Raw genomic sequence first — 55,352 nt, forward strand, 5'->3', positions numbered from 1 at the left:
CAGCCGGTGCCGGTGCCCGCCACTCCCGGCGACATGACCGGCGACAACAAGCCGGACCTCGTCGCGGTCGATGACGCCGGCAAGCTTCTCCTGTACCCCGGCATGGGCACCGGCGCCCTCGGAGCACCCAAGGTCATCGGTACCGGCGGCTGGTCGGGATCCTCCGTGACGCACCGCGGCGACTGGACCGGTGACGCCAAGGAGGACATCGTCGCCCGCGTCGGCGGCGAGCTGCGCGTCTACCCCAACCGCGGCGACGGCACGCTCAACGCGCCGATCAGAATCGGCTCGGGCCTGCCCACCACCGCCCAGGTCGTCGGCGCCGGCGATGTCACGAAGGACGGCCACCCCGACCTCGTCGTCCAGCACTCCGACAAGCTGTACCTGTACGCGGGCACCGCGGCCCCCGCGCCGTCCGTCGCCGCCCCCGTCCTCATCGGCACCTCCGGTTGGGACGTCATGGACCTCACCGCCCCCGGCGACGCGGACAAGGACGGCCGCGTCGACCTGATCGCCCGCGACAGCCGGGACGGCATTCTGTACCACTACCTCGGCCAGCCCGACGGAAAGACCTTCAGCGACCGCACCGAGTACGGCCGCGGGTACACCACCGCCTACCGGCCCCTGATCGCCGGCGCCGCCGACGCCAACGGTGACGGCACCGCCGACACGTGGGCCACCGCGGCCGACGGCACCCTGAAGTTCTACAAGGGCGGAACCTCGATCCACGGCCCGATCGACGGCCCGAGCATCCAGGTCGGCACCGGCGGCTGGGGGACCATCAAGTCCATCAGCTGACCCGGCTCTCCCGTCACCCGATGCGTGGCTCCGCAACGGGGCCTCCGGCCTCCGGCCTGCGTTTCCCCCGCCCCCATCGCGCCCCGACCGCGCCCCGACCGCCCCAGTCTTCCCTTGGGCCGGTCGGGGCGTCCCCGCGTCTCCGCCCCCACATGCGTGTGCTCCGGGACGGACGCCGACGCGCGGCTTCGAGACCGCCAACAGGCCTGTCGCTGCCGGATGTTGGCCGGAACCCGTAGAACCTGGAGACCGATCGGGGCGTCTTCCGCCACGGCGTGTGAAGCTGTGGCTCTTACGGGGACGAGGGGGAACGCGTTGTGGCTGCTCCGCTCCAGGACGGCGATCCACGACAGCTGGGCACCTACTACCTCGACGGTCGACTCGGCGCGGGTGGTCAGGGAGTGGTGTTCGAGGGCTACGGCGTCGACGGCCGCCGCGTGGCCGTCAAGGTCCTGCGGGACGTGTCCGACGGCGACCGCGACGCGCTCGGCAAGGAGCTTCGGGCATGGCGCCGCGTGGCGCCCTTCTGCACGACCAAGGTGCTCCACGACGACCTCGAAGGCCCGGTTCCGTTCGTCGTCAGCGAGTACGTTCCCGGCCCCGATCTGCGGCGCGCGGTCGACGAGGGCGGCCCGTACGGGCCCGAGGAGCTACTGCGGCTGGCGATCGGCGTGGCCACCGCCCTGGTAGCCGTCCACCGGGCCGGTGTCGTCCACCGGGACCTGAAGCCCGAGAACATCCTTCTCGGGCCCGACGGCCCACGCGTGATCGACTTCGGCATCGCCCGGATCGTGGAGGGCACCGCCACCACCGGCATGCCCATGGGCACCCTGCGCTACATGCCCCCCGAGCGGTACAACGGCGAGCACGGTGACGGCGCGGTCGACGTGTGGGGCTGGGGCGCGGTCGTACTGTTCGCGGCCACCGGACGGCACGCCTTCGACGCGCCCCACGCGGCCGCGCTGACCTGGTGCGTGGCCACCCACGAGCCGGACACCTCCGTGCTGGCGGAGCCGCTGCGTTCGCTGGTGGCGACGGCGCTGGCCAAGGACCCGCGGCAGCGGCCGACTTCGGAGGAGCTGCTGCTCTCCCTGGTCGGCCGGGCGGATCTGGCGGAGGCGGTGGGGAGGGTCGGTCCGGGACGGGCGGGCGTCTCCACCGCACCCACCCGGGCCGAGCTCGCGGAGGAGGTGTTCGCCGGGCTGGACCTCCGGGCACAGGAGATGGTGGCTCCGGTGATGCTACGGCTGGTGGCCCCGGGGAGCCGTGCCGAGGACACCCTGCGCTCGGCGCGACGGAGCGAGTTCCGCCACAGCCAAGCGCCGTCCGAGGTGCTGGAACGGGTGCTGTCCGCGTACACCGAGGCCGGGGTGCTGGTGTGGGAGGGCGAGGAGGTCTCCTTGTCCGGTGCCGCGCTCATCCGCTCCTGGCCGCGACTGCGGGAGTGGGTGGAGGGCGAACGTACGGGCCTGGGCGTCCACCAGAGGCTGGCCGACGCCTCGCGGCTCTGGGACGACCACGGGCGCAAGAACGGGGACGTGCTCCAGGGCACGGCGTTGGAACGGGTGAGCGGCTGGGCCGCGACGGGCCGCCACAACCTCGCCCTGAACGGCGTCGAGCGCGCCTTCCTGGCAGCCGGCGCACGTCTGGCCCGCCGCCGGACCCGTGTGCGGGCGCTCTTCACCGGCGTCGTGAGCGTCCTTCTCGTCTTCGCGGTCGGTGCCGCCGCCGTCGCCTTCGAGCAGCGGCGCGCGGCCGTCCGCGAACGCGACACGGTGAAGTACCAGCAGGTCCTCGCCAACGCCGACCGCCTGTACGACGTCGATCTCTCCCCGGCGGCCCAACTCGCACTCGCCGCACACCGGATGCGCCCCGGCGAAGCGACCGCCACCCGGCTGGTCGCCGCCGCGAACAGCCCGCTGTCCACGCCGCTGCCCGGCATCGACAAACCGGTGACCAGCGTGGCCTACAGCCCCGACGGGCGGGTCCTGGCGGTGGGCCTGAGGGTGACCGATGGTTCCACCGTCCAACTGTGGAACGTCGCCGACCCCATGAGTCCGGCTCTCCTCTCGCAGTTTGCGGGCAGCGATACCAACGACGTCGCCTCGCTGTCCTTCAGCCCGGACGGGCGCACGCTGGCAACGGGCGGAAGCGACAAGATGGTGCGCCTCTGGAACGTTGCGGACCCAGCCCACCCCTCGGCCATCGGTCGGCCCCTGCAGGGTATGGGTTTCGTCTGGTCAGTGGCGTTCAGCCCGAACGGGGCCTTCCTGGCCGCGGCGGCCGATACGACCACCTCGGGGAGCGGGGTGTGGCTGTGGAACGTCACGGACCCGTCCACGCCCGTGTTGACGCGTCGTGTGGACGCCGATGCATCCCAGTCGGTCGCCTTCAGCCGGGACGGGCGCCGACTGGCCGCCGTCGTTCGGTCGGAGCCCACGAAGTTCGCGCTCCGGCTGTGGACCCTTCCGGACCCCGCGCAGCCCGCGGTCGAAGGCCCCACGGCTACGGTCGGCGTCGATGCGCTGGCGTCCCTGGCGTTCTCTCCGGACGGGCGCACCCTCGCGACCGGCGGGAACGACACCACGGTGAGGCTGTGGAACATCAGCGACCCGACCCGGGTCACCCCGGCCACGGACCTCGATATGCCCCTCTACGGTCACACCGCCGCGGTCAAGTCGCTCGCCTTCAGCCCGGACGGTGCCACGCTGGTCACGGGCGCCAACGACCATGCGGCGCGGTTGTGGGACGTTTCCGAGCCCAGGACGGCAAAGGGATGGGGACAGCCGCTGGCCGGCCACTCGGCCCCTGTTCGAGCGGTCGCGTTCAGCCCTGACGGGCGCACGGTGGCCACCGGTGGCGGCGATCACGCCGTGCGGTTGTGGACGCTGCCTCCCGCCGTGCCGGTCTCCACCGTGCCGGTCTCCACCGCGCCGGCCGATGCCCACGGTTCCGCCCTGTCCGCAGCGTTCAGCCCGGACTGGCGGCTGATGGCCACCGTCGGCATGGACGAGAGCCTGCGCCTGTGGGACGTCTCCGACCCGAAGCGGACCACCGCCTTGGGCAAGTCCCTGCCCGACGCCCAGTGGGCGGTGTTCAGCCCGAACGCACGGACACTTGCCGTCGGCGGCCGGACCCTCGACAACGGCGACTTCGGCTATACCGTGAGGCTGTGGGACGTCGCCGACCCGGCCGCGCCCCATCTCCTGGGTCCGCCCCTGACCGGGGTCGGCTCGGCGGTGTTCTCCCCGGACGGGCGCACCCTGGCCACCACGGCCGCGATCGCCTCGGACGGCCACGCGGTGCGGTTGTGGAGCCTCGCCGATCCCCGCCACCCCCAGCCCCTGGGCCGGCCGCTGGCCGGGCACGGCAAACAGGTCCTCGCGCTGGCCTTCAGCCCCGACGGACGCGTTCTGGCCAGTGCCTCCCGCGACAAGACCGTGCGGTTGTGGAACGTGGCCGACGCCGCCCGGGCCACGACCCTGGGCCCGGCTCTGACCGGTCACATAGCCGACGTCAGCTCTGTCCGTTTCGCTCCGGACGGCCTCACGTTGGCCACCGGCAGCGCCGACAACACGGTACGCCTGTGGAGCGTGGCCGACCCCGGCCGGCCCGCGCCGCTCGGCCAGCAGCTCACCGGCCACACACAGCCGGTCGCCGACATGGCCTTCAGGCACGACGGCCGGATCCTCGCCACCGCCGCGTACGACGGCACCGTACGGCTGTGGGACATGGCCTCCCCGGCCACGCGGCAGCCTTCCACCCAGTCGTTGACCGGGTACGCCGGCGGGTTCGCCCAGGTCGCCTTCAGTCCGGACGGGCAGACGCTGGCGACGCGGAACGCGAACCAAGCGATCCAGCGGTGGGACATGAACGTCAGCCACGCCATCGACCGGGTCTGCGCCGCCACGCGCACCACCCTGACGCCGGACACCTGGCGGCGGTACGTCGGCGACACCGTGCGCTATTCGGCGCCGTGCGCCTGAACCGCCACGACTGCCGCTGTGCCGGGCGATTGTCCTGAACTGGCCTCGGTCGGCGGGTTACTTGGGATCCACGGGACGCGCCCTAGTGACGGATCGCGGCCACCGCTGCTCGGGCCAGGTGTTCGGCCTCGGCCACCGCGCCGGCCGATTGCGTCCGGGTCTCGCTGTACGAGACACGGACGATGACATTGGCCTCGCGTACCAGCACGGTCGCCTTGTCTCGATACGCCTCGGCGCCGAGACCCGGCACCGGATCCCAGCTCCGGCCGTGGTCGCGGGCCATGAGGCTCTGGAGCCGGTCGCGGGCCGCGGCTTCGCCGCTTCGGGGGGACTCGAGGTGTCCCCACTGCCATCGCTCATAGCCGAGCCTGAGGGCCGCCGCGTCGTTCTTGGCCTCGCACACCTCCTGCTTGACCAGCACCCGCTCCCGCGGGTCCCGCACGGGGATGACACCGGGCAGCAGCCTGCGGGCCGGTTCGGCGAGGACCCCACATGGGTCGGGGATCCCGGCGACCTCGGTCCTGCCGGGCCACCAGGGCGCGTTCCACGGCCGGCCGGCGAGAAGGGTGCCGAGGAGCAGGAGCATGAGCATTCCGATACCCGTGCGGAACACGATGCGGCGTGCCCTGCGCTGTCCGCGCGAGAGCTGGCCGGACGGTTCCGGCAGTGTGGTCGGCGTCATGATCGTCCCCCATCGGCATCTGCGGCCGCGAACCTACCAGCAGACGGTCGGGGGAAGCCCGCGGTATCGGTACCCGAGGCGTAGGACGAGGGTGGAGCGAAGCCCGTCAGGCTCCTCTACGACGGACAGCCTCCAGTGTGGATGGTCCTCGGCACCGAGCTCGCGGCGTGCAGCGGCCTCGACCGCGAGGCACCTCCCAGGACGGGAGGTCAGCAGCTCCAGCTGTAGAGGCTGCCACCCGTATTCACCCAGGTCCCCGCAGGCGCGTCGCAGCCCGGCCTCGCCCTCCGCCACGGCGGTGGTGGCCCTCGCGCTCAACCTTCTAGATGGTCGGCTGAGTGGGAGGTGTACTGGGCCGCGTACTCCTGGCTGGGCGGGACGACGGTGATGACGTCGATCAGTACGCCGTCGGGAGCGGCGACGATGAAGTGGCGCTGGCCGAACTCCTCGGTGCGCAGGGGCAGTACTTCGGGCAGGCCGGCCTCCGAGACGAGTCGCTGGTGCTCGCTGTCCACGTCGTCCACTTCGAAGTTCAGCAGCAAGCCGCCCTGGAGCGCGATCCGGTGGCTCTCGGGGACGGTCGGGTGGGTGTGGTCCAGGAGGGCCAGCTCGTACTGCGGGGCGTCGGGTCGGCGCAGGCTGACGTACCAGTCCGCCTCGAAGGTGACCTCGAACCCGAGGTGGCGGACGTAGAAGTCGCGGGAGGCTGCCACGTCTCGCGTGGCGAGCACCGGGTAGAAACCGCCGAGCGTGGGAGCGGGCATCGTCGTGAGGTCGTTGGTCATGGCAGGAGTTCCCTCGTTCCATTTCGCATACCCTGGGTATGTGAACCGTGAGGGCTAGCATACCTTCGGTACGCGAAATGGAAAGGGTGGTGAGCGCGGTGGCGGTCAACCGGGCGGAGCAGCGGGCGGCCACGCGGCGGGCCCTGCTGGCCGAAGGACGGCGCAGGTTCGCCGCGGATGGTTACCACCATGTGGTGCTGGCCGAGGTGGCGCGGGCCGCCGGCGTCACCAAGGGGGCCGCCTACCACCACTTCGACAGCAAAGCGGGGCTCTTCCGCGCCGTCGTCGCCGAGCTCCAGCAGGAACTGGGGGAGCGGGTCGCGACCGCGGCAGAGCTGCACGAAGACCTCTGGGAGCAGCTGCGAGCCGGCTGCCGCGCCTTCCTGGCCGCGGGGACCGACCCGGCGGTCCGACAGATCGTGCTGGTCGACGCGCCGACCGTGCTGGGTTGGGACGCGTGGCGGACCATGGACGAGGAGTCCTCCGCACGCCACCTCGTCGAGGCCCTGACCGCGCTCGTGGCAGCCGGGATCATCGCCGGTCAGCCGGTGGAGCCCCTGGCCCGGCTGCTGTCCGGGGCGATGAACGAGGCAGCGCTCTGGATCGCGCGGGGCGGGGATCCCCAAGCCGCCGAGCAGGCACTCGACCGGCTCCTGTCAGGGCTGCGCACTCCGGACTGACGCCCGGACTGACACCCGTGCGGACACTCGCCACGGCTCCTGTACGAGAGCGCTCGGGTCCGCGGTCCGTATCGACGTGACCGCGGGGAGGAAAAGGTCCTCTGTGAACAGCGGTTCGGGGTCGGGAACCGTTCCGCGTGATCGTGCGTGAGTTCTTCATGGGCAGTCGTTGGTGGAGGAGACCTGATGAAGACGCGGGCGATGGTGGGCGTGGCAGCGGTATCGGCATGCATGGCGCTGATGACGTGCGGTTGCGCTCCGGACGGAGCGGCGAAGAACGCCGACGCGAAGCCTTCGCAGCCGTCCGCGTCCACACCTGCGAACGTACCGTCGGGCACGCCGTCCGCATCCGCCGGATCCGCCGCAACCGAGCAGCCTTCGGCCACGGTCACCGCTGACCTGCCCGCGCCCAGGACGAAGGAGCGCGCGATCCAGCGGTACGAGCAGTACCTCCACGGCCTCGGCCGGGAGGACATCGGCACGGTCTGCGAGGTAGCCGGGCCAGGCGCGAAGAAGGCAGAGGATCAAGGGTTCGGCCCGTGCACGAAGACGTACGCGATCGTGTTCCAGATGATTTCTCCCGAGCAGAAGAAGGCCCTGCGAACCGCGACGGTCGATCCGCAGCGCGTTCAAGTCCGCACCCTCGACACGATCGAGATGCCGCTCGAAGCGGTCAGGTCCTCCGCCACCTTCTCCGAGGAAGACCTCGGCAGCTACGTCCTGGAATACCTCAAGGACGACTACTACATCACCGACGGGAAGTGACGCTCCGGCCGCGAAGACCCCGCCGGCTAAGGGGGCCGCGGCCGGAATGACGACAGCCTGCACCACGCGCGTGCGTACGCTCACCCGGCCAGGGCGACGAGTCGCCGGTATTCGAGCTGGTCGGCCCGCCGGGCGGTGAGGTGGACGTGAACGTCGGCGAAGTACTCCTTCAACGCGGCGTACCCGGCCGTGTACGTCTCCTCCTGCTCGCCGGCGTCGGGCGGCATCCAGAAGATCAGCAGTTGCGTGTTCCTTCGCATGCCCTCGGGGCTGGCGAAGGACAGCTCATGGACGACCAGCCGCGGCTGATCCGCGGGCAGGGCCCGCACCAAGTCCTCGTGGGTCAAGTTTCCCTCCAACTCGGCGACCAGGACGTCCGGGACCTCCGCGTAGCGGAGGATCACGGTGTTGATCTCCCGCCTCTCCCGCAGATGGTTCAGCGCTGCAAGGGAGTTCTCCGAAAGGGCGGTCGGGCTGCTCACAGGCGCCTCACCTCGGTGTTGTTCACGGCCTGGGAATCAGGAAGGGCTCGACGAGCGGGCGGAGGAAGACCAAGGCACTGGCCGGCCGGGGTGGACCGGGCGGCAGGCCGGTGGTCAGGTGTGGAGGCGGCTGTTGGTGCCGTCGTGGCTGTCTGCGTGTTCATCGTCGAACCAGTAGTCACCGGCCGCGAGGTAGCGGAAGGAGTGTGCGCCGTGGGCCGGCAGAGCGACGGTCGCGGCGCGGGTGCCGTCCCCGCGGGGCTCGAGGGGGTGGGCTGTGGGGTTCCAGTGGTTGAAGTCTCCGACGACGCTGACCGGCCCGTCCGGAGTGTCCTCGGGCAGGATGAAAGTGACCTGGGTGCGGCTCTTGAGCTGCTTGCGTTCGAGCACGGAAAGGACTCCAGCCACAAAGAGGGGGAACCAGCCCGGCCATCCTCGCGCCGGTGTGCGTGCAGCGAGGCGGTACAGCGCCGTGGGCGGGGAGGAGACCACCCGGGTGGCCGCGAGCCGCACGACGGGGGCCACGGCGGGGCCGCGCGAGCGGCGGCGAAGGCCCCGCACGCGGCTGCTGCGCCGGTCCCTACGCGAGCCCGCCGCGCCCCACTGTGCCGCCGGAGCGGTGTGGGCCCGGGCAGGCACGCCGCCGGGCCGCAGCGGTACCGCCGGGTTAGGTGCGGGGCAGGGGCAGCCGTCCGGTAGCGAGATCGCGCCCGAGGCGACTCGCGCCCGCCAGGGCGGCCAGGGCCGGCAGCGCGTACAGCAGTCCTCGCGTCCCCTGCCGGCCACGACCGCGTCGGTCCGTTCCGGTCACCGCTACCGAAGATGTGCGGCGGCCTCGTCGAGCTCGGAATCGAGTGCCAGGGCGGCGGTGATGAGAGCGAGGTGGGTGAAGGCCTGGGGAAAGTTGCCGAGCTGTTCGCCGGTGGGGCCGATCTCCTCTGCGAACAGACCTACGTGGTTGGCGTAGGTGAGCATCTTGTCGAAGGCGTAGCGGGCCTGTTCGAGCCGTCCCGCTCTTGCGAGGGCGTGGACGTACAGGAAGCTGCAGAGGGAGAAGGTGCCTTCGGATCCCTTGAGGCCGTCGGGTGAGGCGGCGGGGTCGTAGCGGTAGACGAGGCTGTCGGAGACGAGCTCGATGTCCATGGCGTCGAGCGTGGAGAGCCAGCGCGGGTCCTTGGGGGCGATGAAGCCGACGAGGGGCATCAGGAGCAGCGAGGCGTCCAGGACGGTACTGCCGTATTGCTGCACGAAAGCCTGGCGCTCCTGGCTCCAGCCGCGGGTCATGATCTGGTCCATGACGGTGTCGCGCACCGCGGTCCAGCGGGGCAGATCCGCGGGGCGGGCGGTGGCGGTGGCCTGGCGGATCCCACGGTCGAGGGCCACCCAGCACATGAGGCGGCTGTACGTGAAGTCCTTCTGGCCGCCGCGGGTCTCCCAGATGCCTTCGTCGGGGCGGTCCCAGTTCTCGCACAGCCAGTCGAGCAACCCGGCGAAGCGCTGCCAGCCGTCATAGCCCACGACGTCGGTGACCTGGCCGGCCTGGGCGAGGGCGTACACGGCCTCCCCGTAGATGTCGAGCTGTAGTTGGTCGGCCGCTCCGTTGCCCGCCCGCACCGGGGCGGAGCCCCGCCAGCCTTCGAGGTGCTCCAAGACCTCTTCGGTGAGGTAGGGGTCGCCGTCGATCCGGTACATGATCTGCAGGGGTTCGCCGTTGGGGGCTCCGCCGTCCTGGAGGCGCTGTCCGAGCCAGGTGCGGAAGGCGTTCGCCTCCTCGGTGAAGCCGAGGTCGCGCATCGCGCGCACGGAAAGTGAGGCGTCGCGGACCCACGTGTAGCGGTAGTCCCAGTTGCGCTCGCCGCCCTCCTGCTCCGGCAGACCCATGGTGGGCGCGGCGATCGGCGCACCGGTGGGGGCGTATGTGAGGAGCTTGAGGGTGATGGCGGAGCGGTTGACCATCTGCTGCCAGCGGCCCTGGTAACGGCAGCGGCTGATCCATCCATGCCAGAAGCGGCGCACCGCCCTGAACTCTTCCACCATCTCGGCGATGCTCGCGGGCGGCGGGGCCTCGCTGACGGCATCGCACACCGTCAGCGTGACGGCCGCATGCTCACCGGCCTTGAGCTCGACGCTCGCACGTACGTCCCCCTCGTCGGCCTCCAGCAGCACGACCCCGGCGGCCTGCAGGTGCGCGGTGATCCCCGGCCCCTCGAAGCGCGCACTCCTCTCGTCCACATAGCGATCGTGCTTGGCGCGTCCGTAGTCGAAGCGCGGGCGGCAATCCAGCGCGAAGCGTACGGTTCCGCGGACCACGCGCAGGAACCGTACGACCTGGTGGCGGTCGCCGGCGGTGTGCGGGTCGCGGATCGGCATGAAGTCGACGACTTCACCGACACCGTCGGCGGTAAGGAAGCGGGTGACCAGGACGGCGGTGTCCGCCAGGTAGAGCTGACGTGTGGTGACGTCCGCAGCGTCGGCTGTGATCGCGAAGTACCCACCGCGGTCGTGATCGAGGAGTCCCGCGAAAACACTCGGAGAGTCGAAGCGCGGCGAGCAGAACCAGTCGAGAACGCCCTCGGAGGAGACCAGCGCACACGTCTGCAGATCCCCGATCAGGCCGTGTTCGGCGATGGGCGGGTAGCGGTGCATCGGACGCTCCTCATCTGGGCGAAAGCCGTCCCCAGTCCCGGAGCGGCAGGGCGTTCCCGCTCCCTCGCCCTCGTCCCCGCAGCCGCCGCCGTCCATAAGAGCTGAGCCCTTCGGGTGGCCGTGGCTGTTCGGGAAGGCGTCACCCCGATGGCCCGGCCGAGTGGGCCTCCGAACCGGCCCGTGGTGGACTCGACCGGAATAGCCACGAGCCTTGGAGGCATGGTGTCGGTCGTGTGGATGCGTGCTCTGGCAGGCGTACTGCTGTCGGTCGCGGTGATGGGTGCGACAGGGTGCTCGGATGGTGACGGCGATCCATCCGGTGCCGCGTCGAAGGCGGCCTCGGCGGTCGAGTCGGCCGGGGACGCGGTCGCCTCGGCGGCCGCCGAGGCCACTGAGGCCGCCGCGTCGGCTGCCGCAGTCGCGAAGGAGAAGCTGGGGGAGGTCAAGGACGGCGTCGACGCCAAGGAAGAGGTGATCTTGGGGGCACCGTCGATCGACAGCGGAGGCCATACGACGGTTCTCGTCACGGTCAGGAACACCGACGCTTCGACGAAGTCGTTCGCGGTCCAGGTGAACTTCGAGGACGAGAGCGGCAACCCGCTCGACACCGTCGTGGTGACCATCTCGGACGTCCCCGGCAACGGCACGGGCCAGGGCACTGCTCGCAGCACGCACAAGCTGTCCGGCTCGGTGACGGCCCAGACGGGAACCGCGCTGCGGTACTGAGAGCCTGCGGGTCGGCGAGAGTCCCGGGCTCGCCGTCAGGGTCATCGCGGTCTTCGGGTCATCGGAGGAGATTCCCCGCACCCTCCAGTCCGGGCCGGCCTCCTCTCCCTGCGGGACGCTGTCACCGTGGCGGCGGTATCGAAGGCGGCGTCGAGGCGCGGGACAGAACGTCTTGCCGACCGCGAGTCCCCGGGTCCCGGGTCCCGGGTCCCGTGGCGATGATCCCCTCGGCCCCGCAGTCGGCGCGTCCAGCGACGAGGCCGGGCGTGCCGCGGCGCCGGGCAGGGTGGAGCGGGCGAGACTGCGGCCTCTCCCGCGCAGTCGGCAGGAGCCGCCTACCTTCTACGCGGTGGGAGGCCCGCGGATGCCGGACTGCTCATGCGCCAACGGCAGGGCAGGTGTGCTCACGGAGTGACGATGGAGAAGTTCGGGTCGAATGCGTCGAGCAGCCCCGCGTGGTGTCGAGGGCAGAGGCATCTCCGGCGAGGGTGATCCGGCCGGCCTGGGCGAGCTCGGTCGCGGTGGCCGGCTGCAGGCCATCCTGGCCTCGCGTGCCTCCCTTGGCCGGTGCGGGGCACGCTGAGGGGCGCGGGCCGTCCCGCACACAGAGAGCGGGACACAGCCGGTGCTCCCCCTGCCCGGACGAAGGACTGCCCGTTGAGACGGTGGTACTCCTCGGCCGGCGGCTACTCCGGAGCCGGCGACCGTGCGGCGATCTCGTGGGCGGGCTTGAGCCGCCGGGGGAGGGGCGCAGCGTTGTGCGGGGAGTTCGCGTCTTCCGGGCGTGATCGGGTTGTCCTGGAGAGCTCGATCAGGACCTCCCTGCCTGTACTCAACGCGGCGATCGAGAGCGCGGTGCCCGGTGGCGGTGCTCGGCTCGTTCTGGATGCGCCGGGTGTCTCCTTCGCCGCAGCCGACCGCTCATCCGCGGGTTTCCCTAACCAGTCGGCGACCCCGGGTGACTGCACGGGATGGCCAGCCCCTTGTCGGCTTGGGCGGGAACGGCGCTGCCGTCTCCGTACGCTACGCGCGGGGGCGGCGGCTGCCGCCGGGATCCGAGGCCCGGGGACGGTGGTCTGAGCGCCGTCGCCGAGGGCTGCCGGGAGCCCGCTCCGTTGCCGCGGCCGCGGGGAGGTGGTCGGGGGCGTCGGGGGGTTTCCGGTGCCGCGCGGATCCCGTGCGGCAGTCGTGGTGCCCGTGGCCGGTGCCGCGTGGGCTACGTTCTTCCGTGCGGCTCCGGCCGACGGAGCCTCGCTTCAGTCCGGGATGCGTACTCCGCTGCCGATGCGTATGACCGGCTTTCGGGCCGACAAACCTCGCTTGCGCCAACGGTTCTGAGTTTCCCTCAGGACTCTGCCCGGGAGCGGTTGGCGACCGGCGACACATGCGTGCGTGGCGCGGCTCGTGGTTGAGGCGGCTTGTGTCTTATCGCCTTCGCCGGCAGCCGGCAGCCGGCAGCCGGCAGGCGCGGGTCGTCGGTGGGTGGCTTTCGTGGTGGTGGTTGCCGTGGTAAAGCCGGTATTGATGCTGGGCGTGAGTGACCGGCGTGCGTCGACCCGATCGCCTACCTCCGCACCCACGGCGCGACCGTGTAACCCGACGACCGGCACCTGCAATGCAACATCCGTGGCTTGCCGCCACTGCTGCCGGGTGCCGACCGGCGGGAACCGTACGCCCCCGGCCGGGTCAGCGGCGCCCGCGCAGGCGGTTCAGCAGCCGTCCGGCCTGTGCGCGCTTGCGGGGGTCGGCAGCGGCCTGCCGGGCCGATGCGGTCACCCGCCGGCCTTGCGGGCTGCGCGCGAACTGCTTGATACGGGTCAACAACGTGGACATGACGCCTCCTTGGGATGGTCCCACCCCGTGTACCCCGTGCCGCGGCCGCCATGCACCGCAGACCACGCTGCCCAGATATGGCAGCGAGCGCCCCCCTGCGAAGTTGCGCATCCAGCTGGTCGCCGACGCGGCCGCCGCCCTGCTGGTGCTCCTGGCGGCAGCGGCCGTGTCGATCTTCAAGCCGCGCGGGGCGACCCGCTATGGGCGCCGCCGCCAGCGCGAATAGATCCCGCGACCGCGCTGATCCCGCCGCCGGGGTGGCCTGCAGGCGGTGCACGGGATGGGCACCGACAAGGCCGCATCACTTCGGCGGTGGCGGATCATCCAGTCACTGGCTGGTCAGACATTCCGGCCGCGCCGCACGGGCTGCGATTCCGTGGTTTCCGCGGCGGCCGCTTCATTGCTCCGGCGGGTGGCGATTTCGCGGCTGGACGGGTGATGACCGCGCCGCCGGGTTCGTTATCCGGGGCGTGCGCGGATTCGTTGGCAAGGTTTCCGGTGGTGTGGTGTTCGCCGTGGCAGGTTGGGTGGCCGGAGCGAAGAGAGCCGGCCGTATCGGTTCCCGACGGCTTTGCCGCTGGGTGCAGGTGTGGTGGTGGCCGGTGCGATCACTGTTCTTCCGATGGCCATATGAGAACGGACTGGAGACTTAATGAAATTCCGCAAGCAAGCGGTAGCCGGAGGCCTGGGCGCGGGGCGATTCGTGGGCGGAGCGGGCCCCTTTTCGGGCTGAGGGCTTTGGTGACGGGCTTCGTCCTGGCCCCGGCGTTGGCCTTGCTCGGTGCGACCCCAGCGAGCGCTCTACCGTCGATGGGTACGCCGACGATCCTCATCGCCCCGTTCCTCACGCGTGGTGGTGCGGCTCAGGAGCTGAGGGTCCAGGTGCCGGCTACGGAAGGCGCGCAGTTCGTCGTCTCCGTCTCCGGAACCTCGCTCGCCCTGCAGCCGGGCAGTACGTGTCTGAGCAGTCTGGCGGGTAGCTCATGCACCGTCGCGGATGACGGTTTCGTCGAGGTCACCACCGACGGAGACCCCAACGCGGACGAGCCGACCATGCTCACCCTGTCCCTGTCCCTGGATCTGGCCGCCGGCACGGACATCGACCTGTTCTCGGTCGAAGGCGATCCCGCCATGGACGTGGACGTGCCGATCACGGTGACGGTGACTGCCGAGCCCGGGACCTCGGGTGGCCAGCAGTCGGATTCCGACACCGTGCGGGTGTCCGCCAACCCGGCGACCGACGCCATCATCGCTCTGACGACCACCGCCCCGCCCGGTGACACCAACGTCCCCCAAGGCGGAACGGTCACTTACAGCGCGACCCTGACGCGCACCGGGAACACCTCCCAGACCACCGCGGTCTCGGTGCAGCTCGTAGCGGACGCGGCCCAGGGCACGACAGCGGGAGCGCCCGTCACCGTCACCTTCCAGCCCGGCGAGACGAGCCGGAACGTCAGCATCAACGTAGCGGTCCCGGGCTCGGCCACCACCGGCACAGCGACGTACCACTTCGTGGCGACGTACGACCCGACCGGGACCGACGGCACTCCCACGGACACCGAGACCGGCTTCCAGCGGTCGTTCACCGTCACCGCAGGCAACGGCGGCAACGGCGGCAACGGCGGTAATGGCGGTAATGGGGGGAACGGAGGCGGGTCGATCCTGCCGATCAACCTCAACGGTCTCCTCACCGCGTTCAACAACATCAGCATCAACAACAACGTCCTGAGCCCCAACGGCAGCAACGTCAGCGGCCAGAGTTCGCACTGAACGCCCTGACCTGACCTAGGACTGATCCAGCCGCCGTACGGCCTCACGACACGGCCTTCACTACTCCGAACGGGACGTGCTCGGCTGACACGCAAGGGCCGCCACTCATCACGGGTGGGGTCCCTTGCCACGATCTCCCCCCGTGGCACAACCAGGGCGGTCAACCGGGCCTTGTCCCAACATCAGTTACCGCCGTCCGGTGGGCGGCAGCGGCACGGAAGTTGCCCATGCGCGGCACCCCGCGGCACCCCGCGGCCTCGCACGGGCGAAGCCCCGCCGGCTGGGGACAGACAAGCAGGGCTTCTGAACCGCACCAGCTGGACCAGGGCGCGTACTTCACCCAGCGGGACCCGAACGGGCCACCCGCCGAGCCGTCGCCCAGCCAATCAGCTCGGCTACACCGTCACCCTCAACCCCAGGAAGACCGCAGCCTGACCAGCAGATCTTGGCACCCGGCGGCCTTCACGGCCACGGGCATCCAGCCATGCCCACACCACCCTGACCTGTTGCTATGTGCGTGTCAGGAGGCTGTCGGGATATCACTGTGCGGGGCTTCCGGCCGTCTTCGTCGTGTCTGCGCCCGGATGTGACGGGCCCGCGGCCGATCAGTAAGCCGCGGTTCCGGCGTTCGCGCAGAGCACATGGAGATGCCACTCGATGGAAACGCTGGCTCCGTTGTGGATGGCGCCGACCAGCAGTTGCCCACGGTCGGCCCGGAAGCCAGAAATGGGACACTGCTGAAGAGAAGGCCTCCGGGCGTGACACCCCCGCCCGTGGGCACCGTCCCTTCGTCGCAGTTGAGAGTGGCCTGGCAGGTGCGGTTGGCGGCGCAGGACTGGGACTGGCTCTTCTCGTAGCCCGAGACTCCGGGCGCACCCTGAGGCCCCGCGGGACCCTGCTCGTTCCACCGCACCGTGAGTTCGTTGGATCTGCACCGCTGGCCGACCTCGAAATCGATCACCCGCAGCGCGCCGCCAAGCCGGGAGTAGCAGCCGGTGTAGACGCCGTCGGCGTCGGGGATGGCGGCGTGCGCGACGCCACCGAGCATGCCGGTGGCGACCACGCCCAGCACGGCGGCGGCCAGGGACGTTCTGGTTTTGGTGATACGGAGCAGGAGTGTCCGGTCCTTTCATACGCCTGGACGGTGAGGCTCACACGCGCGACGAAGACGCACTGCGGACCCGGCGCGAGGTCGGCTCGGATTCACTCGGCAGGCAGAGCCGGGGCTTGGCGTCACCGGCCTTGAGCTGCTGCTGCCCGCTGCGGCTCCGCCCCGGCGGGAGGCAGCGGTCCGACCTGCCGGCCCGGCGACGGAGGAGGCCCCAGCGCCGGGCGCGGGCGAGAGAGCGGAGCGGGCAACGGCGTGAGCGTGTGCAGGCGGCCCGGGCCTAGTCGGCCGACGCGTGGGCCGAGGCGGACCGCCTGCACGCCGCCGAGGCATCAGCTCAGGAGCTGGCGGACACCACGACGGCCGCGGTTGCCGCGATCGAAGACTAGATTCGGACTGCTCGTGAGCGGCCGGAGGAGGCAACCCACGGCGCGCTCGGAGGCGGTGTCGCGGTCGTTTGTCGGCGGCACCGGCTGGATCGGCGGGCCGACGTCTTCCAGCACCTTCCACCTCCCCCGGTGGCGCACGGCCCGGGCGGCGGGGTCTGCGGTGGCGACAGCCGGTCGTAGGGCAGGGCGTTCACGTCACCAGGCGCAGCGATGTTCCAGCGATGCCCAGCCGTACGCTCTGGCCCCAGGTCAGCTCCAGCGCGTCGTTCTCCATCCCGTCACCGAATACCACGATCCGGTCCGACTCCACGGTCAGCTCCAACCCCTGACCCCGCCCCAGCTCCCCGGCGACCCTCGTCGTACCGGTCGCGGGCGAGGGCCAGGCCTCCCGTACGAACCACAGGAGCCGCCGCTCGCAGGGTGCGGGCAGCCCTGCGGAGCTGCCGCGCTCCAGCCACAGGGAACGCAGCCAGCCGGTGGCGCCCGTGCCTGTGCCCACCAGCACCCCGGAGGATGCCTGGGCCTCGCCCGGGCCGTTGTCGCCGTCGGAACCCAGGCGGTAGCGGGCCGTCTGGTGACCGTGCGAGCCGAGGTAGATCTCGTTCAGCGCGAGAAGGCGCTGAGTATCGTCGGCGACGGCCTCGACCATGGTCAGCTCCTCTGCCTGGCCTCCGGCAGCGATTGCCGCACGCAGCAGTGCAGCCGCGTCGGCGCAGCGGTGACGGACCAGGACTCCCGGGTTTCGCCCCGGGTCGGTGTCGATGCCCACTACCGGCTGTCCCCGCAGGTACTTCGCGGTATTGGCGACCAAGCCGTCCTGGCCGACCACGACCACCACGTCCTCCGGGGCGAACAGGAAGCGGTCCAGGTCCGCCCGCTCCACCCGGGAGCTGCGCCAGGTGAGCGGCACCGCCGCCGCCACTTCCCGCAGCGCCTGCAGCGTGCGTTCGTGGCGGCGGACCACCTCGTCGATCGACCGGCCCCGGCTGGAAAGGAAGAACGCGGCCTGCCCGTGCGTCCCGTACCGGGCGAGCAGTTCCTCGTACTCGGTTCTGCGGTGCACGAGCACCGCCCTTGGGGCCAGGCTCACGCGCCCGCGCCGCCTTCCGGGCGTCCGAGCCTGGTGAGGAGCCCGGTGAGGACGTCAGGAGAGAGAGTGATGCTCTCGATCCGCGGCAGGTTCTCCGCGAGCCGGGTCACCGCCAGGGCGTGCAGCGTGCCCGGGCCTGCTTCGTCGTGCACGCGCAGCCAGGCTGCCTGAACCTCGGCGCGCGCCGCGCCCGTCTCGCGCGCCGCCTCGGCGTCCGCGCGGGCCAGGCAGACCTTGCGGGACGCCTCGGTCTCGGTCCGGATGCCGTCCGCCGCAGCCTTCTCCTCGGCCTCGCGGCGGGAGTTGGTGCCGCGCTGGTCGATCAGCTGCTCCTCGCGCCTGGCCAGTTCGATCTGACTGGCCAGCTCGTTCTCGGCGATGGCACGCTCACGCTCGACGGCGACAGCCCGCCGTTCATAGGTGGCCCGGTCCGCCTCCTGCTGGATCTGCTCGCGGGCCGGGGTGCGCAGGGCGCGCTCCACCTCGGCCTCGGGGCGGATCGCCACGACCCGCACGGCCACCACATCGATGCCGGTGGCCGGGAGTCTGGGCTCGGCGGCGAGGCCGGCGGTGACGCTCCCCCGCACGGAGGCGACGCCGTCCACCAGAGCGACGGCCAGCGGAGTCCGGGCCAAGACGTCCAGCGTGTGCTGCTGCGCGGTCTCGGTGAGGAGAGTGGCGATCTGCTCCAAGGGGGCTCCGCGCCAGCTCCCGGTGTCGGGGTCGACGGAGAAGTCGAGCCGGGCCGCGGCTTCGGCCGGGTCGATGATCCGGTAGGTGACGGTGGCCTGCACGGCGACGTCCTGAAAGTCGGACGTACGGGCGTGGAACGCCATGGCCAGCTCCCGGTCGTCGACCGGGACTTCGGACAGCGCCGCTGAGAGTGACCGGTACCAGAAACTGAGCCCCAGCCCGTCGTGGGCGAGTCGGCCGCGCTTGTGGTGGCGGATGTGGGCGGTGGGCGCGGAGCGCAGATGACGCCAGCCGAAGCGCCGGGTGATGTCGGCCATGGCGAACCCCCTTTATTTCGTCAGTGCGACGATAACGAGATGTGTTCATATCGTCAAGAGGACGAAAAGGGAGCGCGCTGAAGTGCTACCCCGACAGCAACGGAAGCCCCTCGAACGGACCCTCGCCCTGCCGGACGCGCTGCCCCGAGCGGCCTGATGGTCCGTGCGTCCGCGCCGGCCCTGCTCCCAGGGAGCCCGCCGTCCGCTGGTCGGCGGCCTGCGTCGAGCGGATGGCGCCGCTGTTCGTGGGGTTGCGGGCTGGCGCGGTCGGCCGCGAAGCCGACCTTGATCTTTTACGTCCGGGGCGTACGCGACCTCTGGTTCGCCGACCGACCTCTCGCCGATGCCTCAGAGCATCGTTCGTGTGCTGGAGCAGTTCCCCGAATTTCTGCCGAGTCACGAGGGGACGTCCGATGTCGCGGGGCACGTACGCCTGCTTTGCCGCTCTTGTCCTGCGGCATGCCTTGCTGGCCAACGTCTCGGGGGACGCGGACGACGCGGTGTCCTGTGGACATGCCTCCCTCACCGCGATGGGCATGCTGGATCAGAACGTAGGAGGCACTGCTTTCCGCAAGGACGAGGTGAGCCTTCAGCTTCGGTTGGCTTGAGTTCCCTTGAACCCCGCTGCGTGTCCGGGCCGGCGGCGACAGGCTTCTTGCGGCATCTGGGGCTTGGCGGTCAGGCGACGTAAGTTCGGGATTCCTGAATCGCTCGGACCCTGGCCGACCGATCTGAGGTCTGGGTGACGGTCAGGGGGCTCGGGTGGGTGGCGTTGGCGCTCGTACGGGATCTGCGCGAGCGTCGGGAGCCGGCCTCGGGCGATGAGTGTGCCCTGCCCGTCCTGGAGAACGGCGCCCCCAGAACCTGCCGGCACCGTCGACGATTGGCGCCTCCCCATCGCCGACCCCGAACCGGCCAGCCGCTGACCCTGGAACAACTCGGGGACTCCCCGGGCCCCCAAGCCGTTGCCGACCTCTACACCCACCTGGTCGGCTGACGTGCTGTCGCCTGCGGCTCCCGTCCTCGAGGAGGTGCGGCTCGCTGAGGCCTTACGAACTCCGCTGCAGGGTCCTACCTTTGCGTCATGGAAACTCGGCGTCCCGGCCCGCTGGCGGAAGTTGTCTTACCCGTGACAGCCGGATGGCGGCTCCTGATCGTGCCCACCAGGGCCCGCGAGCTGGCTGTCGCGCTCGGCGGGAGCATCATGGTCCCGCCTGTCGTCGCAGCCCCGCTTCTGCTGGGTGCTCTGGTGGCCGCCGTGATCTCGGGGAGCTCGCTCGCATGGGGCATTTTCTGGGTCCTGCTGGCGCTCACGGTGGTCGCAGTGATCGTGCTCGCCGTGGCCATGGTGTTCGTCACGGTCGCCCTGATGGTGCGGTGGGTCGAGTTCCGCCCCCTGGGGGCTCCGGCCCAGATCGTGATCGCCCGCTTTCTGCGTTCGTCGACCATGACGATGGCTGATCTGCAGCGAGTCGTCGTCATCGAGCGACTGAGTCTGGGGCAGCGCAAGTCGATCAAGGTGGTGTTGCATATCGGCATCGAGACGGTGGAGTGCGAATCGATGACGTCCGCAGCGTTCTCTCGGGCCGACGCACAGGCGCTCACCGCCTGGTTGACCGAACAACTCGGCCAGGTCCAGGTGGCGGTGGAGCATCAGACGGAGGTCAAGCGAGACTTCCTGCGTCCGGACGAGTGGTGGACCCCGTCCCACACCGCCGAGATGTGGCAGGTACCCGCCGACGAGGTCGACGGCATAGCCGCCCAACGCGGCGTCGGAATCTACCAGTACACGCCTGCGGCAGCCGCGATGTACAGCCCTGCCACCTCGGTCACCGTCTACGACCCGGGCCGGGCCTACGAGGTCGCCGAAGAACTCCGCGCGGAACGAGCCGCCGACAGCACGGCAGCCCCCGGCCCGGCCGAGGATGACGCAACGGATTCCCGCTGATTCGGTCGGGCCGGTCTTGACCTGGCTCGGAGACTGCACTCCATGAGCGGGCGGTGGCATCGCCTGGGTGTCGACGAAACCCGTCGGAGCCACCCGAAATCCCCTCCGTGAGGCCGCGGCGGCTCGGCGGCGAGGTCCGTGCCGGCGTCGGCGCGGCGACCACGCCAGCCGCACGGCTCGTCCTGGCCCGGGTTGCCGTTCATGCCGACGCGGCCGAAGGCAATGTGTGAATCCCAGCTCGACGACGTGGACCTGGGTAATCGCCGTCTGGTCATGGCGGTCGCGCCCGCCTGCTCGACGACCTCACCCGCCAGGCGAGCGAACCCGCCAGGTGATTCTCACCTGGCTCGATTATCGCCGCCAGCGGTGGCCCGACAAGGCAAACCGCACCTGATCGTCAGCCGGCAATCCGCGATGGAACCCGCCCGGTCAGCGGGCGTGTGGATGACCGAGGCCTTGCGCGGTCAGACCGCAACGCCGGAGCGGCTCCGCATGGTCCGTCAGCTTGAAGAAAACCCTCACCCACGGCCCTGACCCGCTCCACCTCGCCGGAATCTTCGGCCTCGACGAGAAGACCGCCATCCGCAACGCGAACTCCGCCCATCAGATCCTGGAGCGCGGCCCCTGGAGAACGCCCCCGGGACTTCACCCGCGAACCCAAGATGGCAGCGCCGAGAATCGCGGCAACAGACCCGCGGGTTACCGCTGAAGAGCCTGTCCTTGGACCGCGAAGCCGGTCGCCCTGTCAACCAACCGAGGCGCTTGACACCGAACCTAAGGGCAGTCAGGGTGATCGGCGTAAGGTGACGCGAGGTCGAGCAGGTCATCACACGGCCAGATTTCGCCGTCGTACTGGCAGTCATCGCGGTTGTCCCACGGTAGTTCGGGGTCGCCCGTGGCAGGGCTGAGCACATGGCGGGCGATCACGCGTCGTTTGGCCTCGACCTCCCGCAGGACGCGACTCGGGTCGTGCAGCGCGACGTGCAGGGCGATCGTGGGATGGAAGCCGGAGAGTTCTCCTTGGTGGAACTCGACTGTGTGCCCGCGAGCGGTCCACTCCCGGCAGCCGTCACCGTCGCACCGTCGGGCCAGGGTGGCCTCTTCGTCCAGCCGTGCCTGGAGGAACGTCACAAGGTCTTGGCTCATGGGGTCATCCTGGACGATGCGCCAGGCCCGGGTCGCCTGATTTCCATGCTGCGGGCAGGACCGGCCGGCAGTCCGACAGTGGAATGATCCTTCTGTGGAAGGTGTGATCACGGCGTCCGAGGCGTCCTGGATAGCCCCGTTCACGGGACTGAGCCCTCGCGCCTTCGGGAAGATCGTGACGTCTCTGCGGCGCGAGGGTGTGGAGGCTGTCCGTAGGGCAGGCCGCGCCGACGGCGGCTATCCAAGCACCTGTTGTCAGGTCTCCGAGGGCCTCACCTACACACGGGCTGACGAAGAGCGGCGCAGACCGCGTGGTCGCCGACACCATCAAGCTGAACGGCGAGGCGATCGACCCGGCGCGCACCTACCGCGTCCGCGATGAACGAGTTCCTCGCGGACGGCGGCGACGGCTTCGCGGCCCCTCGGCCAGGGCACGAACGAGCTGGTCGGCGCCTTCGACCTGGACCTCTTCAACGCCTACCTGGCGGCCCACTCCACGGCCGCCGCACCGGTGGCCCCGCCGGCGACGGGCCGGATCACGATCATCCAGTAACTCCCCTTGGACGAAGGGGCGGTGGGCCTGCGGGCCTGCCGCCCCTTTCTCGTCGGCTCCCGCACGGGCCGGCCGTCCCGGTCCGGCCGGCCGGCCGACCGACCGTTTCCAGCCCATAGAGTGGGCAGCTGATAGCTGGACGCACCCCCTTAGCAGCCCTTGAGGAGCCCGCCGGGTGAGCAACGTACTGAGTATGAACAGCGTCCGGGGAAGGGTCCAGGACCCGGGAAAGGTCAGGGATTCGATCGACTTCACCGACGGTTCGGGACCGGCCCGCGTGGTCGCGTACCCGGAGCGCGAGCTGCCGCCGGGCGGCATACCCGTCTATCTCGCGGCCCGCAAAAGCGGCGCCCGCGCCTTCGTATTGTGGGCCGACGAACACCGCCGGGAGCGGGTGGCCACGGTGGTGACCCAGTCCGCCGCCGGCGGTGTCGCCACCTTCCAGGTCCTCGGCGCGCACGGCGAGCACATCGGCACGATCGTGCGCGAGAAGACGTTCCGAGGCAGGGGCCTTCGCACCCGCTGGACCGTGACCCCGCCCGGCGGCCCCGATGCGGTGGGCTACAAGGGCCGGATCGTGTGGTGGTTCGTGTGGTGGCTGTGTCTGCCCCTGATGGTGCTGATCGTCCTGGTCTCCGTCTTCGACAGCTCCCCGGGCGTGGGCGGTGCCGCGCGCGGCCCCCGGCGCATCCGATGGCGTGCGGGCGGCAGGATGCCCCTGGAGTTCAGGTCCGGCGGCGACAAGCTGCACCTGCATGAACCGGACCTTGACTGGCGGCTCGGGGCCGCGCTGGTCGCCCTGGTGTGCAGCTTCAGCTCCATCAGGTGGGACGCCATGAAGAAGTGAAGGGTGGCGTTCCGGGGCGGCGCACAGTAGAACTGGTCCCATGTCCGAGCAGCAGCCCCCCTCCCACTGGCCCCGGCCGCCCGGTGCGTCCGGCGTGTACGCGCCACCGCAGGCCAGTGAGGTCACCGCTTCCTACCGGCGGTGGGCGGGCGTTCTCACCTGGACCGCCGTCGTCGTCGCCGCCCTCATGGCGGTCGCGCTCGTGGTGAGCATCGTCTTCCTCGTATGGGCGGACCAGGACACGCGGAACGCCGCCTACGGCTACCTCGCGCTCGTTCTCTGGGTCGGGATCGCCGCGGGGGTCCCGGTCCTGATCGGGGTCGCGGTCCCCGCCCGAGACATGAGGCGTCGGGTGCGGCAGCAGAGCCGGGCGGGCAACGCGCCTTCGTAGGACGCCGCGGGCGTGCAGGCCCGGGGCCCGTGCTCCCGGACCTCCCGGTCAGGCGGCGGTCCGCGTGTCCTCGGTCCGGCGCGTGCGGTCCAAGGCGAAGCGTCTGGCCGCGCGGGGCCGGCTTGCCGAGGAAACCTCGGGCTCCTTCAGCGTCGCTGTTTCGCGCGGCGCCGGCTCATGACCATGGTCATCGACCACAGCACCATCGCTTCGGCCGTTTCGGTCTGCGTACCACCGCGATCGGGGCGAGCGCGCATCTGCCGGCCACCGTCAGCAAGGTGGGCCGGGGCCTGCTCTCGATGAGCGGTCGGCAGGCCGACACCGCCTGCGTCTGCTGCCGGTCGGACGGCACGGCTCCACTTCGGGGGCAGCCCGGAGAACCGGTTCCTGTTCTCCACCCCGAAACACGGGTACCGGTGGTGCGCCCGCCCACAGACCGTTGTCCGAGGCGCGGTCAGGCTCGGCGACGAAGCCGCCGAAGAAGGCCGAGTTGTGAGCGATGATCCGAGTCATGCCGGGGGCAGACCCGACCCGTCGCACGACGAACTGGTTTACGGGCGCCGCAGGCGCAGCCGGCAAGCGGCTGCGGCGGACGCCTGAATGCCGGCTCGGGCGCGGCGGGTTGGGGCATGCTGGGGGTGTGCTCCCGCGCTCCACTTCGGTTGCAGGAGGCCGGTCGGTGTTACGCATTCACTTCACGACGGAAGACCTTGCCCGGACACGGGTGGCCGCAACGATCGGCGTCGCAGCGGAGGTCTACTACAGCCTGGAGCTGCTGAGGGAGAACCGGGAGCTTCCGAACTTCCGCTCGTGGCGGTCAGCGGTCGCGGGCCAGCTGGGGGCCGACACGCGTCCCCTGACGTCCCTGGTTCCGGTGCGCGGTCCCGGGCTTGATCTGCTGGCCCTGATGGGCGATGTGTCATCCCTGGACCACGCCGTGGACAACCTGCTGCACGCCCCGGTGTCCCGGCTGCGACGCGAGTTCGAGGGTCTCGAGTTCCACCCCGGACACCTGCCGTGGGCCAGACGGGTGTCCGAGGGCGACCGCGACGCGCGGCGGGAGCTCGCCGAAGCCGTGCGCGCCTGCCACCGACTGACCGTGGAGCCCTACTGGCACGGCGCGCGGTCCGAACTGGTCGCGCTGACCGCCCGTTGCGCGAACCTGGTGCTGGAGGGAGGCATCGATCTGCTGCTGCGTTCGATCTGCGCACCATTGGTCCGCTGGCGTCCGCCCGTGCTCGAAGCTCCCTACCCGCGCCGAGTCGAGGTGCACCTCCAGGGAAGGGGACTGATCATCACGCCCACGGTCTTCTCGAAGCGCCCGGTGAACTTTCTCTGGGACCCGCTCGATACCGCCCAGCCCCCCCGGCTGACCGTGCCGGCTCTCCGTCGGCCGTTGACCGGTGCCGGACCGGCGGAAGCAGACGGCTCCGCCATGCGAAACCTGGAGTCTCTGCTCGGCCGCACGCGAGCCGCCGCCCTACAGGTGACAGCAGAAGGCTGCACGACGAGCGAACTGGCCCGCCGCCTCAACGTCACGGCCGCAGCGGCCAGTCAGCACGCGAGCGTGCTGCGGAACACGGACCTCATCACCACCAGCCGCCGAGGCGGGTCCGTGCTGCACCTCATCACCCCCCTCGGGCTGGCCCTGCTGCGAACCGGTGTGCTGACGGAACCGTGAGGGCCGAGGGCACCGCGGCATCGACCGGCGCGCTCAGCGCCGCCCTGCTCGATCGACACCGGGCACTCGAGCCCCAGGTTCGTGAGGCACCGCCGCGCCTGCCGTCCCGCCCCTTTAAGTTGTGGCTTAAGAGGTAGGCCGCAGGCCGCCGGCCAGCCCAGGATGTGAAGCCGCAACCGGCTCATCCCATCCTGGAGATCGCATGAAGACTCATCTCGCCGCCGCCCTCGGTTCCGTCGTGCTGACCGCGGGCACCTTGCTGGGCGCTCCCGCCGCCGGCGCGCAGACCGCCGCCTACCCGACCACCTCCTTCGACGTTACGTACGGGGCCAGCTACGCCCGCGGCACCCTGACTTGGTACAACCGGTCGGTCGGGGTCGAAGGAACACTCCGGGCCGTCGACTGCCGCAGGGCGTGGTTCGGCGCGTACGGTGCCTCTAGCAACGAGCTCGGCGCCAGGAGCACCAGCACCAAGTGCGACGTGACGTATCCGCTCCAGACCGTAATCCCTGCGGATGTGCCCGGTGGGGCCGTGTATGTCATCGTCTGTGTTGACGATGCGAACGCGAACCCTCTCAAGTGCGTGCGGTACAACCGGCCCTGACCCCATCCGACCGGTCGGAACGTGACGTTGCCGCACTGGGCCCCGAGGCGAAGTAACACCCGCCGCTCCGGAAGCTCATCTCGCCGCCCCACGAGGCAGCGGCGACTCCCGCCATCGACGGCCGGGCCCCCAAAGCACAGCACGGAGTTCCGCTTCGCCAAGTCGCACATTTGAGGCGAGCCGGACGCAGCAACCTGTCAGGTACCTCACCTTTGTCCAGCAGGTCACAGCGCTGCCATCGCCCCGACGTGGCGGAGAACTCCGAAAGGAACCGGAAACGGAGCGAGGCCCGACCGGGCGTCTGGCCCGAGGTCGAGATGCGACCGGACCGACGGCGCGGAGGAGCAGGCCGTTCGGGGCCCGCCCGTTGACACAGGCGACCCCGGACGGGCCCCTGCCCTGATCGACAGCCACCGGACACCTCGAGCACGAAGGCTTCACCCTGGTCTGCGCCCTACGCGGGAAAACGAACCCGCTCGTCCCATCCTGGAGATCGCATGAAGACTCATCTCGCCGCCGCCCTCGGCTCCATCGTGCTGACCGCGGGCACCTTGCTGGGCGCTCCCGCCGCCGGCGCGCAGACCGCCGCCTACCCGACCACCTCCTTCGACGTTTCGTACGGTGCCAGCTACGTCCGCGGCACCCTGACTTGGTACAACCGGTCGGTCGTGGCCGAAGGAACACTCCGGTCAGCCGGCTGCCTCAGGGCGTCGTTCAGTGCGTACGCTGCCTCTGGCCAGGAGCTCGGCGCCGGGAACACCAGCCTTAAGTGCGACGTGACGCATCTGTTCAAGATCACAATCCCCGCGGAGGCGCCCGGCGGGGCCGCCCACGTCAGGATCTGTATTGACGATGGGAACGTGAATGCAAGCACGTGCGGGTGGTACAACCGGCCCTGACCCATTCGAGCGCGCGCCGCCCCGGAAGCTCATCTCGCCGCCCCACGACGCAGCGCCCGAAGCACAGCACGGAGTTCCGCTTCGCCGAGTCGCACACTCAAGGCGACCCGGACCGAGCGCGCCAAGACGGCCTCGGCAGCGCCAGCCTGGGCGGCCATGTGCGGCTGGACCCTGACCGGCGGCGGAGGCCCCGACATGCTCCGCCCGTACACGACGCGGCCAACGTCGCCGTACGGGCCGCGGCTCCTTCGGCGACCGCACTGACTGACCAGACGTCACCGCCTGACCCGGCGTCTGAACGGGCTCCGACTTGACGGGTCGGGGCCCATTTCCCGTTCTGGAGCGAGGGTGGTGGCCAAGGACCCCGCATTCTTCGGTCGGCGCGGGCCAGAAGGCATCCATGAAGCGAAGCTGCGGTTCCTCCGTGCGTGGTGTCAGACCGCTCCTGCTCCTTCCCCTGCATGCGGCCCTGATGGTCGGGCTGGGACGGCTGGTCACCGGACCGGGCGCGGGGCACTGGCCGCTGTCGACGGAGACCTCGATCGGCAGGGACCTGGCGGAGGGCCGGGATCCGGCCACGTCCCGAGTCACGGAGGTGTTCTCCGTGCTCGCAGGCACCCAGGCCGTCATCGGCGCGACGCTGGTCTGCATCGTCGCCCTGCTCGTCCTCCCACGCGTCGCACTGCGCAGCGAGGCGCTGTTCCTCGGCGTCTCGGTGGCCGCGCAGTCGGCGGTGTTCGTGGTGGTGACGGCCTTCGTGGACCGCCCGCGGCCCGCGGTTCCCCAGGAGGATGCCGCGCCGCCCACGTCGAGCTTCCCTTCCGGGCACGTCGGCGCTTCCCTCGCGCTCTACGGGGGACTGGCCGTCATCGCCGCGATGCGCATGCGCGGCCCGTGGCGCTACGCGGTGACGGGCACCCTGCTGCTGATCCCGCCGGCCGTCGGACTGTCGCGGATGTACCGCGGAATGCACTACCCCAGCGATGTGGCGGGCGGCCTGCTCAACGGGACTTTGACCCTGCTGATCACCGGGTTCGCGCTGCTGTACGGGCGACAGTCCGCTGCTGAGCACGACGGAACGGGGCGATCCGACCGGGAGGTGCCCGCCCCGCGCGGCACCGGTGGCCCGGTCCTCGTCGTGCGTCACCCGTACGGCTGCCCGGACCAGCTCGCGGACCGGCTGGCCGCCGTCCTGCGCGAGCACGGCCACCGGGACCTCCGATGGATCCTGACCTCAGCCGAGCTCCCCTGCGGCACCCTGGCGCAGGACCTCCGGCCCGTCCGCCCCGCCCTCGTGGTGGTCTGCGGAGGCGACGGCACCCTGCGTGCCTGCGCCGACGTCCTGGCGGGGACACGGATCCCGCTGGCCGTCGTACCATGCGGCACCGGAAACCTCCTCGCCCGCAACCTCGGCCTCCCGATGGACCCGGCCGCCGCCCTGGCCGAGTCCCTGTCCGGCGAGAGCTTCGGCATCGACGTAGGCCGGGTCCGGGGCGACGGGCTCGAGCCGATGCGGTTCACCGTCATGGCCGGCGCCGGATTCGACGCCGCGATGGTCCGGGACACCTCCCCGCGGCTCAAGTCCCGGATGGGCTGGGCCGCGTACGTCCTGTCGGCCCTGCGGCACCTGCGCGATCCCGGCGTCCGCCTCACGGTCCGCGTCGACGGGGGCCGCCGGCTGCGGCGCCGGGCCCGCATGGTCGTCCTCGGGAACGTCGGCACCTTGCAGGGCGGTCTGCCGCTCCTGCCGGCCGCGAGGCCGGACAGCGGACGCCTGGAAGTGGTGCTCTTCGACCCGCGCGGCCCCGCCGGATGGCTCACCGCGGCCGGGTACCTGGCGGCCCGCCTCCTGCGCCGGCGTCCGGCGGCGGCCCCCGGCCCGGCCGCCCCGGCCGGGCGCAGTGAGGCCGGGGGAGCGCTGGAGTACTTCAGCGCCACCCGGATAGACGTCCGCTGCGCCGTACCGCAGCCGCGCGAGCTCGACGGTGATGCCGTGAGCGACGGTGTCCGCCTCACCGCCGAGATCGAACCGGGAGCCCTGCAGGTGTACCTGCCCCGCGCGCCCGGGGCGCCGCATGCCCCATCCGCCGAGCAGCTTCCGGCGGCGGCCCCCGGCACACCGTCCTGAAGTCGGGCGGCGCACGCCCCCCTCAACACCGGACGTCCGCAAGCCCCCAGGTCCGCGAGCTCCACGAGACACCAGAAGGCAGGAACACGATGGGCACCGCGAGACGGGTACCGCAACGCCACGACGTGCGCGGCGAGGAGCTCTCCGCCGACGAGGCGTGGACCGCACTGCGCCGCTACGGCGGCTGGAGCCTGGCGCGCGACTCCTTCGTGCGCTTCCGCTATGCCGACGGCTTCAGCCACGCCCGCGCGCTCGCCCTGCAGACCGTCCTGTCGATCGTCCCGCTGGCCATCGCCGCCGTCGGCCTGTCCGGGGTGCTGCACACCGAGGACGTGGGCCGGGTCGCCGAACTCACCATCCGCGGGCTCACCAGCGGCCCGGGCCAGGCCGTCGTGGACGACGCGCTCAGCGAGAGCAGGCGCCACGCCGGCGACGGCGGCCAGGTCGCGCTGTGGCTGGGCCTGCTGTTCTCCCTGGCCAACGTCACCACCGCCCTCTGCCAGGTCGAACGGGGTGCCAACCGCATATACGGCAACGAGCGGGACCGGCCCTTCCTCATGAAGTACACCCGCGGCCTGGTGATGGCGGCCCTCGCGGGACTTCCGCTGGGACTCAGCTTCATCCTCACCGTGATCGGCACCCACCTGACCCGCGCACTGGCCGAGGTGTACCGGCTCTCTCCCGACACCGTCCGGGCATGGGAACTGCTGCGCTGGCCACTGGGCATCCTGCTCGCCGTCCTCGCCACCAGTGCGATCTTCCGGCTGTCCCCGCGCCGGCGCCAGCCCGGTTACACCTGGCTGGCCTTCGGGGCCGTCGTCCACCTGGTGCTGTGGAACCTCGCGACCTGGGCGCTGAGTCTCTACATAGACGAGAGCAGCTCCTTCACCAGTGTCTACGGGCCCCTGAGCGCCATCGTGTCCCTGCTGCTCTGGTCCTACCTCACCTCGATGGCGCTCTTCCTCGGCCTCTCCTTCGCCGCCCAGCTGGAAGCCGTACGGGCGGGAGTGAGGGAACCGGTCATGAACGATCCCGGGGTCTGACCGCCCCAGTCACTGGCGGCCGGAGGGCCGCCACCGCACGCACAGAAGAGGGAGTCGCCACCATGGCACGGCGCACGGAAGGTGCTCGAGGCGTTCAGCGACATCCGCGGGGCCCCGGGCATCCGCAGCGACCGCGTGATCCGCGAGGTCCGCTACGGAGACTGCTCGCGCGGCACTCCGGACCCGACGCCACCTTCGGCGCCAGACTCCTGCTCGCCGTGGCGGTGACGGCCGTGGCAGCCGTACCGTTCGCCCTCGCCCTGGTACTGGTGCAGTCCCAGTGGGAGCCACTGCACCGCCTGGACCGGGGCGCGGCCGAACGCCTCCACGCCGGCGCGCTCGCCCATCCGGACCGGGTGGGCCTCCTGCGCGTGCTCTCGGACTGGGTCTGGGACCCGGTCACCATGCGCCTGCTGGTCGCCGTACTCGTGGCCTGGCTGGTGAGCCGGCGTGCCTGGCGGCTGGCGGCCTGGGCCGGCGTCACGGCGGTCGCGGGCGGTCTGATCGGGCTCCTGGTCAAAAGCGCGGTGGAGCGGGCGCGGCCGCACCTGCCGGACCCCGTCGCCCACGCGCCGGGGTTCTCCTTCCCCTCCGGCCACGCGATGACGGCGACCACCTCGTGCGCCGTCCTGCTGCTGGTCCTGCTGCCCTTGATCCCGCGGGCCTGGCGTCCGCTGCCGTGGGCGGTCGCTCTGGTCAGCGTGGTGGGCGTCGGCTACACGCGGGTCGCGCTCGGGGTCCACTGGGTCAGCGACGTCGTGGGCGGCTGGTTGCTGGGCCTCGGGGTGGTCACCGCGACGGCGCTGGTCTTCGAGGCCTGGCGGTCCGACACCGGACGGCGACGCAGTGCGGTGGCTGAGGGCCTGGAGCCGGAACTCACCGGACCCGACCCCGAAGCGCCCCCGCCCGACCCGCCCGTTACCACCGCACCTGACGCCTGACGCCTGACGCCTGTCGGCCAGGCACCGGCGAGTTCGAGCCGTTGGCCTCGCGGCGCGGGCCCGGCGGGGGAGCGGCGCCCGATCAGGGGCAGGCGAGTCCACGGACAGCTTCTACATCCGAAGGAGAACGGCCATGCTGATCACTGTCAGTCGCTCCGGGGGCTTCACCGGCGTGGACAAGGTGCGGAAGATCGACACCTCCGTCCGGCGGGACGCCGCGCAATGGGAGGGCCTCGCGCGCCGCGCCGTACGACAGGTCGCGGACGGCTTCCACTACCGGATCACGATCGACGGCCAGGCGGTCGACCTCGACGAGGCGAGTCTGACCGGAGACCAGCGGGAACTGATCCGCGCGGTCCTCGGTGAAGGGGCCTGACCCGCTCCACCGGCCCGAAGAAGGTCTGCGCTCCGTGGCGCACCGTGGATCAAGTCGCAGGGTACCGGGAGCCCTTGAGGCGGCGGGCGAGGTGGGCGGTGTTGGCGGCGAGCGTGGCCGTCGTGGCGGCGGTCTTCTCGGGCGTCTTGTCGAGGTCCTGGTAGTCGGTGCCCTGCATGGCTTCTCCGACCCAGTAGGTGACGGCGTTGGGGGCGAGGGAGAAGCCGACGTCGTTCAGGCCCTGGAAGAGGTCGGCACTGACCTTGTGGGCGCCGTCTTCGTTGCCGACCACGCAGACCGCCGCGACCTTGCCGTAGGTGAGCCTGCGGCCCTCGTCATCGGTCTCGGAGAGCTCCGCGTCAAGGCGTTCCAGCACCCGCTGGGCGATGCTCGAGGCGTGACCCAGCCAGATGGGCGTGGACAGGATCAGGATGTCGCAGCCCAGGATCGTGTCGCGGATCTCCGGCCAGGCATCTCCGCTGCCCATGTCCGTCTTCACCCCGGGCTTCACGTCGTGGTCGGCGATCCGGATGGTCTTGCCCGTCACTCCGTGGTCGGCGAGGGCGGCCATGGTCTGCTCGGCCAGCAGCTGTGAGCTGGAGGGTGCGGGGGAGGGGGAGAGGGTGCAGACGAGCGCGACGGCGCGCAGCGGGGTGTTTTCAGTGGTGTCCATGGTCCCCCTGCTACCCATGCATCTGGCTTTGATGTGGCGACGATTCCGTTCGTCGCCTTTGCGACGTCGGGAACGACGTGGTTTCCGTGGTTTCCCCGCGCGCACGGTGAAGGCCACGGTCCGGCCGGCGTCGTCGCGGACGGGCACGAGCAGTGCCGCGGAATCCGGGACGGCGGGCAGCGTGGCGCACACACATGCCCACGGATCATGGCTCTCCGGCCCGTCGCCGCAGGCGCACGGTTCCCCCGATCGGGCCAGTGTGGTGGGGGCGGAGCGGGGCACACGCGCGTAGCCGTGCAGCCCATCCTGGAGGCCCATCAATGTCCTGCGTGTCTGCTCTGATCGTTGTGCGCCTCGAGACGGCGGCGGGCGACCTGGATTGCCTTGCCCGCTTCTCGTATGACGGCGGAGACCCGTACGTGGTGCAGGCGCAGTTCCTGGACGGTGCCAACCTCTTGGCACGGTGGCACTTCGACCGGCAGATGCTGGCCGAGGGGCTCCACCGTCCGGTGGGGGAGGGCGACGTCGCATTCCGCCCCGACAAGGGGTCCGGCCGCGATGAACTCCGCGTCGACCTGATCGGCCGGAGCGGCGAGCGGCAGGAGAGTGCCGTTGTCCTTGTGGATGCCCCCGTGCTGAGGAGCTTCCTGGACGAGACCTACGCAGTCGTCGCTGCCGGGGAGGAGTTCCTCGACCTCGACAAGCTTCTCGACGAGTTCCTGGCTCGCTGAAGAGTCCGGGCGTCCGACCAGGACCGGCCCGGGTGATTCACGAAAGGTTCAGGTGGAGGCGAACGACCGTGGCCGGGGCGCCGGTGTGGAATTCGACCAAGTCGCACAGCTGGCGCACGGTCCACAGGCCGTGCCCGCGGGGCTGCCCGGGGGCCGGGGGCAGGTAGCCGAGGGTCCACCCGGTATCGGCGGGGACGCGGGTGGGGCCGGGGTCGCTGATCTCGCAGATGACCTTGTGCCCCGTACGCCACACCGAGACTTCGCCGCGCCCCCCCGCCGTGCTGAACAGCGTTGGTGGCCACTTCGTGGACGGCGAAAGTCAAACGCTCCGCCCCCTGCGGGGACATCCCCAGCAGCGCGGAACGCTGGGCGACGAACGAGCGCACGTTGTGCAAGTCGGTGCCGAAACGCATCGTGGCGTTGCTTCCCGGCGCGGGAACCGGTGACAGGTTCCGCTGCCAGGCGGTGCCCTGGGGAGGGGCGTAGTGACCGTTTGTCTCAGCAGCGGGGCCGGTCACCAGCTGCGGGTGGGTGCGGCGGGCGTCGGCGACGATCCGGTCGGGCACCGTCCGTGTGTCGTAGGGGCAGACGATCCAGGCCGGGCAGTGGGCGAAAGCGAGGTTGATGACGGCCTCGTAGCGGGTCCACTCGTCGGTTTCCAATGCGTCGCGGCCGTGCCAGACGGGCTCTCCGATCACGCGTACCCGGGGATGGCGCCCCGTGGCAGTGCGTTCGTCGACGTAGCGGTAGTAGGCGCCGAGGGTGTTGCCAGGCGTCTGGTACCAGTCGTCGGCCGCGATGAACCGCACCGCGCCGGCGGCACTGCCGAGTTGCTGACGCAGCAGGTCGATGTTGGCGGGTGTGGTGACGGCGAGGACCGCCTCGTCCTGCTGGAGACCGTCCAGGCAGAACGGGACGGTCGCGGCCAAGAACGCCTCGTCGGACCCGTAGACCAGGCCTTGGTGCACCAACCGGGGGGTCCGGTCGGGCTGCGGGGTGGTCACGTCGATCACGCTGCTCATACCGAGGCTTCCGGGGAGGTGACGACCAGGGCGTCCTGCTGGTCGAAGCCGGCCACGGCTATCACCTGGCACAGCAGCGGGGCGAGTTCCACCACCCGCATGTGGCGGCCAGGCTCGTATCGCTCGGCGGTGTGCACCAGAGTTCGCAGACCGGCCAGGTCGATGAACTCGAGTGCGCTCATGTCCACCCGCACGTCCCCGGCCCAGTCGAGGGTGGCGTCCAAGACCGCAGTCAGAGCGTCGGTGGTGCGGTAGTCCACGGTGCCGATCACACGCATCGTTCGTTGCCCTTCCTCGAAGGTGGGCACGATCCGCAACAGTTCGTCCTCGTAGAGCGGGGAGAGTTCCACGGAGCCCGGTGGCAGTGGTCGTAGGTCTGCAGTTGAGCGGGGTGAAAGAGGCGGGCATCGTACTGGCAGACGGCCGAAGCGGGCTGTCCCTCGAAGACCGAATTGACCATGCTCTCGTATGCGGCGAGTTCGTCCGCGTCGGCGATCTCACGGAGGACCCAGCTCATTTCACCGCTGACCCGGAGTCCTTTGAAACCAGAGGCCGCGGCGCTTGCCATCTCCTGCCGGAGGGTGGCCACCATCGCCGTGGCGTCGAAACGTCCCGAAACCAGGTAGCCGTCGCTGGCGGTGACCACCTGCAGCTGTCCGCTGGACAACGCGGCGTCCGGATCCACCTGCGTCGACCGGAGCCAGTCGAGCACCACGGCAGGCTTCTGCCGGTCGGCGAAATACATCACCCGCTCACCGCGCTTCAGCCCATCGGACACGTAGGCGGTGACAACCCGGCGCTGCTCGGAATCGTCGGCGAACGCCAGACACACGTGATCCCCATGGCCAAGGCTGTGGACCGACCGCTCCCTGCTGCCCCGCGCGATCATCGTTTCCTCACCGTCCGCCCCTGGCTCGCGAGCCCGCGTGGAAAAGGCTCGTCCCACCGCCTGCGGGCGGTGTTCCAAGTGGCCGTCAATAATACCCGGTCCAGGTATGCGTCTGACGCCGGCTTCGCTCTCACGAAGCCCTATGCCCTCTACGGGCAGAGCCGCCGGCTCGGCTCGGCTGCCGGCAGCCGGTGCGTAGTGCGACCCGCAACGGGTAAGCGCGCGGCACTGCCCGCGAGCGGAGGAGGACCCCATGCCGGCCCGGCCTGTCCCCACGTACGGAGCCCTGCCTGAATGCGACGCTCTGGTGGGTGGTCGCTACCGGCTCGAAGGCCCCATAGGATCCGGCGGGACGGCGGATGTCTTCCGCGGCATGGATCAAGTCCTGGACCGTGAGGTGGCCGTCAAAGTGTTCCGCGTGGGCACGGACACGGTCACGGCCGATCGCTTCTATGACGAAGCACGTCTGCTCGCCCGCCTTTCCCACCGGGCCCTGGTCACCGTCTACGATGCCGGCCGCCACGGACAGGGTGCCTTCATGGTCACCGAGTTGATCCGTGGTGCCACCCTGCGCGCCCGAGTGGACGCCGGCCCCCTCAGCCCCGTCCAGGTCACACGGATCGGCGCCGACATCTCGTCAGCCCTCGACCACGTCCACGCTCACGGCATCATCCACCACGACGTGAAACCCTCCAACGTCCTGCTCAGTGAGGACGGCTCCCCGCACCTCGCCGACTTCGGGCTGTCCAGGTCCGTGCACGAGCGTTCCATCAGCGCACCCGACACCCTGGTCGGCACTGTCGCCTACATGGCCCCCGAGCAACTCCTCGGCCAGGGCGCGAGTACGGCCAGCGACATCTACGCCCTGGGAGTGACACTCCTCGAAGCGCTCACCGGCCACCGGGAGTACCGGGGAACGCCCGTGGAGATCGGCACCGACCGCCTCCTGCATCCGCCCCGGATACCCGACGGGCTGCCGGACGACCTCGCCCGTCTGCTGAAGGCCATGACCGGCCGGGATCCCGCGGTACGTCCTGATGCCGCCGCCGTCCACGTGCGCCTGCAGGGCATCGCCCGCGCCCCGCGATCCCACACCGCGAGGAGCGCGCCCCCCACGGATACCTCCCCGCACCGCTCGTCGTTGCGCCCCCTCGCTGCGGCGGGTCCGCGCGCCGAAACCGCGCGAACTCCCGGACCGACGCATAGAAGGGCTGCGCGTCGTCGTTATGGGGCTCGGTTGGGCCTCGCGGCGGTGAGTGTCGCGGGAGCCTGCACGCTGGTGATGGGAGGCATCCCGGCGGGGGACGGCAGCATGCCTGCCGTCGCGCCGGGCCGCGAGCAGCCGACTGCAACGAACAGCACCGCGCCGGTAGAGCCCGAGTCGGTCCCGCCCTCGCCGCTGCCCAGCGCTACACCACCCACCGCACCCGAACTCCAGGCGTCCACCAGTACAGCGGAGTCGCAGGAGGGCAGCGATCGGCTCCCGGCGAAGGCACCGGCGGCGAAGACGAAGGACAGCCCCGGGAAGGCGGAGGGTAAGAAGGGCAAGGGGTGGTGATCGACCTTATGTCTCGCACGCCTTCATCTGGCAGGCGGCGTTCGGGCGCGTATCGGAAGTACGTGGGGTACCCCCGGATCCGGCGTCTTGCGTGTCGGTGACATCCTTGGCCGGTGTTCTCATCCGATCATGCGGGCGTCGTGTTCTTCGATGTCGATGGCACCCTCGTCCCAGGCACGAGTTCGTCGGTCTTTCTGGCTGGCTTCCTTGGCCATCGGGACGAGTTGGCCAAGGCCGAGGACGCCTACGCCTCCGGTGACCTTGACAATCGACAAGTCTCGGAGCTGGATGCCAAGGGCTGGGCGGGTGTGTCCGAAGAGCAAGTCGCTGGCTGGCTCGATGGGCTTCCCTTGGTCTCGGGCATCACGGAGACCGTGGGCTGGTGCCGGCGGAACGGGTTGGTGCCCGTGCTGGCCACTCTGGCCTGGTCGCCGGTTGGCAGTTACCTGACCGACCGCTTCGGCTTCCACGCGTTCAGCGGACCTCGGCTGGAGACCACCGACAATCGGTTCACCGGCCGCGTCGCCCGCCACTTCGACGAGTACGACAAACGAGACTTCGGCCTCGAACAGGCCCGAGAGCTCGGATTGGCTCCCCGCTCGTGCGGGGCCGTGGGAGACAGCCGCTCCGACCTGCCCTTGTTCGCCTCCGTCGCACTGAGTGTGGCGTTCAATGCCTCGGCAGGAGCACGGGCGGCGGCGACCGTCACGGTGGACGGCGGCGACCTCCGAGGCGTGCTTCCCTTCCTGAGTCGCTTGGTCACAGCAACTCGTTGATGGCCGCTATGAGGACGGTCGCCTCGTAGCGGATCGCGAGCTTGTCGTGTCTCGTGGCTACGGAACGGTCGGCGCGGACCCGGCAGGGCCTGGTGCGCGGGCGGCCGGCGCCCTGGCGGGTGACGCGAACCTTGTTCGGTACGGGCGCGAACTGCGGGGAGTCGCCACGCTGTCCGGCGGTGATCACCAGGATCATGGGCTTCTGCCCCTGCTCGACAGCCAGGTGCAGCTTGGTCGCCAGTCCGCCGCGCGAGCGTCCGAGGGGCGTGGTCGTCCGGCTCGACAGTGACGCCGCCGGGCGGCTCGACCTGCAGGTCCCCCTTTCCTCGCCCCGGCGGCGTGCTGGTGGGCCCGGCACACGGTGGAGTCGATGTTGAGGTCCCAGGTGATGAGCTCTTTGGCGTCGGCTTCGGCCTGCAGTTCGCTGAAGATCCGCTGCCAGGTGCCGTCCCGCTGCCAGCGGCGGAACAAATCGTACCCCCGGGCCCAGGGCCCGTACCGCTCCGGCACGTCCCGCCACGGGACACCGGTGCGGGTGTGGGCGCGAAACCGTATGCCGCCGATCAGTTGCCGCCTGGTCCATATCGGTGGGCGCCCCCGGTTTTCTGCCCTTGGGTAGCAACGGCTCCACGGGCTTAACGGGTGCTGCACTTCTTGCCGGTGTTGGTTTCGCGATCAAAATTCTCTGGGGCGTTGCTATCGCGGTCCGCGTGCCCTGGCTCATCGGTATTGTCGTCGGCCGAAGGGCAGCAGCGGTATCGCTGGCAGGTGTTTCGCAGAGTCACCATTCACATTTGGTGTTGCGGGGTAACAGGCAACCGCAACGTCGCCATGTGAGGGGCTCTGGATGACCGGAGAGGTGTACGAGGAAGAACACGGGGCAAGCGATGGGTAGGCCGGAGCGTGAGTTCCGGCCGTGAACACAGCAGGGAAAAGGGTACGGAGGGACTTTCCTTTCCTTCCGTCTCCATTGACCGGAGGAGTTGTTTTTCGCATGACGGAGAATTTTTGGGGTTACCGCGAGACCGCCGGGCGTCTGGGCGGGTCGGATCTGACGGGGTACAAGGTCGAGGCGACCGACGGTTCCATCGGCAAGGTCGACAAGCACTCGGATGAAGTCGGCTCCTCGTACATCGTGGTCGACACCGGTCCGTGGATCTTCGGCAAGGAGGTCCTGCTGCCCGCGGGCACGATCAGCCGGATCGACGCGAACGACGAGAAGATCTATGTCGACCGGACGAAGGAACAGATCAAGAACGCTCCGGAGTTCGACAAGGACGAGCACCTCGGTGATGCGGACTACCACCGCCAGGTCGGCGGCTACTACGACGGCCCGCACCGCCTGTAACACGCGCGGGCACCAAGCACTCCGGGGCGGGGACGACAGCGACAGGCTGTCGTCCCCGCCCTGCTGCTGCGCCCCTCCGGCGACACGGAGCGGGTGGGTGGCTGTGTTGCCTCAGCACCGGCCAACTGGGCAGCGGGCCCACTGGCCCGGCAGCGTCTACCTGGTGCGGCGCCGGTGCGGAGTTCGGCCAGGAGGCGGCCGGCGTCTGTCAGAGCGTGCCCTCAACGGTGTGTGCTGCGCGGGGCCTCGGTGGGTGGCTGCTCGTTCCTGCTGCGCCACGCGTCGCGCGGGTCATCGTGCTGTGAACGGAGGCAAGCCCAGCTCGCTCCGTGTTTCCCGGGCGCGGTGCGCCAGCCGGCGGGCAGCGTGCACACTGCGTCGCGCCAGGCAGAACTCGCCCGCCGAGACGTGGCAGGTCGGGCAAGGCTCGGCGAACGCGCCGTGCTGGAACCGGCGGTGCGTCTCGTAGGCGGCGTCCAGCATCGCGTCGAGCGCCGAATGCGGGAGACCGGCGGCTGTACGGGCGGCTGCGCGCACCGACCGGCAAGGGGTGGCCAGGACCGGGGTGGTGTTGCTCATGAAGGCATCTCCTCGTGCAACGGGAACGTACGAAGGCCCTCACACTCAGGTCGCGAGGGCCGGGGCGTAGTTGTCCTCGTGTACCCGCGCTACCGCAGCTCAGACGTTGAGCCGTGCCAGTTCGCGATCCGTCACCTCGTTGGCGCGGGAAGTACGCCATTCCTCTCCGCGCGCGCCGACTCCCTGCTGGGTTGCCGCCCGGCGGTGTTACCTGCCGGACGTTTCCTCGGCCGAGAAGGCTGGCGAGGCAAGGGCCTGCGCTCCCAGGGTCCGGATCTCGTCCAGCAGCCGGGCGTTGGCGATGCCCTTGACGAGATATCCGGCGACGCCGGCGGCAGCCATCTCATTGCGCGGCCCCTGGTCGCCGTAGGCGGAGAACACCACGATGCGTACGCCGGGGACGCTGCGGACGATCTCCCGAGCGGTGTACGGGCCCCCACCGGGGAAACGCACGTCGAGTACCACGACGTGCGGGCGGTGGGTGCGAGCAAGAGCGATTGCCTCATCGGCATCGGCCGCACTGCCGACCAGGGCGAGGTCGGGCTGGGCGCGGACGACGTCGGCCAGGGCCGCGCGAAGCGTGTCGTTGTCGTCGCAGATCAGTACCCGCAGGGGGCGCGGGGGCGTGGCGGGCTGAGTCATGACGGCCTCGGGGAGGCGGTGTGAGAGTCGAAGCTCTTGGCGGAGGCTCCGGGCAGTGGTTCGTCGAGCGCGGCGGTGGGCAGGTCGGGCACCCAGAACTCCACGGTGGTGCCGGTGCCCGGCTCGCTGCGCAAGGTCCACCAGCCGCCCGCGGTCTCGGCCCGCTCGCGCATCTCGATCAGCCCGAAATGTTCGTTCAGGCCGCGGGTGATCGCGGCCCGCCCGGTGCCGTCGTCCACGACCCGCACGAGCAGGCCCTGATTCTCGGTGGTGACACTGACGTGCACCGTGCGCGCTCCGGCGTGCTTGCGTACGTTGAGCAGCGCCTCCTGCACGATGCGGAAGATGGTGATCGCGGTTTCGGGAGCCGGCTCGTTCGCCAGGGTGTGCTCGATGGACGTCTCGAGGCCCCAGCTGCCGAGCACGACGTCGTTGAGGTGCTGAGACAAGGCTTCGATCAGCCCGTGCCGGTCGATGCCCGGCGGCTGGAGCCGGAAGGTGAGATTGCGCAGGCGGCCCACCGCCTCACGTACCGACGCGTCGAGTTCGGAGAGCTCGCGGGCGTGCGGCTCCCCGGCACGCTCGGCCAGGAGCTGCAGCCGCATGCCGACCGCGACCATGGCCTGGATGGAGTCGTCGTGCACGTCCCAGGCGATACGGCGGCGCTCCACCTCCTGTGCTTGTACCAGGTGGGCGAAGAGGCGGCGGCGTTCGGTGAGCGCCTGCTCCGCGGCACGACGCTCGGTCATGTCGCGGGTTACCTTGCCGAAGCCGCGCAGTTCGCCGGTGGCGCCGAACAGCGGGGTGATCACCACGTTGGCCCAGAAACGGGACCCGTCCTTGCGGATACGCCAGCCTTCGTCCTCCAGGCGGCCTTCCTGGATGGCTGCTTCCAGCTCCCAGTGGGGTTTGCGGGCGGCGATGTCCTCGGGCGGGTAGAAGACGGAGAAGTGCTGGCCGATGATGTCCGTGGCGCTGTAACCCTTGATGCGTTCGGCACCCGCGTTCCAGGTGGACACGTGTCCCTGGGGGTCGAGCATGAAGATGCCGTAGTCCACGACGCTGGTGACCAGCAGCGTGAACGCGGTCTCCGTCGGGGCCAGGGGGCCGCCGCCTTCGGCGGTGCTCGTTCCACTCATGGCAGCAGGCCCTCGCGACGGGCCACGGCGACCGCTTCCAATTGGGAGCGGGCACCGAGCTTCTCCAGGACGCGCTGTACGTGGTTCCTGGCGGTGTTGACAGCCACGCCGAGCCGCCGGCTGATCTCGGCGGCGCCCAGACCGTCGCCCAACAGGCTGAGGGTCTCCCGCTCGCGCGGGGTGAGCCTGGCGCCCAGATCGGCGGTCCTACCGGTCAGCCGATCCAGTGCCCCGCCGAGCAGACCCTCGCTGAAGGCCACGTCACCTGCGGCCACCCGGCGCACACCGTCCTGCAGTTCACGCAGGTTACCGATCTTGAGGATGAGTCCCGACCCGCCGGCCTCAGCCACGCGGGCGGCCACGGCCGGGCTCGCCTCCCCCGTCAGCACCAGGACCCGGGCGCCGGGGGCCGCGGCCTTGAGCGGGCTGATGGCGTCGATCCCGTCACCGTCGGGCAGACGCCGGTCCAGCACCACCACGGCAGGACGCAGCCGCGCGGCATCGGTCAGAGCGTCCTGGACCGACAGGCTCCGGCCGACCACCACCAGATCGTCGGTGTGGTCCATCGCGAGCCGGATTGCCTCGGCCACCATGTCGTGGTCCTCGACCAGCAGGATGCTGATACGACCGCTGTCGGTGCGTGGCACGGTGCCCAGGGCGCTGTGGGGACTCGACGACATCACACGGTCCTCGGGGGTAGACGCGGCACGGTGTCGGCGAGCCACTTGTCGACGCCCGCCACGGAGAACAGTCGAGCCACCTGCGTGCGGGTGCCCACCACGCACAGCTCGCTGCCCACCCTACCGGCCGTCACCCGGGCCTCCAGCAGCACGTTCAATCCCGCGCAGTCGCAAAAGCGCAGGCTCTTCAGGTCGAGCACGACACGGCCCGGCCGCCGCGCGAAGCAGACGGCGAGAGCGGTACGCAACTGTGCGGTCCCATCCAGATCCAACGCACCGATCAACCGCAGGGCACATCCATCGGCATCAAGCACAGTCGTGATCGCGAACACCGGACCCGTCACGGTCGACCCCCTCGTACGACAATCCCTGTCTGGGCAACAGACACCACTAGAGAGTAGTGAATTTGCACTAGAAGGAATACCCGATCAGGCCGACGGGCGCCATTTGGACCGAGCAATGGCCGCACATGCTCGAAGGAACCAGTCAGCCACACCGACGGATCAGCGCAACCGTGCACGGGGAAACGCCACTTGGGCGGAGGAGGAACGGGGCGCCGGCCCTGTGACGGCAGGACGATGCGAATGCCTGAACGGTACGAAGGGGATAGGTATTCTGTCTCAGAGAACTCACGCGACCAGGGTCCGGCAGCGCGACGGGCCGCGGGGTCATCGTGGTTGGCGCAGTGGGTCAGCGGCAGCGGGCCTCACCTGATCGGTGAGGGACCGCGCAGGGGGAAGGGGGAGTCGCGATGGAACTCCCGAGGGTCACGGATCACGATGCCCGCCCGAAGCAGGTGTGCATGAACTTCGACGGTGCTTCGGGCAGCATCGCCGCGGCGCGAGATGCCGCCTCCGCGTTTCTGGACGATCAGGCCCCGCCCGCTGGTCCCACCTTTCACGACGACGTCCTGCTGGTCGTCTCCGAACTGGTGACGAACGCGGTCCGCCATGCCCCCGGCCCCCTGGTCCTTGGCCTGGCCCTGCTGGGGGACCGGATCGAGATCGCCGTGCGGGACACGGGCCACGGAACTCCTGCCCCCCGCACCCCCGACCTCCACGGCGGTCGCGGATGGTCCATCGTCCAGCGACTCGCCTGCGATGTGCAGGTCTTCCTCCACCACGACGGCAAAACCGTCCGCGCGGAACTGGCCTGGTAAGCGTGCGCGCTCCGTCTGCGTGAGGAGCATCGTCATGGCCTACGCCGGCGGCGCCGGACAGTCCGAAGACGGCCCCGGCGTGCGTATTCGCTCGGAACCGGCGTGGTGCGATCGGTCGGCTGGGCTCCAAGTCGGCCTCGCCTCGCCTAGCTGTCTCACCGCGCCCGGGCCTTCGAAGCCGTCGCGGGCAGTGAGGCTCGGCCAATCGTTACGTCATCACGTGCGACGCCGCGCGTGCCTGTGGCGGGAAGGGCTTCGCCAGCCCCCGGCCGGGCCAGGTGCCCGGTATCACGCTGCCGTGGCGACCGCGGCCGAGGCAGCCGAGAGCGCGGCGGCGGCCAGGGGGCGGGTGGATCGGATGGCCAGTCCCTCGGCCCCCGTCTGCGCCTCCAGCGCCCGGCGAGTTTCGGTGGTCGCCACGACGACGGCCAGCGGGGCGCCTGTGGAGCGGCACATGCGCTCGGTCCGTACGACCGTGCTCACCGCGGCGGTACTCAGCGGCGCGTCGGAGAGCTCCAGCATGACGGGTGCGGACCGATGGGCAGCGAGGTATGCGTCGATCGCCCAAGCGGCCGCGGCCCGGCCGGCGATATCCAGGTCGGCCCGCAGTCGGATGATCAGCACACCGCTCTCGGTCACGTCAAAGGGCAGCACGGACACTCCTTGTCTTCACGATCACATCGGCTCGGTATCGTGCGGATGCCCGCGTCTCGGACCGGTATGCGCGTTCCTTCACGGTCGGGGCAACCAGCGAGGGCGGAGAAGGAGCCGGTGATCAACCCCTTCTGTGGCGCCGCTCTGATGCGACCACGCTCGGAGCCGACGAAGAGGGCCGTCACCCGTTTCCCGTTCCGTCCCGTGCGCACCTGCCGTTCGCTGTCGACGACGGTCGTGCCGAGCGGGCGGGGGTGCGAGGCGGATGTCTAGGTGGGTTTAGTGGGCGAGAAGGGGAAGAAGCGAGTTCGTGGAGGGAGAGGCGATGCCGGATACGTCACGTCGCAGGGCCGGTCTGAGGTGCGAGGACGCCCGGTCGATCGCCCGCGATGTCCTGGCGGCGAGCGACGTGGGGGAGCACCTGGCGAACGACGTGCTCCTGGTCGTTTCCGAGCTGGTCTCCAACGCGGACCGCCACGCTGGTGGCGTCAGCGACTTCCGCGTCCGGTCTCTCGCGGGCTGTGTGGCGGTCGAAGTGTCGGACAGATCCTCGATGTTCCCTCGCACGCCGGAAACACCGGTCGATGTGCCGGGAGGGTTCGGCTGGCAGCTGGTCAACCGGATTGCCGTCCATACGGAGATCCGACCCTATGGGGACGGCAAGACGATCACAGCGTTCATTCCGCTCCCGGCCATCCCCTGAACCACGGCCAGCCGTCCTGCCCGACACCCTCTCGGTTACAGGGTGCGCCACTTTGACATGGTCGGCGCGTTCTCGCTGACATGAGTGAGGCGGCGCTGGAAAGGCGCAGGGTATGACACGTACATCGAAGCCAGGCCCAGGTGAGGACGACAAGCGCGGGGAAGCCGGCCCCGAGAGCACGCCGGGACCGGACCGGCAGGTCGAGGAACGGGCGCCCGACGGGCCAACCGAGCTGCCGGAGCGGTCATGGAAGGCGGTGCTGCGCGGCACTGTGCAGGAGTTCAAGGACGACGAACTCGCCGACCGCGCCGCAGCGCTCACCTACTACGGGGTCCTGGCGCTCTTCCCTGCCCTGCTGGTGCTGGTGTCACTGCTGGGCATCGCCGGGGAGTCGGCGACGAAGCAGGTCCTGGACAATCTGCAGGAACTCGCTCCCAGCTCGGCCAGGGACGTGGTCAGCGACGCCGTGCAGCAGCTCCAGGGCCACTCCGGGGTCGGCTCGCTCCTGGCGGTCGTCGGCCTGATCGTCGCGGTCTGGTCGGCGTCCGGCTACATCGCCGCGTTCATCCGTACGTCGAACGCCGTCTACGACATGCCCGAAGGCCGCCCCGTGTGGAAGGTCCTCCCGCTGCGCGTGGTCCTCACCGTCGCGCTGATGGTTCTGGCCTGCGCCAGTGCGCTCATCGTCGTCTTCTCCGGCTCCCTGGCCCGGCAGGCGGGCACCGCGCTGGGGGTTGGGGACACCACTCTGACCGTGTGGTCGATCGCGAAGTGGCCGGTGCTGGTCCTCCTCGTCACGATCATGATCGCGATTCTCTACTGGGCCGCCCCGAACGCGAAGGGCCGCGGATTCAAGTGGGTGACGCCGGGCAGCTTCCTGGCGCTGGTCATCTGGATGGCAGCCTCGGCCGGATTCGCGTTCTACGTCGCGAACTTCGCCTCCTACAACAAGACCTACGGCACTCTCGCCGGCGTGATCGTGTTCCTGGTCTGGCTGTGGATCACCAACCTCGCGATCCTCCTCGGCCTGGAGTTCGATGCCGAGATGGTCCGCCAGCGCGCGATCGCAGGCGGGATGCCCGAGGACGAGGAACCTTACGTCGAACCCCGCGACACCCGTGCTTGGACCGACGGCGACCACCGCCGGATGAAGCACTGACCTGCCAGCACTCGTCGCAAGACCGGCCCGGCCCGCAAGGCCGGTTCCTCTGCCCCCTCGACCACCGGTCGAAGGCGGTGCAGCCAGAAGCGGGTACCCATCACGCGGGGTGGTCCGTCCGGGGCGGAGCGGTCGAGCCGAGTGGTCACGGGTGTGGCCGAGGCTCACGCGCAGCGCCCTCAACCGAGGCGACCGCCTGAGCGATGGCCTCGATACCGACTGATGCCAGGCACCGGCAACTGCCGTGCGGAGTCTTCTGTAGTGACGCAGGCATGGTGTGCCGGGACAGGGGCAGGCGGGAAACCAACGGAAGGCGACGCCGTCCGCTGCGAGGCATCGGAAATGGAGGGGCGGCAGGGGCGATGCCCCTTGCCGTCCTCCGCCTATCGGAGGAGTTGCTTTCGCGCGAGGAGCTGGGCACGTACTACGCCACCGGTCATCCGGATTTCACCGGCAAGGGCCGATGGCTTCCTCCCCGGCGCCATCAAGCCTGAGCGGTAGGCCATGAGGAAGGGAATGGATCGTGAGCCGTACAACTGAACGGCGGCCGCCCACCGCGGACGAATCGGTGGGCGTGCTGGTCTCACGCGCATCGGAACAGATCTCCGAGCTGGTCCGCGAGGAGATGCAGCTCGCCCGGGCGGAGTTGGGCGAGAAGGGCAAACGGTTCGGGACGGGCGGAGGTCTGGTCGGCGCCGGAGCATTGCTCGGCGTCCTGGTGGCGCAGGCAGTGGTGGTGTCGGCCATAGCAGCTATGGCTCTGGTACTCCCCGTATGGGCGTCGGCCCTGATCACCGCCGCCGTACTGGCCGCGATCGCCGCGGTGCTGGCGATGGCCGGCAAGAAGCAGCTCGCACGAGCCGCCCCACCCGTGCCCGAGCAGACCGTGAACAGCGTCAAGGCCGATGTGGCCGAGATCAAGGAGAGGGCCCACCGATGACGAACCAGCCGAACCAGCCCCACAAGAACGGCTCGACCCCCTCGTCCGAGGAACTGCGCGACCGGATCGAGCACACGCGCGATGAGCTCGGCCAGACCGTCGAAGCACTTGCGGCCAAGGCCGACGTCAAGGCCCAGGCCAAGGAGAAGGCCGCCGACGTAAAGGCTCAAGCCAGGGACGTTGTGGCGGACGTCAGGGCTCAAGCCCATGACCTCACGGCACAAGCCATGGAGAAGACGTCCGCGATGACGGAGCAGGCCGCGAATTTCGTGAAGGACAAGACACCGGATCCCGTACTCGACGAAGCAGGCCGGGTTGCCACCAGGGCACGGGCCAACCGCACTCCGCTGATCGCCATCGCAACGGCCTTGATCGTCATCCTCCTGGTGCGTCGCGGCCGGGGGCGCAAGTGAAGGCGTCCACGGTCGCGTACAAGCCGGTCGGGCTGGCACTGGGGGCGGCAAGCGGCATGCTCGCCGGGATGGCGTTCAAGCAGGCCTGGAAGGTGATCGAAGGGGAAGGCGACGCCCCGGATGCCACCGATGAGGACCGCTCGTGGAAGGAGATCCTCATAGCCGCCGCCCTCCAGGGGGCGATCTTCGCCGTCGTCAAGGCGGCCGTGGACCGGTCCGGGGCCGTCGCGACCCGGCGGATCACGGGTACCTGGCCGGGGTAGATCAACCGCTGTCCGGTAATGAGATCGCCGGCCATCAGGCTCACCAGCAGGAGCGGCGAGGGCCTCATGGCAGGACGTGCATCGGGAACCTTCCACCGCAGGCGCACCATCAGGCTGGAAACTCGGACCAGCCGGCTGCTGCCGGGGTGTGATCGGCTGATATTCCTCCAGAGCTTCAGGAACCTGCCGGATGTCCGGCTCGACATCAACCGTGAGTCGGGGTCGATCGCGACTCGGGTCGAGCGCGGCCCCCGCCGTACGCGCCGCAGCACCGGACGCCGGACCACGTCTGGGGAGCGGGAAATGATCAATGGCCAGGGACGTTTGGAAATCTCCGCACGGCGCAGACGCTCGCTGACACCAGCTTTATACACCGAGGCAGGAGACGCATCATGGGCATTCTGGCCTGGATTCTCATAGGGTTGCTCGCGGGCATCATCGCCAAGGCGCTCATGCCGGGCAGGGACCCGGGCGGCATCATCATCACCATGCTCATCGGCATCGCGGGCGGTCTGCTCGGCGGCTGGCTCGGCAAGGTCATATTCGGCGTGGACTCCATCGACGGCTTCTTCGAGCTCTCCACCTGGATCGCCGCCATCGTCGGCTCCCTCATCCTCCTCGTGGTCTACCGGCTGGTCACCGGCAACAGGCGCCACGCCTGACTGGCGCGGCCCCTTCGTACGGAACGGCTCCGCCCTCGGGAGAGGCGGAGCCGTTCCGCATATCCCCGAACGCGCCGTCCCCCGCTGGGTGCCGGTGAGCGGGCGGCGCGCTGTACTGGCCCTACGGGGCGCCGGCTCGAACGGGGGCCGCGGTGGCACCAGAGGCACGGGCGCCCTGTCCAGTGCTGCTCTGTCCTTGTCCGGATTGCCCGCGGGCCTCATGATTTTGCCGGGCGTCGACCCGCCGCGGGCGGACACCCGTCTGACCCGCCGTACTGGGTGGGACCCGGGCCTGCTGCTCCTGCGTCAAGCCCTCGAAGCCCGCTTCCCGCACGCTCTGCGTACGCCGGGCGTTTTTTTGATGAGGTGCGGGGCGGAGCCCTATCTGAGGGAGGCGCATCACCATGCCGACGCCTACCGGGGCGGTCCGCCTGTGTGTTTGCGGGCCGCGATCCGGGTCAGATGAGGAGGGGAAAAGAGTTCCCCGTCCCTCAGGGAGTGATCAGCTGTGTCGAACGACGAGAAGAGCCGGGCCAAGACCGAGCAGGCCAAGGGCAAGCTCAAGGAGACGGCCGGCCGCCTGGTGGGCAACAAGCGACTGACGGCCGAGGGCCGCGCCGAGCAGGCGAAGGGCGACGCCCGCCAGGCCAAGGAAAGGATCAAGGACGTCTTCAAGCACTGATCGCACGCCCGGCGTCCACCGCCGCGGTCCCGGAGCCCGACGGGTCCGGGACCGCGGTGCGTCCGAACCGATCGAGGGAGGGCTCCCGCATGACGTTGCCGGGGGAAGGCAGAAGGAAGGCCGGGGGCGGTTCCGCGCCGTTCGGGCGTGATGTGGTGCTGGCCGTGGGGCTCGCGGGGATCTGTGTCGGCGGCCTGGCCGTCTTCCTCAAGACCGCCGCGGCCGCTTGGGCCGTACCCGTCGCCTGCGCGGTGGTCCTCGTGGTCGGGTTGGCGCTGGCCAAGTGGAGCGTGTCGCCCGTCCGGCGGCCTTTCACCGCCCCTCCGGTGCCCATACCGGCCCCGCACAGGGATCCGCACTCGATCGAGGTGGCGCCGGTACCGGACGTGTCCACCGTCGGAGAGGTGCCGGACGTCGGTGCCGGTGCGCTGGACCATGCCGCGGCCGACGCCGACGGCTTCGAGCACGCGATAGCCGCGCTGTGTGCGCGTGACGGCTGCACGCCTGTGGAAGTGGTGGGCGGTGCGGGCGACTTGGGAGCCGACGTCATCGCCACGACCCCGGACGGACGGCGCGTCGTCGTTCAGTGCAAGCACTACGCCGACACCCATCGCGTCGGCTCGCAGGACCTGCAGCGTTTCGGCGGTACCTGCTTCGCCGTGCACGGCGCCGACGTGGCGATCGTCGTCACCACGAGCTCCTACACCACGCCCGCACTCGAGTACGCCGCCGCGTGCGGCATTGTCTGTGTCGACGGCGAAGCCCTGGCCGCCTGGACCGAGTCGGCCGTGGCGCCGCCCTGGGAATCGGACAGCCGCGACGCATCCGCCCGTGTGTCCACCGCCTGACGAGCTGGACCGTCTCGTCTTGCGTCCTCGAGGATCGGCATTCTGCTGGCCCTGGCCGTGACCAGCTCATCCGTGGGCAGCCGGCCGGCCGGGCGGGGTGTCGGGCGTGTGAGATGGCCTGATCATGCTTTCCGGGGCTGTGCAGGCCGCAGTCGCCCCGGCCGGTTCGTATACGGCGGTTCGTGTCACGTACGTGTCGCGTACGCCTCCCCGCCCCAATGCCCTGTACGGCAGATGGCGGACGGAACTTGTGGAGCGGCCACGTGCTCAGCAGGCTTGCCTTCATGCTCTCACCCGCTCCCGGACCGGTCCTCTCATCTGCGGCCGCAGCCGAGGCCCGGCGGTCTGGCTCCCGCCGGGCGCTGCTCGCCGGCTGCGTAGGCAACTTCATCGAGTGGTACGAGTTCGGTGTCTACGGCTACCTCGCCACCGTCATCGCGGCGCACTTCTTCACTCCCGAGGGCGGCAGCGCGGTGGAGGGGCTCGTCAAGACGTACGCCTCCTTCGCCCTGGCGTTCTTCTTCCGGCCCGTCGGGGCGGCGGTGTTCGGGCGGCTCGGTGACCGGATCGGCCGGCGGTCGACGCTCGTCCTGGTCATCTGCCTGATGACCGGCGCCACCACGCTCATCGGCGCGCTCCCGACGTACGCGACCATCGGCGCGGCCGCGCCGTGGCTGCTGACGCTGCTGCGGATCGTGCAAGGGCTGTCGGCGGGCGGGGAGTTCGGCGGAGCGGTCTCGGTCATGACGGAGAGCGCGCCGCCGGGCCGCCGGGGGCGGTACGGGGCGTGGCAGTCGTTCACGGTCTCGCTCGGTCTGCTCGCGGGCGCCGGTACGACGGCGCTCCTGGCGACCGTACTGACCCCCTCGGAGCTGAACGCCTGGGGCTGGCGGGTGCCCTTTCTGCTGGCGCTGCCGCTCGGGCTCGCCGCACTGTGGCTGCGCGTGCGTCTGGACGAGACGCCCGCCTTCGTCTCGGCCGTCTCTGCGGCGGGCGGACCCCCGCGGCGACCGCCCGCCGGGGAGACGGTCAGGGCCGTCGCGCTGGGCGCCGGGCGGGTCATGGGCTGGTCAGCGGCCGGGTACACCTTCCTGGTGGTCCTGCCCTCCTACCTCCAGAACACGCTGAACGCCACGTTCCAGCAGGCCCTCGTGGCGACCGTGCTGGCGAACCTGGGATTCGCGGCGACCATCCTGCCCGCCGGCGCGATGAGCGACCGGCTCGGGCGGCGGACGGTGATGCTGACGGGAGCGCTGCTGGTGGCCGTGCTCGCAATGCCGCTGCTGAACCTCGTCCAGGACGCGGGTGCGCCGGTGCACGCGAAGGGGGCCGCGCTCTTCGCCGCGGGGGCCGCCGTCGGGCTGATGGCCGGACCAGGTCCTGCGATGCTGTCCGAGATGTTCCCGACCGCGGTGCGCTACACGGGGCTGGGGCTGGCGTACGCGCTGTCCAACGCCGTGTTCGCGGGATGCGCGGGGCTGATCATCACCAGAGCCGTCGCGTGGACCGGGGACGCCGACATTCCCGCGTACTACGCCGCGGCCGCCTGCGCGGTCAGCGTGGCCGCGCTGCTGACCCTGCGGGGCGACGACCACGAGCGGACGCTGCGGTGAGCGGGGCGCCGGTGGGCGTCCGCGGGGCGGGGGCCCTGCGCGTGGTGGGGCTGATGTCGGGTACCTCGTACGACGCCGTCGACGCGGCCGCCGCAGACCTCGCCCTGGACGGGGACACGCTGGTGCTCACGCCGCTCGGCATGATCAGTACCGCGTACGAGAACGGTCTGCGGGCGGCACTGGCCGGGGCGCTGCCACCCGCCGCGACGGATCTGGCCACGGTGTGCAGACTCGACACGCGCATCGGACAGGCCTTCGCCGCGGCAGCCGTACGGGCCGACCTCGAACTGTGCGACGGGCGCGCTGACTTGATCGCCTCGCACGGGCAGACCGTCTACCACTGGGCCGAAGGCGGCCGGGTGCACGGCACGCTCCAGATCGGCGAGCCGGCCTGGATCGCCGAAGCCACGGGCCGGCCCGTCGTCTCCGGCTTCCGCACGCGGGACGTGGCGGCCGGGGGGCAGGGCGCGCCCCTGGTGAGCGTCTTCGACGTCATGTGGCTCCGCGGGCGGCCGGGCGTCCCCGTGGCGCTCAACCTGGGCGGCATCGCAAACGTGACGGTGGTCGCGGACGGGGCGGGCGGCGCACCGCTCGCCTTCGACACCGGTCCCGCCAACGCGCTGATCGACGTCGCGGTGCGGGAGCTTTCGGAGGGGGGCGCCCCGGGCCAGGAACGGTCCATGGACGTGGACGGAGTGCTCGCCGCACGCGGGACCGTGCACCCGGGGCTGCTGCGGAAACTGCTGGACGAGCCGTACTACGCCCTGCCCGCACCGAAGACGACGGGCAAGGAACTCTTCCACCTGCCCTATCTGCGTTCGGCGCTGCACACCTGCGGACCGCTGCCTGCCGAGGACGTCGTCGCCACCCTGACCCGGCTCACGGCACGGACCGTCGCCGACGCCGTCCGGCCCTTCGGGGCGACCGAGGTGATCGCGTCGGGCGGCGGCACCCGCAACCCGGTGCTGATGCGGTGGCTACGGGAGGAACTGGGCGGGGGCGCCGCGGGCGTACCGCTGCGGACGTCGGACGAGCTCGGACTGCCGTCCGGGACGAAGGAGGCATACGCCTTCGCCGTCCTGGGCTGGCTCGGCGCGCACGGTCTGCCCGCGGCCCTCCCCTCCTGCACCGGCGCCCGGCACCCGAGTGTCCTCGGCTCGCTCACACCCGGCGCGGCGGGCTGGAGCCTGCCCGCACCGCTGGCGACGGCGCCAGACCGCCTGGTCGTCCGCGCCCCGGGCACGGCCCGGTGAGCAGGACACGCCCATCGTGCGAGGGACACACGCCTGCGGCATTCGCACCTCCGGCTCGCTGCTTGAGCTCCGTCGGACGAGCCAGACGGGAAGGGGTCGCGCCGCGCTCAAGGTCGCCGAGCCGTTCGGGATCCGGGGCGGTCTCACCGAGCGGCGAGAGGCGCCCGGCTCCGTGCGGAGGAAGCGGAGCGGTCGACTCCACCTTCCACGGCTTGACCTTGGCCGACCGCTCAGGCAACCAGGCAATCTGAACCGGAGCAGGGGCGGCACGTCGCGCTGCCCGGGCAGGCTCTGATCCGCGGGCTCGAGCAGGAAGCCGAGGTGGTCCGAGGCAGTCCGCGAGGATCGGCGCGGCCCCTCCTCCGGGCCGCCAGGCCACACGCTCGAACGTGTCGACGTCGTCGCCGGTCTACCCGCGATCCAGACACCGTGAAACAGGGCGGGTCGATCGAGCGCTGGGAGGCGAATACCACCATTCAGCCGGCGTAAGGGGGAAATTCGCGGGTACACGCGATCTGCGGATCAAATCGTTTCGTCGAATTCCCGACACGAGAACGAGGCCACCATGATTTTCGCCGGACTCATCCTCCTGCTCATCGGATTCCTGACTGGTATCTCCATTCTGTGGACCCTCGGGATCATTCTGCTCGTGGTGGGCGCGGTACTTTGGATTCTGGGCTCGGTCGGGCATGCGGTCGGCGGACGACGCCACTACTGGTAACCCTTTGCGCCACGGCAGTGCCGAAGGGGTCGGATGGCCGCCGACAGGCCCGGCAGCACAGGACCGGCAGCCGCGCCCCGGGCCCTGCGTACGGACGGTCGCATACCCGCACCCGCTGCTCACGCTGGAAGGCTTCCACCTACACGTGTCCGGGATCCGGTCCTGGACGACGGCGGCCTGAAGACCGGGTGGGGAGTGCATCGTGCGGGGCGGCCGGTTCACCGACATCGTGCTCAGCGGCCCGGGCCGCGTGCCCCACAGCGACCGGCTGAACCTCACGCCGCGGGCGTCGCCACCCACGACGACGGCCGCATCGCCGTCGTGTTGTACCAACGCACCACCGCGGAAAGGTGACGTCCGCGAGGTCACCGCTCTCCTCCACTGGCTCCTGGGGGAGGCACGACTGCCGGCGCCGGGCCATGGCCGAGGGCTCGGTGGTCGGCGCGGCATCGCAGGGGGAGGATGAAATGGAAGGACTCATTGCGACTGTCCCACGGCGGCACCGGCACAGAGGGGAGAGGGTGATGGGACAAACGGATCCGGTGGCGGACGAGCCGGGAGACGAGGTGCGGCGTGCGTACGAGCTGGTGTTCCCCAGCACGACCCAGGGCGGCCCGGATGTCGTACGGGTGACCGTCACCGACCGGACGGGGCCGGGAGGCCACCCGGTCTACGAGGACGCCACGGGCATCATCCAGGCGGAGATCAGCGAGCGGTCGGAAGTGCGCGTGCTGGCCACCGGGGCCGGCCAGGAACCGGCTCCCGGCGTCACGGCCCGGCCTTCGGCCCGGTGATCCGTCACCTGGCCGGCTTCCGTAGCCCGCTGGGTAAGGACCACGTTCGGTCGTTCGGCCTGGGGTTCAGGAGCAGGCTTCAGTGACCAGGGACCCGCACCGCGAACAGGACGGTGTCGTCCTGGGCCTCCTGAGCCCCGATGGTGTCCAGGAGCGCGGTCCGCTACGGGGCGCCGTGGGCGGGTTCTCTGTGCCGTCCTGGGCGCGGGCCGTGTGGGCCGGGGCGGGCCGGGTCTGTGGTCGGCTGGCGCTGTGGCGCGGGTGTGGGTGTGGGTGTGCGGGGTGACCCCTTGGCTGCGCACGATGACGGGAGACACTGCCAGCCCTTCCCGGGGCCGCGAATCGGCTGATCGTGGCGTACGCGACGTGAGGGCAGGCAGCGGCAGCGCTCCTGTACGAGTCACCGCCTCTACGCAGCCCCGTCGATGCCCAGCTCTGCCGAGGGCTGCGAGTTGTTCGGCATCTGTCGCTGGTCAGTGAATCTGCGGAGGCGGCACGCTCCTGACCTGAGGCTGTGCATCCGCCCTGAGCCCGATCCGCCGGTACGGCCGCGGAACTTTCGTCCAAGACAATGCCTGTCATTTCAGAGAGCCTGGAGGCATGCCCAGAGACGACGCGGGGGACGCGCCCCCGGACCGCACTGACCACGACCGCTGGGAGGTTGCCCGCCCCCTGCACGGCAACTCTCTCGCGGGTGTACGGATGGTCGGGTTCCGGGACCGTATGGCCGGCGGGCTGGACCTGCGGGTGCTGCCGCAGCCCGCCGTGATCGTCGTCATCGGGCTCGGAGCCAGCCCGCTCACGGTGGAGAGCGCCTCCGGGTACCGGCCGCTGAGGGGTCTCGTCGCCTCCCTGACGCCAGGTCCGACTCGTATCCGCGGTGAGGGCGTCGAATGCGTCGAGGTGGCATTGTCCCCTCGGGCCGCCTATGGCCTGCTGGGGGTTTCCCCGCTTGAGCTGGAAGGCTCCATCACCGGACTCGAGGACCTTTGGGGGCGGCACGCTCGGCTGCTGCGCGAGCAGTTGGCCGACACCGGATCCTGGCAGGAACGCCTCGCGCTCACGGACGGATTCCTCAGGCGCAGGGCCGCAGGCGCCCCGCCCATGGCGGCCGAGGTCGCCGCCGCCTGGGACGCCATCGTGGCGGGCCGGGGTCGAGTGCGGGTCGGCGAGCTCGCCGCGTCCTGCGGATGGAGCCGCAAGCGGCTCTGGGCCAGGTTCAGCTCCCAGGTCGGCCTGACTCCCAAGCGCGCCGCCATGCTGGTCCGCTTCGACCAGGCCGCCCGGGCGCTCCTTGCCGGCGAGCGCGCCGGCGACGTCGCCGTGGCCTGTGGATATGCCGACCAGCCCCATCTCCACCGCGATGTCCAGGCTCTCGCCGGGTGCACGCCCGGGGCACTGGCCGGCCTGACCGCGTCCACCGAGCTCTGACTGTCCGTATCCAGACCGATCGGTGATCGGTCGACTCGAAGGAAGGAAGCACGACCTGTGACGAACACCGAGGTACGAGCAGCACAGACGGCGGCAGGCCGGGAGCTCGTCGTCCGGCTCGCGTTCGGGAGCATGGCCGCGCACACCCTGCGCGCGGCGGTCCGCCTGGGGGTCGTGGAACTGATCGGCGACGAGCCGCGCACAGCTGCCGAGGTGGCCGTCGGAGCCGGGACCGCGCACCAACCCATGACACGCCTGTTGCGTGCCCTGACCGCACTCGGCCTGCTCACGGAAGACGCCCCCGACACGTTCTCGGTGACCCCGGCGGGCGCGCTTCTGAGCCCCGGCCACCCCGGCTCCCTCGCGTCGTTCGTCCGCATGTTCACCGATCCGGCGATCGTGCGTGCCTGGGAGCACCTGGACAGCAGTGTCCGTACGGGGGAGATCGCCTTTGATTCCGTCTTCGGTACGGACTTCTTCAGTCACCTGGCCCGGCACCCCGAGCTCTCCACGGACTTCAATGCGGCCATGAGTCAGGTCGTCTCCGAGACCGCCGCCGTGCTCCCGCGTGCCTTCGACTTCGGCCGGTTCGCCTCGGTCACGGACGTCGGTGGAGGCAGCGGCACCCTTCTGGCCGCTGTCCTCGAAGCGCACCCGGGTGTCGCCGGCGTGGTCTTCGACACTGCCGATGGCCTGGCAGAGGCGGCGAAGAC

The 55,352-nt window shown here is 70.4% G+C and carries 57 protein-coding genes and 3 pseudogenes (1 of these 60 running past the window's edge); 38 read left to right on the plus strand and 22 right to left on the minus strand.

Features of this window, described 5'->3' with window-relative positions:
* Nucleotides 1–798 (plus strand): FG-GAP repeat domain-containing protein (locus AC6CKD_RS33740; protein WP_498332623.1); only part of this gene is annotated, 798 nt, incomplete at its 5' end.
* Nucleotides 799–1,115: 317 nt separating this feature from the next.
* On the plus strand, nucleotides 1,116–4,784 hold the full coding sequence (locus AC6CKD_RS33745; RefSeq protein WP_498332624.1) for a WD40 repeat domain-containing serine/threonine protein kinase: 3,669 nt from the start codon (nucleotides 1,116–1,118) through the stop codon (nucleotides 4,782–4,784).
* A gap of 82 nt (nucleotides 4,785–4,866) precedes the next feature.
* Here AC6CKD_RS33745 and AC6CKD_RS33750 read toward each other — a convergent pair whose 3' ends face one another.
* Entirely contained in the window at nucleotides 4,867–5,466 is a 600-nt protein-coding gene (locus tag AC6CKD_RS33750; protein WP_498332625.1) for a hypothetical protein, read from the minus strand.
* Nucleotides 5,467–5,780: 314 nt separating this feature from the next.
* On the minus strand, nucleotides 5,781–6,251 hold the full coding sequence (locus AC6CKD_RS33755) for a VOC family protein (protein WP_498332626.1): 471 nt from the start codon (nucleotides 6,249–6,251) through the stop codon (nucleotides 5,781–5,783).
* Nucleotides 6,252–6,349: 98 nt separating this feature from the next.
* Here AC6CKD_RS33755 and AC6CKD_RS33760 point away from each other — a divergent pair, with 98 nt between their 5' ends.
* Nucleotides 6,350–6,931 (plus strand): TetR/AcrR family transcriptional regulator, encoded by a 582-nt coding sequence (locus AC6CKD_RS33760; protein ID WP_498332696.1) that lies wholly within the window; start codon nucleotides 6,350–6,352, stop codon nucleotides 6,929–6,931.
* Nucleotides 6,932–7,117: 186 nt separating this feature from the next.
* A complete protein-coding gene (locus tag AC6CKD_RS33765) occupies nucleotides 7,118–7,696 on the plus strand; it encodes a hypothetical protein (protein ID WP_498332627.1) in 579 nt (192 codons plus the stop codon).
* An 80-nt stretch (nucleotides 7,697–7,776) separates the two neighbouring features.
* Here the strand turns inward: AC6CKD_RS33765 and AC6CKD_RS33770 are convergent, their stop codons facing one another.
* The 3 genes from AC6CKD_RS33770 to AC6CKD_RS33780 form a co-directional block, all read right to left on the minus strand.
* A complete protein-coding gene (locus AC6CKD_RS33770; RefSeq protein ID WP_498332628.1) occupies nucleotides 7,777–8,178 on the minus strand; it encodes a cofilin family protein in 402 nt (133 codons plus the stop codon).
* A 114-nt stretch (nucleotides 8,179–8,292) separates the two neighbouring features.
* Nucleotides 8,293–8,568: an isoamylase early set domain-containing protein gene (locus AC6CKD_RS33775; protein WP_498332629.1), complete on the minus strand. Its 276-nt coding sequence runs from the start codon at nucleotides 8,566–8,568 to the stop codon at nucleotides 8,293–8,295.
* Nucleotides 8,569–8,991: 423 nt separating this feature from the next.
* Nucleotides 8,992–10,824 (minus strand): glycoside hydrolase family 15 protein, encoded by a 1,833-nt coding sequence (locus AC6CKD_RS33780; protein WP_498332630.1) that lies wholly within the window; start codon nucleotides 10,822–10,824, stop codon nucleotides 8,992–8,994.
* A 219-nt stretch (nucleotides 10,825–11,043) separates the two neighbouring features.
* On the opposite strand from AC6CKD_RS33780, the gene AC6CKD_RS33785 reads away from it, so the two are divergent.
* The gene (locus tag AC6CKD_RS33785; protein ID WP_498332631.1) at nucleotides 11,044–11,550 is read left to right on the plus strand and encodes a hypothetical protein; all 507 of its coding nucleotides are present in this window, start codon (nucleotides 11,044–11,046) and stop codon (nucleotides 11,548–11,550) included.
* A gap of 1,686 nt (nucleotides 11,551–13,236) precedes the next feature.
* Here the strand turns inward: AC6CKD_RS33785 and AC6CKD_RS33790 are convergent.
* The gene (locus AC6CKD_RS33790) at nucleotides 13,237–13,383 is read right to left on the minus strand and encodes a hypothetical protein (RefSeq protein WP_498332632.1); all 147 of its coding nucleotides are present in this window, start codon (nucleotides 13,381–13,383) and stop codon (nucleotides 13,237–13,239) included.
* 103 nt (nucleotides 13,384–13,486) lie between these two features.
* Between AC6CKD_RS33790 and AC6CKD_RS33795 the strand changes: the two genes are divergently transcribed.
* Entirely contained in the window at nucleotides 13,487–13,609 is a 123-nt protein-coding gene (locus tag AC6CKD_RS33795; protein ID WP_498332633.1) for a hypothetical protein, read from the plus strand.
* A 584-nt stretch (nucleotides 13,610–14,193) separates the two neighbouring features.
* Nucleotides 14,194–15,153, plus strand: coding sequence for a COG1361 family protein (locus AC6CKD_RS33800; protein WP_498332634.1), 960 nt, complete (start codon nucleotides 14,194–14,196; stop codon nucleotides 15,151–15,153).
* 1,687 nt (nucleotides 15,154–16,840) lie between these two features.
* On the opposite strand, the gene AC6CKD_RS33805 is transcribed toward AC6CKD_RS33800, so the two are convergent.
* Together AC6CKD_RS33805 and AC6CKD_RS33810 are read right to left on the minus strand one after the other, a co-directional pair.
* Entirely contained in the window at nucleotides 16,841–17,740 is a 900-nt protein-coding gene (locus AC6CKD_RS33805) for a hypothetical protein (RefSeq protein WP_498332635.1), read from the minus strand.
* The gene (locus tag AC6CKD_RS33810; RefSeq protein ID WP_498332636.1) at nucleotides 17,737–18,750 is read right to left on the minus strand and encodes an SPFH domain-containing protein; all 1,014 of its coding nucleotides are present in this window, start codon (nucleotides 18,748–18,750) and stop codon (nucleotides 17,737–17,739) included. Before AC6CKD_RS33810 ends, AC6CKD_RS33805 begins: the two co-directional genes overlap by 4 nt.
* Before the next feature lie 1,084 nt (nucleotides 18,751–19,834).
* Between AC6CKD_RS33810 and AC6CKD_RS33815 the strand changes: the two genes are divergently transcribed.
* Complete coding sequence (locus tag AC6CKD_RS33815) at nucleotides 19,835–20,698, plus strand: hypothetical protein (protein ID WP_498332637.1); 864 nt, start codon at nucleotides 19,835–19,837, stop codon at nucleotides 20,696–20,698.
* 774 nt (nucleotides 20,699–21,472) lie between these two features.
* Here the strand turns inward: AC6CKD_RS33815 and AC6CKD_RS33820 are convergent.
* Complete coding sequence (locus AC6CKD_RS33820; RefSeq protein WP_498332638.1) at nucleotides 21,473–21,844, minus strand: DUF6221 family protein; 372 nt, start codon at nucleotides 21,842–21,844, stop codon at nucleotides 21,473–21,475.
* 94 nt (nucleotides 21,845–21,938) lie between these two features.
* On the opposite strand from AC6CKD_RS33820, the pseudogene AC6CKD_RS33825 reads away from it, so the two are divergent.
* The 11 genes and pseudogenes from AC6CKD_RS33825 to AC6CKD_RS33875 all read left to right on the plus strand — a co-directional run.
* Nucleotides 21,939–22,061 (plus strand): annotated as a pseudogene (locus tag AC6CKD_RS33825) (IS5/IS1182 family transposase); the annotation flags it as partial.
* A gap of 36 nt (nucleotides 22,062–22,097) precedes the next feature.
* Nucleotides 22,098–22,397: pseudogene (locus AC6CKD_RS33830) on the plus strand (5'-nucleotidase C-terminal domain-containing protein); the annotation flags it as partial.
* Between the two features lie 175 nt (nucleotides 22,398–22,572).
* Nucleotides 22,573–23,244, plus strand: coding sequence for a hypothetical protein (locus tag AC6CKD_RS33835; RefSeq protein WP_498332639.1), 672 nt, complete (start codon nucleotides 22,573–22,575; stop codon nucleotides 23,242–23,244).
* A 40-nt stretch (nucleotides 23,245–23,284) separates the two neighbouring features.
* Entirely contained in the window at nucleotides 23,285–23,635 is a 351-nt protein-coding gene (locus AC6CKD_RS33840) for a hypothetical protein (protein WP_498332640.1), read from the plus strand.
* A gap of 640 nt (nucleotides 23,636–24,275) precedes the next feature.
* Nucleotides 24,276–25,316 carry an ArsR/SmtB family transcription factor gene (locus AC6CKD_RS33845; protein WP_498332641.1) on the plus strand — a complete coding sequence of 347 codons (1,041 nt, stop codon included), beginning with the start codon at nucleotides 24,276–24,278 and terminating at the stop codon, nucleotides 25,314–25,316.
* 202 nt (nucleotides 25,317–25,518) lie between these two features.
* Complete coding sequence (locus AC6CKD_RS33850) at nucleotides 25,519–25,920, plus strand: hypothetical protein (protein ID WP_498332642.1); 402 nt, start codon at nucleotides 25,519–25,521, stop codon at nucleotides 25,918–25,920.
* A 497-nt stretch (nucleotides 25,921–26,417) separates the two neighbouring features.
* Nucleotides 26,418–26,819: a hypothetical protein gene (locus AC6CKD_RS33855; protein ID WP_498332643.1), complete on the plus strand. Its 402-nt coding sequence runs from the start codon at nucleotides 26,418–26,420 to the stop codon at nucleotides 26,817–26,819.
* Between the two features lie 424 nt (nucleotides 26,820–27,243).
* A complete protein-coding gene (locus AC6CKD_RS33860; RefSeq protein WP_498332644.1) occupies nucleotides 27,244–28,947 on the plus strand; it encodes a bifunctional phosphatase PAP2/diacylglycerol kinase family protein in 1,704 nt (567 codons plus the stop codon).
* An 89-nt stretch (nucleotides 28,948–29,036) separates the two neighbouring features.
* Nucleotides 29,037–29,990, plus strand: coding sequence for a YihY/virulence factor BrkB family protein (locus tag AC6CKD_RS33865; protein WP_498332645.1), 954 nt, complete (start codon nucleotides 29,037–29,039; stop codon nucleotides 29,988–29,990).
* A 233-nt stretch (nucleotides 29,991–30,223) separates the two neighbouring features.
* Nucleotides 30,224–30,931, plus strand: coding sequence for a phosphatase PAP2 family protein (locus AC6CKD_RS33870; RefSeq protein ID WP_498332646.1), 708 nt, complete (start codon nucleotides 30,224–30,226; stop codon nucleotides 30,929–30,931).
* Nucleotides 30,932–31,064: 133 nt separating this feature from the next.
* Nucleotides 31,065–31,307: a protealysin inhibitor emfourin gene (locus tag AC6CKD_RS33875; protein WP_498332647.1), complete on the plus strand. Its 243-nt coding sequence runs from the start codon at nucleotides 31,065–31,067 to the stop codon at nucleotides 31,305–31,307.
* Nucleotides 31,308–31,356: 49 nt separating this feature from the next.
* Here the strand turns inward: AC6CKD_RS33875 and AC6CKD_RS33880 are convergent, their stop codons facing one another.
* A complete protein-coding gene (locus tag AC6CKD_RS33880) occupies nucleotides 31,357–31,980 on the minus strand; it encodes a flavodoxin family protein (RefSeq protein WP_498332648.1) in 624 nt (207 codons plus the stop codon).
* A 329-nt stretch (nucleotides 31,981–32,309) separates the two neighbouring features.
* Here AC6CKD_RS33880 and AC6CKD_RS33885 point away from each other — a divergent pair, with 329 nt between their 5' ends.
* On the plus strand, nucleotides 32,310–32,711 hold the full coding sequence (locus tag AC6CKD_RS33885) for an SsgA family sporulation/cell division regulator (protein WP_498332649.1): 402 nt from the start codon (nucleotides 32,310–32,312) through the stop codon (nucleotides 32,709–32,711).
* Nucleotides 32,712–32,748: 37 nt separating this feature from the next.
* On the opposite strand, the gene AC6CKD_RS33890 is transcribed toward AC6CKD_RS33885, so the two are convergent.
* From AC6CKD_RS33890 to AC6CKD_RS33905, 4 genes and pseudogenes are all read right to left on the minus strand, one after another.
* Nucleotides 32,749–32,964 carry a hypothetical protein gene (locus AC6CKD_RS33890; protein ID WP_498332702.1) on the minus strand — a complete coding sequence of 72 codons (216 nt, stop codon included), beginning with the start codon at nucleotides 32,962–32,964 and terminating at the stop codon, nucleotides 32,749–32,751.
* A gap of 25 nt (nucleotides 32,965–32,989) precedes the next feature.
* Nucleotides 32,990–33,733 (minus strand): annotated as a pseudogene (locus AC6CKD_RS33895) (anti-sigma factor RsbA family regulatory protein); the annotation flags it as partial.
* On the minus strand, nucleotides 33,730–34,011 hold the full coding sequence (locus AC6CKD_RS33900; RefSeq protein WP_498332650.1) for an STAS domain-containing protein: 282 nt from the start codon (nucleotides 34,009–34,011) through the stop codon (nucleotides 33,730–33,732). The gene AC6CKD_RS33900 and the pseudogene AC6CKD_RS33895, both read right to left, overlap by 4 nt.
* The gene (locus AC6CKD_RS33905) at nucleotides 34,002–34,622 is read right to left on the minus strand and encodes an MEDS domain-containing protein (RefSeq protein WP_498332651.1); all 621 of its coding nucleotides are present in this window, start codon (nucleotides 34,620–34,622) and stop codon (nucleotides 34,002–34,004) included. The genes AC6CKD_RS33900 and AC6CKD_RS33905 overlap by 10 nt, the downstream gene beginning before the upstream one ends.
* A gap of 253 nt (nucleotides 34,623–34,875) precedes the next feature.
* On the opposite strand from AC6CKD_RS33905, the gene AC6CKD_RS33910 reads away from it, so the two are divergent.
* Together AC6CKD_RS33910 and AC6CKD_RS33915 are read left to right on the plus strand one after the other, a co-directional pair.
* Complete coding sequence (locus tag AC6CKD_RS33910) at nucleotides 34,876–36,180, plus strand: serine/threonine-protein kinase (RefSeq protein WP_498332652.1); 1,305 nt, start codon at nucleotides 34,876–34,878, stop codon at nucleotides 36,178–36,180.
* Between the two features lie 113 nt (nucleotides 36,181–36,293).
* On the plus strand, nucleotides 36,294–36,956 hold the full coding sequence (locus tag AC6CKD_RS33915; RefSeq protein ID WP_498332653.1) for an HAD family hydrolase: 663 nt from the start codon (nucleotides 36,294–36,296) through the stop codon (nucleotides 36,954–36,956).
* On the opposite strand, the gene AC6CKD_RS33920 is transcribed toward AC6CKD_RS33915, so the two are convergent.
* Nucleotides 36,940–37,152 (minus strand): hypothetical protein, encoded by a 213-nt coding sequence (locus tag AC6CKD_RS33920; protein ID WP_498332654.1) that lies wholly within the window; start codon nucleotides 37,150–37,152, stop codon nucleotides 36,940–36,942. The genes AC6CKD_RS33915 and AC6CKD_RS33920 overlap by 17 nt on opposite strands.
* Nucleotides 37,149–37,607 carry a transposase gene (locus tag AC6CKD_RS33925; protein WP_498332655.1) on the minus strand — a complete coding sequence of 153 codons (459 nt, stop codon included), beginning with the start codon at nucleotides 37,605–37,607 and terminating at the stop codon, nucleotides 37,149–37,151. Before AC6CKD_RS33925 ends, AC6CKD_RS33920 begins: the two co-directional genes overlap by 4 nt.
* A gap of 343 nt (nucleotides 37,608–37,950) precedes the next feature.
* Here AC6CKD_RS33925 and AC6CKD_RS33930 point away from each other — a divergent pair, with 343 nt between their 5' ends.
* Nucleotides 37,951–38,304, plus strand: a complete 354-nt coding sequence (locus AC6CKD_RS33930; protein WP_498332656.1) for a PRC-barrel domain-containing protein — start codon at nucleotides 37,951–37,953, stop codon at nucleotides 38,302–38,304.
* 291 nt (nucleotides 38,305–38,595) lie between these two features.
* Here the strand turns inward: AC6CKD_RS33930 and AC6CKD_RS33935 are convergent, their stop codons facing one another.
* The 5 genes from AC6CKD_RS33935 to AC6CKD_RS33955 all read right to left on the minus strand — a co-directional run bounded on the left by AC6CKD_RS33935 (nucleotide 38,596) and on the right by AC6CKD_RS33955 (nucleotide 41,688).
* Entirely contained in the window at nucleotides 38,596–38,883 is a 288-nt protein-coding gene (locus AC6CKD_RS33935) for a hypothetical protein (RefSeq protein ID WP_498332657.1), read from the minus strand.
* A gap of 207 nt (nucleotides 38,884–39,090) precedes the next feature.
* Nucleotides 39,091–39,525: a response regulator gene (locus AC6CKD_RS33940; protein ID WP_498332658.1), complete on the minus strand. Its 435-nt coding sequence runs from the start codon at nucleotides 39,523–39,525 to the stop codon at nucleotides 39,091–39,093.
* Nucleotides 39,522–40,664, minus strand: a complete 1,143-nt coding sequence (locus AC6CKD_RS33945) for a PAS domain-containing sensor histidine kinase (RefSeq protein WP_498332659.1) — start codon at nucleotides 40,662–40,664, stop codon at nucleotides 39,522–39,524. The genes AC6CKD_RS33940 and AC6CKD_RS33945 overlap by 4 nt, the downstream gene beginning before the upstream one ends.
* Complete coding sequence (locus AC6CKD_RS33950; RefSeq protein WP_498332660.1) at nucleotides 40,661–41,344, minus strand: response regulator; 684 nt, start codon at nucleotides 41,342–41,344, stop codon at nucleotides 40,661–40,663. Before AC6CKD_RS33950 ends, AC6CKD_RS33945 begins: the two co-directional genes overlap by 4 nt.
* Complete coding sequence (locus AC6CKD_RS33955) at nucleotides 41,344–41,688, minus strand: STAS domain-containing protein (protein ID WP_498332661.1); 345 nt, start codon at nucleotides 41,686–41,688, stop codon at nucleotides 41,344–41,346. The genes AC6CKD_RS33950 and AC6CKD_RS33955 overlap by 1 nt, the downstream gene beginning before the upstream one ends.
* A gap of 407 nt (nucleotides 41,689–42,095) precedes the next feature.
* On the opposite strand from AC6CKD_RS33955, the gene AC6CKD_RS33960 reads away from it, so the two are divergent.
* Nucleotides 42,096–42,503 carry an ATP-binding protein gene (locus tag AC6CKD_RS33960; RefSeq protein WP_498332662.1) on the plus strand — a complete coding sequence of 136 codons (408 nt, stop codon included), beginning with the start codon at nucleotides 42,096–42,098 and terminating at the stop codon, nucleotides 42,501–42,503.
* Between the two features lie 288 nt (nucleotides 42,504–42,791).
* Here AC6CKD_RS33960 and AC6CKD_RS33965 read toward each other — a convergent pair whose 3' ends face one another.
* Nucleotides 42,792–43,157: an STAS domain-containing protein gene (locus AC6CKD_RS33965; RefSeq protein WP_498332663.1), complete on the minus strand. Its 366-nt coding sequence runs from the start codon at nucleotides 43,155–43,157 to the stop codon at nucleotides 42,792–42,794.
* Nucleotides 43,158–43,467: 310 nt separating this feature from the next.
* Between AC6CKD_RS33965 and AC6CKD_RS33970 the strand changes: the two genes are divergently transcribed.
* The 14 genes from AC6CKD_RS33970 to AC6CKD_RS34035 form a co-directional block, all read left to right on the plus strand.
* On the plus strand, nucleotides 43,468–43,860 hold the full coding sequence (locus tag AC6CKD_RS33970; protein ID WP_498332664.1) for an ATP-binding protein: 393 nt from the start codon (nucleotides 43,468–43,470) through the stop codon (nucleotides 43,858–43,860).
* Between the two features lie 112 nt (nucleotides 43,861–43,972).
* Nucleotides 43,973–45,019, plus strand: coding sequence for a YihY/virulence factor BrkB family protein (locus tag AC6CKD_RS33975; protein WP_498332665.1), 1,047 nt, complete (start codon nucleotides 43,973–43,975; stop codon nucleotides 45,017–45,019).
* 523 nt (nucleotides 45,020–45,542) lie between these two features.
* The gene (locus AC6CKD_RS33980) at nucleotides 45,543–45,959 is read left to right on the plus strand and encodes a phage holin family protein (protein ID WP_498332666.1); all 417 of its coding nucleotides are present in this window, start codon (nucleotides 45,543–45,545) and stop codon (nucleotides 45,957–45,959) included.
* Nucleotides 45,956–46,372 (plus strand): DUF3618 domain-containing protein, encoded by a 417-nt coding sequence (locus AC6CKD_RS33985; RefSeq protein WP_498332667.1) that lies wholly within the window; start codon nucleotides 45,956–45,958, stop codon nucleotides 46,370–46,372. Before AC6CKD_RS33980 ends, AC6CKD_RS33985 begins: the two co-directional genes overlap by 4 nt.
* Complete coding sequence (locus AC6CKD_RS33990) at nucleotides 46,369–46,635, plus strand: DUF4235 domain-containing protein (protein WP_498332668.1); 267 nt, start codon at nucleotides 46,369–46,371, stop codon at nucleotides 46,633–46,635. Before AC6CKD_RS33985 ends, AC6CKD_RS33990 begins: the two co-directional genes overlap by 4 nt.
* Before the next feature lie 392 nt (nucleotides 46,636–47,027).
* On the plus strand, nucleotides 47,028–47,297 hold the full coding sequence (locus AC6CKD_RS33995; RefSeq protein WP_498332669.1) for a GlsB/YeaQ/YmgE family stress response membrane protein: 270 nt from the start codon (nucleotides 47,028–47,030) through the stop codon (nucleotides 47,295–47,297).
* Between the two features lie 508 nt (nucleotides 47,298–47,805).
* Nucleotides 47,806–47,979 carry a CsbD family protein gene (locus AC6CKD_RS34000; protein WP_498332670.1) on the plus strand — a complete coding sequence of 58 codons (174 nt, stop codon included), beginning with the start codon at nucleotides 47,806–47,808 and terminating at the stop codon, nucleotides 47,977–47,979.
* An 89-nt stretch (nucleotides 47,980–48,068) separates the two neighbouring features.
* Complete coding sequence (locus tag AC6CKD_RS34005) at nucleotides 48,069–48,827, plus strand: restriction endonuclease (RefSeq protein ID WP_498332671.1); 759 nt, start codon at nucleotides 48,069–48,071, stop codon at nucleotides 48,825–48,827.
* Nucleotides 48,828–49,111: 284 nt separating this feature from the next.
* Nucleotides 49,112–50,440: an MFS transporter gene (locus AC6CKD_RS34010; protein WP_498332698.1), complete on the plus strand. Its 1,329-nt coding sequence runs from the start codon at nucleotides 49,112–49,114 to the stop codon at nucleotides 50,438–50,440.
* Nucleotides 50,441–50,475: 35 nt separating this feature from the next.
* Entirely contained in the window at nucleotides 50,476–51,693 is a 1,218-nt protein-coding gene (locus AC6CKD_RS34015) for an anhydro-N-acetylmuramic acid kinase (RefSeq protein WP_498332700.1), read from the plus strand.
* A 565-nt stretch (nucleotides 51,694–52,258) separates the two neighbouring features.
* Nucleotides 52,259–52,414 carry a DUF6131 family protein gene (locus tag AC6CKD_RS34020; RefSeq protein WP_389695098.1) on the plus strand — a complete coding sequence of 52 codons (156 nt, stop codon included), beginning with the start codon at nucleotides 52,259–52,261 and terminating at the stop codon, nucleotides 52,412–52,414.
* A 524-nt stretch (nucleotides 52,415–52,938) separates the two neighbouring features.
* The gene (locus AC6CKD_RS34025; RefSeq protein ID WP_498332672.1) at nucleotides 52,939–53,208 is read left to right on the plus strand and encodes a DUF6296 family protein; all 270 of its coding nucleotides are present in this window, start codon (nucleotides 52,939–52,941) and stop codon (nucleotides 53,206–53,208) included.
* Nucleotides 53,209–53,808: 600 nt separating this feature from the next.
* Nucleotides 53,809–54,639 (plus strand): helix-turn-helix domain-containing protein, encoded by an 831-nt coding sequence (locus AC6CKD_RS34030; RefSeq protein ID WP_498332673.1) that lies wholly within the window; start codon nucleotides 53,809–53,811, stop codon nucleotides 54,637–54,639.
* A 57-nt stretch (nucleotides 54,640–54,696) separates the two neighbouring features.
* A protein-coding gene (locus AC6CKD_RS34035; protein ID WP_498332674.1) for a methyltransferase crosses the window boundary here: on the plus strand, nucleotides 54,697–55,352 show its 5' portion. 391 nt of this gene lie beyond the right edge of the window; only the first 656 of its 1,047 coding nucleotides appear in the window; its start codon is at nucleotides 54,697–54,699; the stop codon falls past the right edge of the window.

The organism is Streptomyces sp. GQ60 (assembly GCF_059758875.1).

Coding starts and splice junctions, on each gene's coding strand:
- AC6CKD_RS33910 (WP_498332652.1), top strand. CDS start 34,876: ATGCCGGCCCGGCCTGTCCCCACGTACGGAGCCCTGCCTGAATGCGAC.
- AC6CKD_RS33875 (WP_498332647.1), top strand. CDS start 31,065: ATGCTGATCACTGTCAGTCGCTCCGGGGGCTTCACCGGCGTGGACAAG.
- AC6CKD_RS33810 (WP_498332636.1), bottom strand. CDS start 18,750: ATGGCCGACATCACCCGGCGCTTCGGCTGGCGTCATCTGCGCTCCGCG.
- AC6CKD_RS34025 (WP_498332672.1), top strand. CDS start 52,939: ATGGGACAAACGGATCCGGTGGCGGACGAGCCGGGAGACGAGGTGCGG.
- AC6CKD_RS34030 (WP_498332673.1), top strand. CDS start 53,809: ATGCCCAGAGACGACGCGGGGGACGCGCCCCCGGACCGCACTGACCAC.
- AC6CKD_RS33780 (WP_498332630.1), bottom strand. CDS start 10,824: ATGCACCGCTACCCGCCCATCGCCGAACACGGCCTGATCGGGGATCTG.
- AC6CKD_RS34010 (WP_498332698.1), top strand. CDS start 49,112: ATGCTCTCACCCGCTCCCGGACCGGTCCTCTCATCTGCGGCCGCAGCC.
- AC6CKD_RS33920 (WP_498332654.1), bottom strand. CDS start 37,152: ATGATCCTGGTGATCACCGCCGGACAGCGTGGCGACTCCCCGCAGTTC.
- AC6CKD_RS33755 (WP_498332626.1), bottom strand. CDS start 6,251: ATGACCAACGACCTCACGACGATGCCCGCTCCCACGCTCGGCGGTTTC.
- AC6CKD_RS33960 (WP_498332662.1), top strand. CDS start 42,096: ATGGAACTCCCGAGGGTCACGGATCACGATGCCCGCCCGAAGCAGGTG.
- AC6CKD_RS33950 (WP_498332660.1), bottom strand. CDS start 41,344: ATGTCGTCGAGTCCCCACAGCGCCCTGGGCACCGTGCCACGCACCGAC.
- AC6CKD_RS33940 (WP_498332658.1), bottom strand. CDS start 39,525: ATGACTCAGCCCGCCACGCCCCCGCGCCCCCTGCGGGTACTGATCTGC.
- AC6CKD_RS34005 (WP_498332671.1), top strand. CDS start 48,069: ATGACGTTGCCGGGGGAAGGCAGAAGGAAGGCCGGGGGCGGTTCCGCG.
- AC6CKD_RS33900 (WP_498332650.1), bottom strand. CDS start 34,011: ATGCGTGTGATCGGCACCGTGGACTACCGCACCACCGACGCTCTGACT.
- AC6CKD_RS33785 (WP_498332631.1), top strand. CDS start 11,044: ATGGTGTCGGTCGTGTGGATGCGTGCTCTGGCAGGCGTACTGCTGTCG.
- AC6CKD_RS33850 (WP_498332642.1), top strand. CDS start 25,519: ATGAAGACTCATCTCGCCGCCGCCCTCGGTTCCGTCGTGCTGACCGCG.
- AC6CKD_RS33975 (WP_498332665.1), top strand. CDS start 43,973: ATGACACGTACATCGAAGCCAGGCCCAGGTGAGGACGACAAGCGCGGG.
- AC6CKD_RS33800 (WP_498332634.1), top strand. CDS start 14,194: ATGGGTACGCCGACGATCCTCATCGCCCCGTTCCTCACGCGTGGTGGT.
- AC6CKD_RS33790 (WP_498332632.1), bottom strand. CDS start 13,383: ATGTCCACGTTGTTGACCCGTATCAAGCAGTTCGCGCGCAGCCCGCAA.
- AC6CKD_RS33750 (WP_498332625.1), bottom strand. CDS start 5,466: ATGACGCCGACCACACTGCCGGAACCGTCCGGCCAGCTCTCGCGCGGA.
- AC6CKD_RS33865 (WP_498332645.1), top strand. CDS start 29,037: ATGGGCACCGCGAGACGGGTACCGCAACGCCACGACGTGCGCGGCGAG.
- AC6CKD_RS33935 (WP_498332657.1), bottom strand. CDS start 38,883: ATGAGCAACACCACCCCGGTCCTGGCCACCCCTTGCCGGTCGGTGCGC.
- AC6CKD_RS33855 (WP_498332643.1), top strand. CDS start 26,418: ATGAAGACTCATCTCGCCGCCGCCCTCGGCTCCATCGTGCTGACCGCG.
- AC6CKD_RS33765 (WP_498332627.1), top strand. CDS start 7,118: ATGAAGACGCGGGCGATGGTGGGCGTGGCAGCGGTATCGGCATGCATG.
- AC6CKD_RS33995 (WP_498332669.1), top strand. CDS start 47,028: ATGGGCATTCTGGCCTGGATTCTCATAGGGTTGCTCGCGGGCATCATC.
- AC6CKD_RS33815 (WP_498332637.1), top strand. CDS start 19,835: ATGGAAACTCGGCGTCCCGGCCCGCTGGCGGAAGTTGTCTTACCCGTG.
- AC6CKD_RS33905 (WP_498332651.1), bottom strand. CDS start 34,622: ATGATCGCGCGGGGCAGCAGGGAGCGGTCGGTCCACAGCCTTGGCCAT.
- AC6CKD_RS33820 (WP_498332638.1), bottom strand. CDS start 21,844: ATGAGCCAAGACCTTGTGACGTTCCTCCAGGCACGGCTGGACGAAGAG.
- AC6CKD_RS33985 (WP_498332667.1), top strand. CDS start 45,956: ATGACGAACCAGCCGAACCAGCCCCACAAGAACGGCTCGACCCCCTCG.
- AC6CKD_RS33945 (WP_498332659.1), bottom strand. CDS start 40,664: ATGAGTGGAACGAGCACCGCCGAAGGCGGCGGCCCCCTGGCCCCGACG.
- AC6CKD_RS34020 (WP_389695098.1), top strand. CDS start 52,259: ATGATTTTCGCCGGACTCATCCTCCTGCTCATCGGATTCCTGACTGGT.
- AC6CKD_RS33930 (WP_498332656.1), top strand. CDS start 37,951: ATGACGGAGAATTTTTGGGGTTACCGCGAGACCGCCGGGCGTCTGGGC.
- AC6CKD_RS33880 (WP_498332648.1), bottom strand. CDS start 31,980: ATGGACACCACTGAAAACACCCCGCTGCGCGCCGTCGCGCTCGTCTGC.
- AC6CKD_RS33840 (WP_498332640.1), top strand. CDS start 23,285: ATGTCCGAGCAGCAGCCCCCCTCCCACTGGCCCCGGCCGCCCGGTGCG.